This is a genomic window from Gardnerella nova (assembly GCF_049244055.1).
Taxonomy (GTDB): domain Bacteria; phylum Actinomycetota; class Actinomycetes; order Actinomycetales; family Bifidobacteriaceae; genus Bifidobacterium; species Bifidobacterium vaginale_H.
Window position 1 is genome coordinate 633906 of record NZ_CP058369.1, and the last position, 57671, is coordinate 691576.

General features: G+C 44.2%; 45 protein-coding genes, 5 tRNA genes, 2 pseudogenes and 1 riboswitch (2 of these 53 cut by a window edge). Of the genes and pseudogenes, 32 read left to right on the forward strand and 20 right to left on the reverse strand.

Annotated features, from left to right (window positions below; genetic code table 11):
- The 17 genes from HXT56_RS02650 to HXT56_RS02730 form a co-directional block, all read left to right on the forward strand.
- A protein-coding gene (locus HXT56_RS02650) for a hypothetical protein (RefSeq protein ID WP_421778381.1) crosses the window boundary here: on the forward strand, positions 1-71 show its end. Its footprint begins 565 nt before the window's first position; only the last 71 of its 636 coding nucleotides appear in the window; the start codon falls outside the window, past its left edge; it ends in the stop codon at positions 69-71.
- Positions 72-235: 164 nt separating this feature from the next.
- Complete coding sequence (locus HXT56_RS02655; RefSeq protein ID WP_421778382.1) at positions 236-1009, forward strand: DNA-binding protein; 774 nt, start codon at positions 236-238, stop codon at positions 1007-1009.
- Positions 1010-1043: 34 nt separating this feature from the next.
- A complete protein-coding gene (locus tag HXT56_RS02660; protein ID WP_297643808.1) occupies positions 1044-1802 on the forward strand; it encodes a DUF3800 domain-containing protein in 759 nt (252 codons plus the stop codon).
- Between the two features lie 459 nt (positions 1803-2261).
- Positions 2262-2334, forward strand: a tRNA-Gly gene (locus HXT56_RS02665).
- 28 nt (positions 2335-2362) lie between these two features.
- Positions 2363-2433 (forward strand) — tRNA-Cys (locus HXT56_RS02670).
- A gap of 29 nt (positions 2434-2462) precedes the next feature.
- Positions 2463-2534: transfer RNA gene (locus HXT56_RS02675), tRNA-Val, on the forward strand.
- Between the two features lie 40 nt (positions 2535-2574).
- Positions 2575-2647 (forward strand) — tRNA-Val (locus HXT56_RS02680).
- A gap of 155 nt (positions 2648-2802) precedes the next feature.
- Positions 2803-2892: riboswitch (TPP riboswitch) on the forward strand.
- 198 nt (positions 2893-3090) lie between these two features.
- Positions 3091-4332: a hydantoinase/carbamoylase family amidase gene (locus tag HXT56_RS02685; RefSeq protein WP_421778383.1), complete on the forward strand. Its 1242-nt coding sequence runs from the start codon at positions 3091-3093 to the stop codon at positions 4330-4332.
- A gap of 283 nt (positions 4333-4615) precedes the next feature.
- Positions 4616-6121: an allantoin permease gene (allW, locus tag HXT56_RS02690; RefSeq protein ID WP_421778384.1), complete on the forward strand. Its 1506-nt coding sequence runs from the start codon at positions 4616-4618 to the stop codon at positions 6119-6121.
- Between the two features lie 64 nt (positions 6122-6185).
- On the forward strand, positions 6186-7562 hold the full coding sequence (gene allB / locus HXT56_RS02695; RefSeq protein WP_421778385.1) for an allantoinase AllB: 1377 nt from the start codon (positions 6186-6188) through the stop codon (positions 7560-7562).
- 51 nt (positions 7563-7613) lie between these two features.
- The gene (gene thiS / locus HXT56_RS02700) at positions 7614-7811 is read left to right on the forward strand and encodes a sulfur carrier protein ThiS (protein ID WP_421778386.1); all 198 of its coding nucleotides are present in this window, start codon (positions 7614-7616) and stop codon (positions 7809-7811) included.
- A gap of 3 nt (positions 7812-7814) precedes the next feature.
- Complete coding sequence (thiF, locus tag HXT56_RS02705) at positions 7815-8438, forward strand: sulfur carrier protein ThiS adenylyltransferase ThiF (RefSeq protein WP_116711730.1); 624 nt, start codon at positions 7815-7817, stop codon at positions 8436-8438.
- Positions 8428-9195, forward strand: a complete 768-nt coding sequence (locus HXT56_RS02710) for a thiazole synthase (protein ID WP_116711731.1) — start codon at positions 8428-8430, stop codon at positions 9193-9195. Before thiF ends, HXT56_RS02710 begins: the two co-directional genes overlap by 11 nt.
- 155 nt (positions 9196-9350) lie before the next feature.
- Positions 9351-9426, forward strand: a tRNA-Gly gene (locus HXT56_RS02715).
- A gap of 300 nt (positions 9427-9726) precedes the next feature.
- Positions 9727-13038: a tetratricopeptide repeat protein gene (locus tag HXT56_RS02720; protein ID WP_421778387.1), complete on the forward strand. Its 3312-nt coding sequence runs from the start codon at positions 9727-9729 to the stop codon at positions 13036-13038.
- A 91-nt stretch (positions 13039-13129) separates the two neighbouring features.
- A complete protein-coding gene (ligA, locus tag HXT56_RS02725) occupies positions 13130-16102 on the forward strand; it encodes an NAD-dependent DNA ligase LigA (RefSeq protein WP_421778388.1) in 2973 nt (990 codons plus the stop codon).
- A 5-nt stretch (positions 16103-16107) separates the two neighbouring features.
- Positions 16108-17238: an Mrp/NBP35 family ATP-binding protein gene (locus tag HXT56_RS02730; protein ID WP_250309422.1), complete on the forward strand. Its 1131-nt coding sequence runs from the start codon at positions 16108-16110 to the stop codon at positions 17236-17238.
- 75 nt (positions 17239-17313) lie between these two features.
- On the opposite strand, the gene HXT56_RS02735 is transcribed toward HXT56_RS02730, so the two are convergent.
- Positions 17314-18684 (reverse strand): DUF349 domain-containing protein, encoded by a 1371-nt coding sequence (locus HXT56_RS02735; RefSeq protein ID WP_116711735.1) that lies wholly within the window; start codon positions 18682-18684, stop codon positions 17314-17316.
- A gap of 95 nt (positions 18685-18779) precedes the next feature.
- Between HXT56_RS02735 and hisS the strand changes: the two genes are divergently transcribed.
- The 13 genes and pseudogenes from hisS to HXT56_RS02800 all read left to right on the forward strand — a co-directional run bounded on the left by hisS (position 18780) and on the right by HXT56_RS02800 (position 33805).
- Positions 18780-20180: a histidine--tRNA ligase gene (gene hisS / locus HXT56_RS02740; RefSeq protein ID WP_421778473.1), complete on the forward strand. Its 1401-nt coding sequence runs from the start codon at positions 18780-18782 to the stop codon at positions 20178-20180.
- A 91-nt stretch (positions 20181-20271) separates the two neighbouring features.
- The gene (gene aspS / locus HXT56_RS02745) at positions 20272-22068 is read left to right on the forward strand and encodes an aspartate--tRNA ligase (RefSeq protein WP_116711736.1); all 1797 of its coding nucleotides are present in this window, start codon (positions 20272-20274) and stop codon (positions 22066-22068) included.
- Between the two features lie 223 nt (positions 22069-22291).
- The gene (locus tag HXT56_RS02750) at positions 22292-23062 is read left to right on the forward strand and encodes an amino acid ABC transporter ATP-binding protein (RefSeq protein WP_116712037.1); all 771 of its coding nucleotides are present in this window, start codon (positions 22292-22294) and stop codon (positions 23060-23062) included.
- A 100-nt stretch (positions 23063-23162) separates the two neighbouring features.
- Positions 23163-23996, forward strand: coding sequence for a glutamate ABC transporter substrate-binding protein (locus tag HXT56_RS02755; RefSeq protein ID WP_250309423.1), 834 nt, complete (start codon positions 23163-23165; stop codon positions 23994-23996).
- 1 nt (position 23997) lies between these two features.
- Positions 23998-24675, forward strand: a complete 678-nt coding sequence (locus HXT56_RS02760) for an ABC transporter permease subunit (protein ID WP_116711738.1) — start codon at positions 23998-24000, stop codon at positions 24673-24675.
- Between the two features lie 5 nt (positions 24676-24680).
- Positions 24681-25763, forward strand: coding sequence for an amino acid ABC transporter permease (locus HXT56_RS02765; RefSeq protein WP_165846019.1), 1083 nt, complete (start codon positions 24681-24683; stop codon positions 25761-25763).
- A 193-nt stretch (positions 25764-25956) separates the two neighbouring features.
- Positions 25957-27384, forward strand: coding sequence for a UTP--glucose-1-phosphate uridylyltransferase (locus HXT56_RS02770; RefSeq protein ID WP_116711739.1), 1428 nt, complete (start codon positions 25957-25959; stop codon positions 27382-27384).
- A 307-nt stretch (positions 27385-27691) separates the two neighbouring features.
- Positions 27692-28433 (forward strand): annotated as a pseudogene (locus tag HXT56_RS02775) (WYL domain-containing protein); the annotation flags it as partial.
- Positions 28434-28501: 68 nt separating this feature from the next.
- A pseudogene (locus HXT56_RS02780) lies at positions 28502-29617 on the forward strand (helix-turn-helix transcriptional regulator); the annotation flags it as partial.
- Between the two features lie 2 nt (positions 29618-29619).
- Positions 29620-29955: a hypothetical protein gene (locus HXT56_RS02785; RefSeq protein WP_116711741.1), complete on the forward strand. Its 336-nt coding sequence runs from the start codon at positions 29620-29622 to the stop codon at positions 29953-29955.
- A gap of 25 nt (positions 29956-29980) precedes the next feature.
- Positions 29981-32608 (forward strand): DEAD/DEAH box helicase, encoded by a 2628-nt coding sequence (locus HXT56_RS02790; protein ID WP_421778389.1) that lies wholly within the window; start codon positions 29981-29983, stop codon positions 32606-32608.
- 119 nt (positions 32609-32727) lie between these two features.
- On the forward strand, positions 32728-33075 hold the full coding sequence (locus tag HXT56_RS02795; protein WP_116711743.1) for an RNA polymerase-binding protein RbpA: 348 nt from the start codon (positions 32728-32730) through the stop codon (positions 33073-33075).
- The gene (locus HXT56_RS02800) at positions 33068-33805 is read left to right on the forward strand and encodes an HAD hydrolase-like protein (RefSeq protein ID WP_421778391.1); all 738 of its coding nucleotides are present in this window, start codon (positions 33068-33070) and stop codon (positions 33803-33805) included. The genes HXT56_RS02795 and HXT56_RS02800 overlap by 8 nt, the downstream gene beginning before the upstream one ends.
- Before the next feature lie 341 nt (positions 33806-34146).
- Here HXT56_RS02800 and HXT56_RS02805 read toward each other — a convergent pair whose 3' ends face one another.
- From HXT56_RS02805 to HXT56_RS02885, 17 genes are all read right to left on the reverse strand, one after another.
- Positions 34147-34611: a hypothetical protein gene (locus tag HXT56_RS02805; RefSeq protein WP_421778392.1), complete on the reverse strand. Its 465-nt coding sequence runs from the start codon at positions 34609-34611 to the stop codon at positions 34147-34149.
- Between the two features lie 2 nt (positions 34612-34613).
- On the reverse strand, positions 34614-35222 hold the full coding sequence (locus HXT56_RS02810; protein ID WP_116711745.1) for a MerR family transcriptional regulator: 609 nt from the start codon (positions 35220-35222) through the stop codon (positions 34614-34616).
- On the reverse strand, positions 35197-35640 hold the full coding sequence (locus HXT56_RS02815; RefSeq protein WP_116711746.1) for an FHA domain-containing protein: 444 nt from the start codon (positions 35638-35640) through the stop codon (positions 35197-35199). Before HXT56_RS02815 ends, HXT56_RS02810 begins: the two co-directional genes overlap by 26 nt.
- 18 nt (positions 35641-35658) lie before the next feature.
- On the reverse strand, positions 35659-36495 hold the full coding sequence (locus tag HXT56_RS02820; RefSeq protein ID WP_116711747.1) for a DUF881 domain-containing protein: 837 nt from the start codon (positions 36493-36495) through the stop codon (positions 35659-35661).
- 2 nt (positions 36496-36497) lie between these two features.
- Positions 36498-36830, reverse strand: a complete 333-nt coding sequence (locus tag HXT56_RS02825; RefSeq protein ID WP_116711748.1) for a small basic family protein — start codon at positions 36828-36830, stop codon at positions 36498-36500.
- A gap of 2 nt (positions 36831-36832) precedes the next feature.
- Positions 36833-37888 carry a DUF881 domain-containing protein gene (locus HXT56_RS02830; RefSeq protein ID WP_421778393.1) on the reverse strand — a complete coding sequence of 352 codons (1056 nt, stop codon included), beginning with the start codon at positions 37886-37888 and terminating at the stop codon, positions 36833-36835.
- Between the two features lie 21 nt (positions 37889-37909).
- The gene (locus HXT56_RS02835; protein WP_116711750.1) at positions 37910-38515 is read right to left on the reverse strand and encodes a CDP-alcohol phosphatidyltransferase family protein; all 606 of its coding nucleotides are present in this window, start codon (positions 38513-38515) and stop codon (positions 37910-37912) included.
- A 144-nt stretch (positions 38516-38659) separates the two neighbouring features.
- Positions 38660-39325 carry a ribulose-phosphate 3-epimerase gene (gene rpe, locus HXT56_RS02840; RefSeq protein ID WP_116711751.1) on the reverse strand — a complete coding sequence of 222 codons (666 nt, stop codon included), beginning with the start codon at positions 39323-39325 and terminating at the stop codon, positions 38660-38662.
- A 66-nt stretch (positions 39326-39391) separates the two neighbouring features.
- Positions 39392-40318 (reverse strand): prolipoprotein diacylglyceryl transferase, encoded by a 927-nt coding sequence (lgt, locus tag HXT56_RS02845; RefSeq protein ID WP_421778394.1) that lies wholly within the window; start codon positions 40316-40318, stop codon positions 39392-39394.
- 38 nt (positions 40319-40356) lie between these two features.
- A complete protein-coding gene (locus HXT56_RS02850) occupies positions 40357-41382 on the reverse strand; it encodes a phosphatidate cytidylyltransferase (RefSeq protein WP_250309430.1) in 1026 nt (341 codons plus the stop codon).
- Positions 41383-41413: 31 nt separating this feature from the next.
- Positions 41414-41968 (reverse strand): ribosome recycling factor, encoded by a 555-nt coding sequence (gene frr, locus HXT56_RS02855; protein WP_116711754.1) that lies wholly within the window; start codon positions 41966-41968, stop codon positions 41414-41416.
- Between the two features lie 127 nt (positions 41969-42095).
- Entirely contained in the window at positions 42096-42845 is a 750-nt protein-coding gene (gene pyrH / locus HXT56_RS02860) for a UMP kinase (protein ID WP_116711755.1), read from the reverse strand.
- Between the two features lie 178 nt (positions 42846-43023).
- Positions 43024-43875, reverse strand: a complete 852-nt coding sequence (tsf, locus tag HXT56_RS02865; RefSeq protein ID WP_116711756.1) for a translation elongation factor Ts — start codon at positions 43873-43875, stop codon at positions 43024-43026.
- A gap of 104 nt (positions 43876-43979) precedes the next feature.
- A complete protein-coding gene (rpsB, locus tag HXT56_RS02870; RefSeq protein WP_116711757.1) occupies positions 43980-44798 on the reverse strand; it encodes a 30S ribosomal protein S2 in 819 nt (272 codons plus the stop codon).
- A 296-nt stretch (positions 44799-45094) separates the two neighbouring features.
- Entirely contained in the window at positions 45095-45580 is a 486-nt protein-coding gene (locus HXT56_RS02875) for a peptide deformylase (protein ID WP_116711759.1), read from the reverse strand.
- A gap of 43 nt (positions 45581-45623) precedes the next feature.
- Positions 45624-47663 (reverse strand): AMP-dependent synthetase/ligase, encoded by a 2040-nt coding sequence (locus HXT56_RS02880; protein WP_421778395.1) that lies wholly within the window; start codon positions 47661-47663, stop codon positions 45624-45626.
- A 254-nt stretch (positions 47664-47917) separates the two neighbouring features.
- A complete protein-coding gene (locus HXT56_RS02885; RefSeq protein WP_421778396.1) occupies positions 47918-49048 on the reverse strand; it encodes a GuaB3 family IMP dehydrogenase-related protein in 1131 nt (376 codons plus the stop codon).
- Positions 49049-49596: 548 nt separating this feature from the next.
- On the opposite strand from HXT56_RS02885, the gene HXT56_RS02890 reads away from it, so the two are divergent.
- On the forward strand, positions 49597-50217 hold the full coding sequence (locus HXT56_RS02890; protein WP_116711762.1) for a hypothetical protein: 621 nt from the start codon (positions 49597-49599) through the stop codon (positions 50215-50217).
- A 265-nt stretch (positions 50218-50482) separates the two neighbouring features.
- Here HXT56_RS02890 and uvrC read toward each other — a convergent pair whose 3' ends face one another.
- Positions 50483-52777: an excinuclease ABC subunit UvrC gene (uvrC, locus tag HXT56_RS02895; protein WP_421778397.1), complete on the reverse strand. Its 2295-nt coding sequence runs from the start codon at positions 52775-52777 to the stop codon at positions 50483-50485.
- 100 nt (positions 52778-52877) lie between these two features.
- Positions 52878-55865, reverse strand: coding sequence for an excinuclease ABC subunit UvrA (gene uvrA, locus HXT56_RS02900; RefSeq protein WP_421778398.1), 2988 nt, complete (start codon positions 55863-55865; stop codon positions 52878-52880).
- Positions 55866-56127: 262 nt separating this feature from the next.
- Here uvrA and HXT56_RS02905 point away from each other — a divergent pair, with 262 nt between their 5' ends.
- On the forward strand, positions 56128-57671 hold the 5' portion of the coding sequence (locus HXT56_RS02905) for an ABC-F family ATP-binding cassette domain-containing protein (RefSeq protein WP_421778399.1). It continues 58 nt past the right edge of the window; the window shows 1544 of its 1602 coding nt (coding positions 1-1544); its start codon is at positions 56128-56130; the stop codon falls past the right edge of the window.

The window sequence follows — 57671 nt, forward strand, 5'->3', positions numbered from 1 at the left end:
ACACTCTAGATGCTGAGCATAAGCTAAATGGCTTAGACGCACTTGAAATTCTCACAGAACACGCTATATAACATTTAAAGTTGTTTTTATATAGACGTTTCACTGTATTTGAATATGTCCAAATTAAGTCTTTCAAGCATTGCCAGCGTATAGGCCAATAATTTATCTTGAAAACATCGCAGCTGTACGTATCAAAACTGTTTCCTTAACACAACAATTTTGATACACTTGCTTTATGTCTATTTTTGTGAATGATACTCTTCTTACGCGTGAGGAAGCTGCAGCAAAGCTAGCAGTTAGCACTCAAAGAGTTAGCGCATTATGCTCTAATCGTTTACTAACAACATACGCATTTGGAAGTAGGAAGATCTTAATTTCACTTGATTCCGTAAATCGTTATAAACAACAAAACTCTAAAAGCGGTAGGGCATACGCTCCGTCATTAGCTTTTGCTGCATTATTTATGCTTAGCGGTTGTGACGTTTCGTGGATCAATCGGCAGCAGAAATATCGTATAGAAACATATTTGCGCTCAATTACTCCACAAGATCTGGTTAATCGTTCCAGAAATCGCGCGAAAACAATGGAATATTGGTGCAGAAAATCACGTTTAGCAGAACTTTCGAATCACTTAATACTTTCTGCAGCAACCGGAAATATGCACTCACAATTCCAACTTACGCAAACTGACAAAATAGAAGGATATGTAAGCAGTAACAATCTAGGGGATTTAATAAATAAATTTCATCTTAAAAATAAAGAAGATGGCGTAGAAAGTTCAATAATTAACGTTAAACTTCGCGTTATTGAAGATTCTAAAGTTTTCGATTTTATTCGCCAAAATTCGTCTTCACACATTACTGAAGGCACACAAGAATCATCGGCAAAATCCTTTATGCCAATAGCAGTGTGCGCTACAGATTTGGCTGAGTCTCTTGACGTTCGCGAGCGCCAAGCAGGATTAAACAAGCTCTCGGAACTGCTTACAAAATACAATCTCTCAAAATAAAATGTTATATGACAAAAAAGTTGGGAAGTAGGACATGAAGAAAAATGCTTTTGGCGATTATATTGTTTTTGTCGACGAAAGTGGTGACCAAAGTCTTGTTAGCATAGACAAACAGTATCCTGTGTTTGTTTTGTCTTTTTGTATCTTTGAAAAGAAGCATTATGTGGAACATGTTGTGCCAGAGATTCTTAAATTAAAGTTTGATTTTTTCGGTTCAAATATTCCTATACTGCATGAGCGTGAGATTCGAAAAAGAATTGGAGTTTTTAATATTCTTATGGAAGATACTGTAAGAAATGAATTCTTCAATAGATTAAATCAAATAATTGAATCATCTAATTTTACGATTGTTTCAACAGTGATCGATAAGAATAAATATTCTCATTATGATGCTCCTAAAAATCCTTATGTTATTGGCATGAATTTTGGCATTGAGCGCATTTTTTATGAATTGCAGGAACGTAATCAAGTTGGTAAAACAATTCCTATCATTTTTGAAAGTCGTGGTAAGAAAGAGGATTCTAATCTTGAAAAGGCTTTTAATAGCTTTATAGATTCTTCTAATATTTGCGGCATTAAAGGAATGTTTGATTTTAATTGCATAAGTAAATCTGCTAATTTGCAAGGTCTTCAGTTAGCTGATCTAGTTGCTAGACCTATTGGCATACGTTATTTGCATCCTACGCAATCTAATAGAGCGTATGACATATTGATAAATAAAATCAGGAGGTCTAGAGATGGAGAAATTAAAGGTTATGGAGTAAAAGTTTATCCAGAAAAGGAACCTTATTGATTAAGCGAGAATAAAAAGCAAAAAGCTCTAGGCATGATGCCTAGAGCTTTCGCCGACCGAGTACTCCCAATCCATTTGTTCCATCATTGTATCATATATAATCTTATTTACTAAATTATTTAATTTAAAAAAATTAATACATAATGTAGGGTAATCAGAAAGAGTCCGTAAAGCTAAGCTGGTGAATATTCGTGGGCATAAGCCAAGTTCTTCAACACCGCTAAAAACTCAGCTAACCAACTGAAAAAGTAACAGTAGTAAGCAAAACATTGTTACTAACTCAGTCAACCAACTGAGAAAGTAATGGTAATAAGCAAAACATGTCAGAAACAAACCGCCATCCAGCGCGCAAACAGCACCAAACGACACGCCAAAATAGGCGAGGGCTTGCATTTGAGAATATTTCGGGTATAGTAGTTACTCGTGCTTCGGCGCTGACATAGTTAGCAAGAAAGCATTGCGGACATAGCTTAGTTGGTAAAGCGCAACCTTGCCAAGGTTGAGACCGCGGGTTCGAGTCCCGTTGTCCGCTCTAGGTCCGATGAGTTATTCGACCTTACGGTGGGTTAGCCAAGCGGTTAGGCAGCGGCCTGCAAAGCCGTATAGATGAGTTCGACTCTCGTACCCACCTCGATTAAGCGGTAAGCTTAATACACAACCGGGCGGTTGGCGCAGTGGTAGCGCACTTCCCTGACACGGAAGGGGTCACAAGTTCGAACCTTGTATCGCCCACTCGAAAGGATTGCCTTTCACGCATAATTAAAAAGATTTTGGGTGATTGGCGCAGCGGCTAGCGCACTTCCTTCACACGGAAGGGGTCATAGGTTCGATTCCTATATCACCCACAATAGGCACGCAGTGTTAGTAGCACTGCGTTTTTTTGTTTTTAAATAGCAATCACCCATTCTTTGGCCTATAACCACATTCTTTCACAAAAACACACATAAAGATGTTCATTTTGCGTTCGTTTAATATCGTGCTATACTCATCCACGTACAAGTGAAAATTGCAGGGGTACTGGCAACAGTTGAGAAACACCCTTTGAACCTGTTTTGTTAAGACATGCGTAGGGAGCAATTACAGTAAGTGATTTCTTTCTATCACGAATTTTCGTGATATCGTAAGTTGCGGCAAAGTGGCGGCAATTACACAAGTATCTACTAAAAAAACAAAACAAAAACAAAACAAAATACAAACACAAATACAAAACGAAATATATTACTCAATATCACTTTGGGTAAAAGTTTTGGGTAAAAATACTGCACCACTTAAGGAGGAAAACTGCGCAATGATAGATAGCAGCATTAGTGCTGAAAATATCGAATCTGCTATAAGTTGGCTCGCAGGATTCACAGAAAAGCCAGGGGAGCCAGGAGTTACACGCCCGCTTTACACTAAATCTTGGAAACAGGCGCTTTTTGCTCTCAGTCAACGTTTTGAAAAACTTGGCATGACCGTGGAATTTGATTCAGTAGGTAACTTAATTGCCACTGTTAAAGGAAGCGAAAAGCCTGAAAGCGTAATAGCGTGTGGATCACATATCGATACTGTTTCAAGAGGCGGTCGTTTTGACGGCCAACTCGGCATCGTTGCAGCTTACCTAGCAGTGAAAAATTTGCTTACTCGATACGGAAAGCCAAAGAAAAGTCTTCGCATTATTTGCTTAGCAGAAGAAGAAGGTTCACGTTTCCCTTACGTTTTTTGGGGATCCAAAAACTTTTTCGGACTCGCTAAAAAAGAGGATGTAGAGCATATTTGTGACAGCAACGGCGTTCCTTTTGAAACCGCGATGCGCGAAGCTGGATTCAACTATCAAACTACCGAGCCTCAATTTGCAAATCTTGAAGCGTGGATCGAACTTCATATTGAGCAAGGACCAACGCTTTACAGCAATCATGAGGATCTCGGCATTATCACTAGCATTGCAGGTCAGCATCGTTGGGATATTCACCTTAAGGGTGTGCAAAACCATGCTGGAACAACTATGATGCGTTACAGGCACGATGCCGTAGATTGCATGTCTCACATCGTTGCCAAAAATCTTGACAAAGCAAAAGAAGCGGGAGACCCTCTCGTACTCACCTTTGGCCGCATCAACGTGATTCCAAATCAGGTAAACATCGTTCCAGGCGAAGTCACATTTTCAATGAACTGCCGTCACACTGACAAAGCTTTTCTTGATCAATTCCTTCAAGAGCTTGATGAAGATATTCACCAGACTGCTGAGTCTTATGGCATTACGGCAACAATTGATAAATGGATGTCTGACGATCCTACACCTTTGCACAACGATATTATTCAGCTACTCACCAACCAAGCAGAAAAGAACGGTTACGAATATAGAATAATGCACTCTGGAGCTGGTCAAGATACGCAAATTTTTGCGCCTTTTGTAAAGTCCGGAATGATTTTCGTCCCTTCTAAAGACGGTATTAGCCACGCTCCTGAAGAATACACAGATCCTCAGGATGCTGTTCACGGCGTAAAGCTCTTACGCGACGCCTTGCACAGTATGGCATACGAAAATTAGAAATAAGAGGCGAACTTTACTACCAGAATCGTAGTGAAGAAAAGTAAATATCGAATGAAGAGTACAACACTTATTCACTAATAAGAGGCTGATACGAAGGGGCGCACCACCACGGGTACGATATCCTTTCGTATCTTTTTTTATTTTTGAGCAAAGTTGCGATTCTTTCTTTCAAGAAACGTACGAAACGTACGGAAATACGAAACGTACGAAACGTACAAAACGTACAGAAATACGAAACGTACAAAAGTTAAAGACATTACTAGACAGTAAGGAGGTGCACATGCAAAGTAGTACAACGCTGCTACAAGACGAGCCAGTAAGCATTCAGCAATTGGAATGTTATCGCGAGCGCGGCTACACTAACGAGGATTTGCTGCCGAAACCGCAGAAAAAACGCAATATGAGCGCGCTGAATTTCTGCACATTATGGATGCAATCAGTTCATAACATTCCAAATTATGCGGCAGTGGGCGCGTTTTTGCTCATGGGTTACTCGCCAATGCTAATAATGCTCGGCATTATGCTCGGAGCTGTTCTTACGGCAATCGTGATGGCCGCAAACGGTGTAGTGGGCTCTAAGTATGGCATACCGTTTTCCATGCACTTGCGCGCAACGTACGGTAAGTCCGGTGCTCAATTACCGGGATTTCTTAGGGGAGTTGTAGCCGCAATCTGCTGGTATGGCATACAAACGTATATTGGTGCGAAGGCTTTAGAAATTCTCGTCGGTAAAATTTGGCCAGGATTCCTAACTTTTGGCAGCAACATACCTTTAGTTGGCAAGAATATGCCTATTATTGTCGCTTTTCTCCTATTCTGGTTGCTGAATCTTGCTATCGGCTTGGGAGGCGGAGGTGCGCTTAATAAGCTTACTGTCGTACTAAGCCCGCTTATTTACGTCGTTTTTGGTTGCATGAGCGCGTGGGCTATAAGTGGAGCTGGCGGACTTATGGCAATTATGCAGTACCATCCGGCAGTTCAATCTCCAACACATTACGGTCTTGGACTATTTATGATGATGGTGGTCAATTCCGTACTGGGAGTATGGGCTGCTCCAGCTGTTTCCATAGCTGATTTCACGCAGAATGCGAAATCTACTATTGCGCAAGTTAAAGGCCAAATTGCTAGTTTCCTGCTTAGTTACGCACTATTTGCTTTTACCAGCGTAGTGATTCTGGTCGGCGGCTCAATAATTTATAAGCAAACGATTACAGACGTGCTAGTAATTATTAATAAGTGGGATAATCTTGCCGCTATTGCCGTTGCTACAATCCTGCTACTGCTCACCACCGTATGCACGAATGCTACTGGAAATATTGTTCCTGCAGCATACCAGCTAACTGCTTTACTTCCGCGATTTGTGAATTATAAGCGCGGCGTAATTGTGGCAGCGGTAATAAGTACTGTTTTGATGCCTTGGAAATTCATGGCAAATATTACGGGTTTCTTAAATCTTATCGGCATGCTTTTAGGACCTATTGCAGGCGTGTTACTTGCAGATTATTACATTGTGAAACATTGCAAAATAGATCTTGACCAATTGTATTACGATACGAAAGATTCAACTTGCGTAACATCTGCTTACGCGGGCACGAATTGGAAATCTTATATCGCCACAATTTTTGGCCTCATATTTGCACTTTCCGGACAGCTTATTCCTGCTGTTGCTCCTCTTACACAAATCTCTTGGATTGTGGGATGTGTAGCAGGTTTCGTAATGCAAATATTGTTGTCAAAACTGCCAACGCTGCCAAAATTACCAAAATCAGAAAAATCAAAGAACTAAAAATTGACAAATCACAAAACTAATAAAATTTTTCAGCCAACCACGGCGAAAGAAAGGAAATAATATGAACTACGATGTAGTTATTACTAACGGTTTAGTGGTATTCGATAATGAAGCCACCAAAGCCGATATAGCAATTAAAGACGGCAAGTTTGCTGCTTTTGGAAGCAACTTTACAGCCGATAAAACTATTGACGCAACCGGCTTAATAGTTGTTCCTGGAAAAGTTGACTCTCACGTTCATATTAACGCTCCTGGCGGCGGAGTGCGTGACGATTGGGAAGGTTTCGTAACTGCCACTTCCGCAGGCGCAAAGGGCGGCATCACTACTATGTTGCAGATGCCTTGCAATCAGATTCCTGCAACTACCGATGGAAAGTCATTTGAAGCAGTGCTTGAAGAAGCCGATGGAAAGCTCAAGGTTGATGTTGGTCAAACTGGTGGCTTGGAACCACAAAACCTCAATGGCGGAATATGCGAGCAAGATAAGCAGGGTGTCGTTAATTACAAAGCGTTCCTCGGCACTACTGGCGACAAGGATTTGCAAGTTGATTTGTATAATTGCGACGATTATTCCCTCTACACCGGCATGCAGCAGATTGCAAAAACCGGCAAAATTTTGATTATGCACTGCGAAAACGCTCCTATTACAGACCAGCTTGGAAAGAAAGCTCATCAAATGGGAGCACGCAAGCTTTCTGAATTTGTGGCCACCAGACCTGTTTTCACTGAGGTTGAAGCGATTGAACGCGCTTGCATTTTTGCTAAGGAAACCGGCTGCAGAATCCATATTGTGCACGTTTCTTCTCCAGAAGGTGCTCAAGCTGTTGCTAACGCTCGCAAAAACGGCGTAGATGTGAGCTGCGAAACTTGCAACCATTACCTTTATTTCGACACGTCCGAACTCGACGAAATCGGCAATATTGCTAAGTGCACTCCACCAATTCGCGATAAGGAAAATCAAAATGGCTTGTGGAAAAAGGTCTTTGACGGCTCTATTAACTTCATCGTATCCGATCACTCTCCAGCTCCTTTGAGCTTGAAGCAAACTGACGACGCGTTCACAGCTTGGGGCGGTATTGGAAGCGTTCAAAACGACGTGGATGTATTCTTCGATGAAGCTGTACAAAAGCGCGGCATGTCGTTGACGCAATTTGTGGCATTGAACTCTCGAAATTCTGCCGAGCGTTTTGATTTGAAGGGTAAGGGAAGCATTCGCTTAGGCTACGACGCAGATCTTGCCTTTATTAAGCCAAATGCTCCGTATGTGCTGAAAGCTGAAGATCTTGAGTATCGTAACAAGTTCAGCCCGTACGTCGGCCGCACTATTGGCTGCCAGGTGGTAAGAACTTTGCTTCGCGGCGAAGAAATCTATAGTAAAGAAAACGGCGTTACCAAAGATTTCAAGGGAAAGTTCATTCTGCACAAAGCCGAAAACTAAATAGCAGACCGTTGCATAAAGTATGATAATCCTGTACCGAAAGGAGGGAACATGCTGAAACTGAACCACGATATGGTTGAATATGTTGAAGGCGAAACGTTACATGAGTTACTGAAACGCGAAGGCTACGACATTACTTTTGTTGCTGTAACGGTTAACAACGAACTAGTTAAGCGTAATGATTTTGACACTTTTATTGTTAAAGATAATACAAAAATTGAAGTGTTTAGCATTATGGGAGGGGGCTGATATATGGAAAGCGATGACATACGCACGAAAGTCTTGCAAAGACAACGTACGGAAGATAGTGATCTGTTTGCTAAGCAAAGTATTAGCATACTTGGCTGCGGCGGATTAGGTTCTAACATTGCTTTAATGTTGGCACGCGCTGGCGTCGGCACTTTGTATTTGTACGATTTTGACAGGATTGAATACTCAAATTTGAACCGTCAAAATTATACGATACGTGAAGTTGGACAATATAAAGTTGAAGCTACTAAAGCCCGACTTGAAGAAACCTTGCCTTACGTTAAGGTAAATTCTTTTGTGCAACGTATTACGCCAGAATCCCTTGATGAGATTGCCGAACGCTCTGACTTGTTTATTGAAGCGTTTGACAATCGAGAGTCAAAATCCATGGTTCTTGACTATTTCATGAATCATACAAATAAATTTATTATTACTGCTTCCGGCTTGTCTGGTTTAGGAAACGTAAAGAATGTATCTGTTAAGCACGCAGGTAATGTGTGTTTAGTAGGAGATTTTAAGTCTTCACCTGAAGAAGGCTTATATTTGCCTTACGTTTCAGTTATTGCCAGTTTAGAAGCGTTGGAAGCATTGAAATGGATAAAAAATGGAGGAAATTATGGAGAATGAAGATTATTTGGAATTAGGCGGTAAGAAGTTCACTTCCCGCTACATTTTGGGTTCCGGAAAGTATTCTGAAGAACTGATTGACGCAGCAGTAAACAGCGCTAAAGCTGAAATGATTACTGTAGCAATTCGCTACAGTGAGAAGGCTGCCGGAATTTTGAAGCATATTCCGGAAGGCGTGACTATTTTGCCAAACACTAGCGGCTGCGTAAATGTAGAGGAAGCGGTGAACACGGCTCATATTGCTCGCGAAATGGGTTGCGGCAACTTCATTAAGCTTGAGATTATTCCTGACCGCAAATATTTGCTTCCAAACAATGAGGCTACGTTGCAGGCAACGAAGATTTTGGCTGACGAAGGCTTTACTGTTTTGCCTTATATGTACCCAGATTTGTACTTTGCTAAGGCTATGCGCGACGCGGGCGCCTCGGCAATTATGCCTCTTGGCTCTTTAATCGGTTCAAATAAGGGCTTGGAAACGAAGAAGTTTATTCAGCTTATTATTGATGAGATTGATCTTCCAGTTATTGTTGACGCTGGTATTGGCGTACCAAGCCAAGCTGCTGAGGCTATGGAAATGGGCGCTGCTGCAGTAATGGCAAACACTGGTGTTGCTACAGCAAAAGATATTGTGCTTATGGCTAAGGCATTTAAGCTCGGTATTGAAGCAGGCCGTGCAGCTTATCTTGCAGGCCCTGGTCGTGTGCTTGAAAAAGCTGCAACACCGTCTTCTCCAAAGCGCGACGACGAAAATAAGTAACGTATAAACAAATATACTAAGTACCAAAGTGCACAGTAAAAAAGGCTTTGCACAATATTAAGTAAGCCTTGCAGAAGTCGGTTGGATATCTGCAAGGCTTACGACATACCCAACTTGCACTTATTAGAAGAATGAGCTAAACTGTTCATTTGTTTGCGGACATAGCTTAGTTGGTAAAGCGCAACCTTGCCAAGGTTGAGACCGCGGGTTCGAGTCCCGTTGTCCGCTCCATTTTTTATTACAGTTTGTTTTTCAAAATTATATTTTTCCCAACTCAGCGCACTATAAATGTATTGCCGAATATAGTGACGAATACAGCAGCAAACGCAACAACGAACGCAATAGGAAAGTTGCAATAAATTTTTGCAATTCGGCAACATCCATGCGTGAAGCATACTTTTCCTATATACTGCTTATATACTTTGTATACTGAACTATAATGTGATGTGTGTGAGCAGCACGTAACATTTTGTGCTGAATGTTAAACGCGCACACTGTGCAAAATAGCACCGACTTGAAAGAATGGGGAATATGGCTGACGACGTGCAATCTACCAAGCAGACACCTTCCAAGGAGGATTGTACGTCAATATTGGCAGACGCCATTGATTCCTTATGGGGGCAGGGAAATGTTACTTCTATCCCTGCGTTTGTTAAGCATCATATTTTCTACGATTTTCCAGGATTACCTGCACACACTCAATTAGCTTGGTTCAAAATTCCGGGAAAACTTTATGGTATCGCGTTAGGTTTGTGTAAGGAGAATGGAAAGTATTTTCGTCAACTTGCAATCGCTGACGAAGACGGCAGAGTCTACACAGGAGACAAAGTAACACCTGCAGAAACCATAGAACGATTACCTCAACTATCGTTAATTGAGCAAGGATCTTGCGATTTGCGCCATAAAACTCGGTTTTATGGCACCACGGCAATACCAAATTCCCAAAGTCTTACGCAAAAATGCAACAGCATATTACGCAAGATGCGCATACAACGACAAAATACGCAACATTCGCAAACGTCGCCAAGTAAAAAACAGAATCATATTGTTACGCCTACTACTACGCCTACTGTTTATGGCGATGTAGTTATGCAAGCTTCTTTAGATGACGGCTTACACCAGGTTGCTTCGTGGCTTTGCTGCTTACAAGGCAAGCGTAAAAAGTATACGATTGAGGGCACGCGAGTATCATTGCCAGATGCTTTGCGCTGTAATCTTCCTTATGAAGACGCTATTGCCACAGCATTTTTTGCAACATTTTTCATACCTGATTTGCATCAGACTTTAGTTGGCTTTGGGTACAGTCACGTTTTGCGTAGGTTACAAAATGAAGCCCCACTTGGCGCTATTCGTCGAAGCGTAGCAGATATTGATAAAGCAATAGACAAGGGCTTGCGTGTTTCCGGCTTGGAAGAGTATTACAAACGCGTTATGCAAGACGTTGGAGCATTAGAGCCAACGCGAAGCCTTGAAGCAGTTCACGGTGCAGAAAGATTACATCTGCAGTCAGCTCAACGAACTTCAGCACACTATCTTATTTGGGATGACTCGCTTGAGCCTGCCGCAGCGCTAAAAGTACTACGTATTGAAGGCGCTCTCAATCGATTGCAGGCAGTTTATCAGTGCTTGCAATCGAACGCTTCACAAGGTGGGAAAACTACAGAAGATAACGTAACTTGCGAGCGCATTGCTGCTATTGATAACGCAATTATTGAAGATCCTGCTTTTATTGCTAGCGAATCTTTGGGAATGCAAAGTTTTGGCAACCCTTTGCAAGATGACAACATACGTCCACTGATGCACTTGTGGCGTAAAGCGCGCAAATGCCAACAGTCTGCTTCTTATCTAAAACAAACTAAAGCAGGAGAGTGGCAGTATCGTCAATCTCTTGCCGAACTTATTCGCAGCTTATATTTACCCTTCCGTTTCGACGCCGACTTTCGTTCGCATCTTAACGATGGGAAAGTTGCCATCGCTTTTACCGCAACAGGCACATCTTTGATGCCATCATGCACTTATGATGCCGTATCACACACTTGGAACAAGCTTAATGACAGCGAGAAATCGCGCATGGCCACAGATTATAATCTTCGACTTGGCATAATGCTTGCAACTCTCGCATTTGGTATTAACGAACAAATACAGCACGTGTCAATTCGACTCGATTCCATCGGCCTTGAGGAAATGGTTGCTGCTCAAGATAGCGCTATTAGCACGCTACTCAATCGCACGCTAAGAGCGTTACGCAATATGAACGGTAGTGCTACTCCGTCCAAAGGCGAACCAAAAGATGGAGACGTTCATGGAGATCCTGCTCAACTTCAGGATTTACAACATCTGCCTCTTGCCGATGTTATTGATGCCGCACAATCACTAGTCGATGCTCATACTGCGGATATTACTAAAGCAGTAGCAACAGATGCCGGCGATGCTGAAGATAGTGTCACTGTTGAAATCACAGACGACGACGCCAATAATGCTACTGGCAGTACCAATGACAATCCTCTATCCGCATTTAGCGAACCTCCAGAAATACGAACGTTAGTAACGGTAACTTTTGAACGCGAATCTTTTATAAAACATATTCGCGCGCACGGATTGCAAAATCCTATAGAATTTTATCGTCAATCGCATGCCGTTTTGCGCGTGAAAGAAAACAATACTCTTGAAACCATTGAGCCATCGTTTGACTTGCACGATTCGTGTTTTGCTCCTCACGGCGCTCAAGAAGAACCCGAATTTTCTGATACTATTTTTGACAATAATCAAGAAGAAATTTTAGGAACCTACTATTCTCAAGGTCTTTCAATTCAAAGAGAAGACTTACTACAGCAGGCAGTTACTGATTTTCATCATATTGCTTCTGAACAAATCCCGACAACAGCTGAAAAAGCTAGGGAAGCCATGCGTATTATTGATAGTATTGGCGACCCTGAGCTGAGCAAACGAGCGGACGACGTTACAAAAGCACTTATCGATGAAGCACCAATACCAGAGCTTTCCTTCACCGTTTCGCAAGACATTCACTCAATGCGCATACGAGCACACGAACAATTTATGGAAGGCGATCTTAAACAAGCGATTGAAGATTACGAGGAAAATATTGCTCGTTTCGACGCCATGTTTTCTGTAGGCAATACTGTCCCTCGCTACTTTAATTCTTACGCTGAGAGAGTAGTGTACAACCGTCTGTTTGCAACTCAAGACGAGCACACTTTACTTATTCCAGACGGGCTGTTCTACGCACACATGGAAATTGCGGATTTACTTTCACAATTACACCAAAACGATGCAGCACTTAAGCATTTGAACACCATGGTTTCCTACGCTCCAACCTATGCTCTTTCGCATTTGAGACTCGCGGCGGCATTGTGCCAGCAGGAGGATTGGACCTCAGCTATTGCTGCCTGCTTAAACGCTTTACGCGTGTCGTTTGATAAAGACGATGCCGCATTTGCCTATTACAGGCTCGCGTATGCTGCGTGGATGCAAGATCGTTTTGCTTTAGCTGCCGGAGCTTACCGTATGGCAGACTATTTAGCTCCGGGGCGAATTGAGCCTTTAAGCGTGGAGTTAGAAGAATTATTGTCCAGAATGCAGTCGCAATGCTATAAAGCTCCACGTAATATGGACGAAGTGCGACAGATTTTTCAGCAAGAGGATATTCCTGTCTGGCCAAATATTGAGGCAAATCATATTATTGGTAAGGCTGCGAAGCTTACTGTTGACGATGGTATGTTTGTGATTGCTCGAACATTATGCGTAGCACATATTCGTATGACACTATCGGAAGATTGGGAAGGTGCAGTGCAATCGCAATTTTTGCGCTCGCTTAACGCATAAAAAGCTACGTAAACTTCATAATCATAAACTTCATAATAACTTCATAAACGTCACAAACGTGTAAAACATATCGAGTTGAAAGGGGATTTTCATGAGTGCAGCTCACGATGATACAGCATCACAAAGTACGCAATGGACGCTTTTTGACAATTTTGATAATCAACCTGTAACTCATGAGGACCAGCAAGAACCTACTCAAGAGCAATCTCAAACGAAGACTACAACCAGCAATAATCAGCTTCAGAATCATAAAATTGGCAGCGAATCACACTCTGAAGCTCACGTTTGGAACTCTACTACGGACGCAGATTCCTGGATTGCTCAGCTCGAACCAACCGATGCGGATGCTCTAGCTCTTGAAAGTTTACAACCCGCGGCCCTTACTACAGAACAAGCAGCTCACTTATGGGCAAAGTTAGCTGCATGGACGCAATCAGATCAAATCGCATATTATGTAGAGGATTCGCCTACCAGCTCCGATGCTGCCTATGATGCGCGCATGCGGACGCTGATTGCTTTGGAATCTACCTTCCCAACGCTAGACACACCTCAGTCTCCAACACATCGCGTAGGTGGCACTTTCTCCAATGACTTCACTTCTGTAAAACACCCTTCTCGCATGATGAGCTTGGATGACGTATTTTCTCTGGACGAATTGCACGATTGGTACAACAGTGTTCTACGAGACTTACAATGGCCTGAGTCAAAACCGCTTCCTATGACATGCGAAGTAAAAATTGACGGGCTTGCATTAAACCTTATCTATCGCAATGGCACACTTGAACAAGGTTTAACTCGAGGCGACGGCGTAACAGGCGAAGATATTTCACTTAACGTGAGAACAATTGAAGCAATACCTACGCAACTTCACGCAAACAATCCCGACGATATTCCTGAATTCGTGGAAATTCGCGGCGAAGTATTTATGAAGTGGACTGATTTTCGCAAACTCAACGAAGAACAGGAAGACGCTGGATGCACAGCTTTTGCCAATCCAAGAAACGCGGCAGCAGGCTCGCTTCGTCAAAAAGATCCTCGCATTACTGCAACTCGCCGATTGAGCTTTTTCGCTCACGGCTTAGGCGAACTTCGCTGGAATGCGAACGCAAGCCATGCTCACAGTGAAACAACTTTTAACCAATCTGATGCATATAAGCTGTACAAGCAATGGGGCGTACCCGTTTCGCCTTACACTCGCGAAGTAACGAATTTTGCAGAAATTCAAGACATGATTGAATATTATGGGGAGAATCGAGCAAATATTTTACACGCCTTGGATGGAATTGTGGTCAAGGTTGATGATCGCGCATTGCAACGTCAACTTGGCGCAACTTCGCGCGCACCGCGCTGGGCTATTGCGTATAAATATCCTCCCGAGGAAGTCAATACCGTTCTTAAAGATATTGTTGTTCAAGTCGGAAGAACAGGACGAGTCACACCGGTAGCAGTGCTTGAACCAGTAACTGTTGCAGGCTCTACAATTTCCCGAACTACGCTTCACAACGCTTGCGAAGTTGAACATAAAGGTGTGCTTATCGGTGACACAGTAGTAGTTCGTAAAGCAGGCGATGTGATCCCGGAATTAGTTGGACCAGTGCTCAAATCGCGCGAAGGTCGAGAAAACCAGTTACGTAAGTTCGTAATGCCAGAATATTGCCCTTCGTGTGGCACAAAACTAGCTCCTGCAAAAGAAGGGGATAAAGATATTCGCTGCCCTAATGTTGAAAATTGCCCAGCTCAACTAACCGAACGTATTATCAACTTAGCTTCTAGGCAAGCTTTCGACATTGAAAATTTGGGAGAAGCAGCGGCCTTAGCGTTAACTAATCCGGAAGATTCTAGGCCTACTACCGCTGAAGTTTATTGCAACGACATTGACAAAATAATCACACGTCGTGGCGAAACCCCTAAGCCGTATATTCCACAAGCTATTTTACCGCTTCCAGAACCGCAAAAGCCTGTGCTGAAAAGCGAAGCCGGAATTTTTAGTATTACTGCAGACGACTTGCGAGATGTGAAAGTGTGGAAAGAAATACCGCATGTCGAAGAATGGGAAGAAATTGACAAGAACGGAAAGTTGCGAAAACGTACCAAAAAAGTTGGCGGCTCCGGCTTATGGAGACAAGTAAACGCTTTCTGGACTCGTACTCTTACGGCGACATACGTTGAAGAAAATAATGCAGAAAATACAAGCGACGCAACTGACGAAAACAATGTCAACGAAAATAAACTCGCCGAAAACGCGACGCAAGAAGTAAATCAAGAACCAAATCAAGAACCAAATCAAGAACCAAATCAAGAACCAAATCAAGAACAGTGGAATCCACAATACCCGCAATTCCACGTGCCTAAAGACGCTTACGTTAACGGCACTGCAGATAAGCGCGTCAAAAAAGATGGCAAAACTGTAACAATTAAAGCACCAACCTACTCAAGACCCTCAGAAACTACGCGAAGCATGCTCGAAGAAATCGCCCAAAAAGGCAAAAATGCACCACTATGGCGCGTTCTCGTAGCACTTTCCATACGCAGGCTAGGACCTCCAACAGCCAGACTCATCGCGGCACGATTCCAATCACTTGACAACATTGCTCACGCAACAGTAGACGAACTCACCAACATTGATGGCGTGGGATCAGAGATAGCGCAAACCGTTTATGACTGGTTCCAAAAAGCCCAACTGGAAGACAACTGGCGTGGCGAAGTACTCAAATCTTGGAAAGAAGCTGGAGTAGTCGGCAATATTGAATCCTCATCATTACAGCAAACCCTCAGTGGCAAAACCGTAGTGGTGACAGGATCGCTACAAAAATTTAGTAGAGACAGTGCCAAAGAAGCAATTATTTCCAGAGGCGGCAAAGCGTCAGGTTCCGTAAGCAGCAACACCTATTGCGTAATCTTAGGCGCGAATGCAGGCTCAAAAGCAACAAAAGCGCAAGAGCTCGGCATTCCAATGCTTAACGAACAGCAATTCAACATTCTTTTGGAAACTGGCAGCCTAGAAACTGCATTGCACAGTGCTGACGAAACCACTTTTAAGTTTGCTACTGAAATGGAATCATAACGTATATGAACGCAAGCGAACTTGAAACACGCCTTTACGATCTGCTCGGCAGCGTTATTGACCCTGAATTAGGACGTTCAGTTACCGAACTCAATATGGTAACTGGCGTGCATGTTAGTGCAAAAAACGCAGGCTTAAACGCTTCTCTGCCAGAATATGATGTTGAAATCAATCTTGAACTCACAGTGCCAAATTGCCCACTAGCGCAAGTCATATCCGAACGAGTTACAACAGCAATTTCGCAATATCCTCATGCCACACTCGTTCCGCATGTTCACATTACAGCAATGAGCGCAAGCAAATTAGCCGAGCTCGTATCAAATTTGAAAGCTGAGCGTAGGGAAAATCCCTTTAACAAAGCTGGAGCCCACACAAGAATTTTCGCCATCGCCTCCGGTAAAGGCGGGGTAGGGAAATCTTCTATAACCGCCAATTTAGCAGCAACTTTTGCGGCACTAGGTTACGACACGGCAGCTATCGACGCTGACGTATACGGTTTTTCCTTACCGCGCATGTTTGGAGTAAATTCTCAGCCTACAAATCTTAACGGTATGCTGATGCCGGTTGTTGCTTGGGGAGTAAAGCTTATTTCAATCGGCATGTTTGCTGGAACTGATCGCGCTATTTTGTGGCGAGGCCCACGTTTACAGCGCTCGTTAGAACAGTTTTTATCAGACGTTTGGTGGGGAAATCCAGATGTTCTTTTGCTTGATTTAGCTCCGGGAACGGGGGATATGGCATTAGCAGTCGCGCAATCGTTACCTAACGTAGAACTTGTAGTAGTTACTACTCCGCAACCAAGCGCATCGGACGTAGCTGTAAGAGCAGGACTTATGGCTTTGCAAATTCCAGTGAGTGTGCGCGGCGTAGTAGAAAACATGAGCTGGTTTGAAAACAATGGCGAACGCTTAGAAATATTTGGTTCCGGAGGTGGGAAACGCGTAAGCGAACAGCTTTGCAATGCTCTCCATACCAATATTCCGCTTCTAGCTCAGATCCCTCTAGACACGTCTCTTCGAGAAATTGGCGAAGCGGGGCGACCTGCGGTACTTGCGGAAGACGGCAAACTAGCCGACTCACCATTAGCTAATACTTTTGTTAAACTTGCAAAAAGCTTAATGGAAAAATCTGAGTAAAAATAAATATGGGGTCACTTTACTTTCAAGCAACCCCATATTTGAGAAGATTACGTTACTAAACGTTACTAAACGCTACTTAATGGCGTTCAACCATTGTTCCTTAGTAGCCTTTTCAGCCTGCAACTTAGCCTTACGGTTCTTATCAGTTTCCTTTGCAATTGCAGCATCAAGATCTTCAAGCTGTGCCTGAAGTTGCAAAGCAAAACTAGACTTACGAGCGTTAGCCTCAGGATCTTCATCCCTCCAAGCGGCTTCCTCAACAGCCTTAATCTTCTTATCAACTTCGTTCAAACGAGACTCAATACGACGCATATCTTCGCGAGGAACGAAACCAATAGCATCCCATTCTTCCTGAATTTGAGACAGCGCTTGACGAGCCTTTTTAGCAGCTTCCTCATTTTCTACAGGAAGCAGAGCCTCAGCCTTCACCAACAAAGCTTCCTTCTTGGAAAGATTCTCCTGCTCACCAGCATTGAGCTTCTCACGATCAGCCTGACGCGCATGGTAGAAGGCGTCAGCAGCCTCACGGAACTTAGTCCACAAAGCGTCATCATGTTGACGACCAGCGTTACCAGCTTTCTTCCAACGATCCATCAAAGCATTAAACTTCATAGAAGTTTCACGCCAATCAGTGGAATCTTTCAAAGTTTCTGCTTCAGCAATAATTGCTTCCTTAAGCTGCTTGGCGTTATTACGCACGTGCTCGCGTTCCTTAACCCAAGCGTTCCTAGCCTGAGTAAAGGTCGAACGAGCCTTAGAGAAACGCTGCCACAGTGCGTCAGCGTCAGTCTTGTTCAAATGAATGGTAGTGCGCTGATGCTCCTGCCACTCGTCAAATAAAGCACGTAACTTGTCGTTAAGCTCACGCCAATTCGTCGAATCGCCCATATTAGCAATTAAAGCTTCAGCACGTTCTACAATAGCTGCACGCTCTTTCAAAGCCTTTTCAAGAGCTTCTTTACGAGCTTGGCTCATCGCTTCCTTTTTTTCTTCGCCTTTTGCTTTCAACTCGGCGTGTCGCGCACGCAAAGCGGCAATGTCACCAACCGCAGCAGGGTTGTCTAACTCAGCTTGCAAAGCATTCAAAGTTTCGTCAATTTCTTTCGCCTTTACGTTGGAAGATTCCAAACGCTTAGCGAACAAATCAAGCTTAATCTTCAAGTCAAGATAGCGATGAATATAGAAGGTCAATGCTTCTTCAGGAGTGCCAGTGGAGTACTGACCAACCTCACGTTCGGCCCCATCTTCCTTAACATAAACAGTGCCACTTTCATCAACGCGGCCAAAGGTTTTCGCGGCTTTAATATCTTCTTCGCTATAGGAAATAGTTGGTGCCTGGGCAACAACACGAGCTTTATGCGCGAAGCTAGCCGGCGACGGCGCGTGTGGCTTTGGGGTAGTAGTGGATTGAGTATTTTCTTCAGGTTTAGTCTGTTCGGTCACGGTCGACTCCTTACAGCAGATGCACGGTAACAGTGTTACGAATAAGTATGACGGTAAGCCATGATTTTTCCGCAACACCACCTATTATAGTGGACATGGTACAAGGCTCATCAATCTCAGGTTTCCCTGAATGGCTTCCTAGTGAACGCGCTGTAGAACAGCAAGTAATTGACACGCTACGAGAAGTCTTTGAACTCAATGGTTTTATTGGCATTGAAACGCGTGCCGTAGAGCAGGGTTCAAGTTTGTTAAAAAAGGGCGAAACTAGTAAAGAAATTTATTTATTGTCGCGTTTGCAGGAAGTTGGCCACGAATCCGACACTCCAGTTGAAGAACGAATCGGTTTGCATTTTGATTTAACAGTGCCGCTAAGTCGTTATGTTGTAGAACACACTGGAGATTTGGCGTTCCCATTCAAGCGCTGGCAGATGCAGAAGGTTTGGCGAGGAGAGCGTCCACAAGAAGGCCGTTTCCGCGAATTTGTACAAGCAGATATTGATGTTGTTGGAAATGGTGAACTTCCATCCCACTACGAAGTTGAGTTGCCGCTTGTTATGGTCGAAGCTCTTGAACGCTTACGCAAGTTTGGACTTCCTAAAGCAACGGTTCACGCTAATAATCGTAAGCTTTCTGAAGGTTTTTACCGCGGTATTGGCTTAACTGATATTGAAGGCGTACTTCGAGAAATCGATAAGCTAGATAAAATCGGTGCGGATGAAGTAGCTAAACTTCTGGTAAAAGAGTGCGGTGCTACGGATTCTCAAGCCGCAGCCTGCTTGGAATTAGCAGAACTTACTGCAGCAACGGGCGAAGAATTAAAGTCTCGTTTTGACGCATTATGCGAGAAGCACAATATTTCCCGCAGTGAAGACAATGAATCATACGTTTTAGCTTCAGAAGGCGTTGAAACGTTGGCAATGATTGTTGACGAGGCAGCTCGAATTCGTCCTGGTGCCGTAGTCGCTGATTTGAAGATTGCTCGTGGACTTGACTATTATACCGGTTCCGTTTACGAGACTTTCCTTGATAACGCAGCATCTCTAGGCTCTATCTGCTCCGGAGGTCGTTACGACAATCTCGTTTCACAAGGAAAGAAAAAGTATCCAGGCGTAGGTTTGTCTATTGGTATGTCTCGCTTACTTTCTTACATGCTACACACGGCAGGTGCGACCGTTTCGCGAGTTTCTCCGGCTGCAGTGCTCGTAGCAGTTTGGAATGAGGAGGATCGTCCCGCATGCAACGAAATCGCTAGGAAACTTCGCGACCGTGGTATTGCAGTTGACGTTGCGCCGACGGCAGCCAAGCTTGGCAAACAAATTAAATATGCAGACAAGCTGGGTATTCCTTACGTATGGTTCCCTGCAGATAGTACTGAATCTGAGTCTTCTCACGATGAGGTAAAAAATATTATTACTGGCGAGCAAGAATCCGCAGATGTCACGTCGTGGCAACCGGATACTGTTTATGCCCGGCAGACAGTTTCTTGCGCCCAATAATAAGTGCGAATATTTTTCGCATATTAGGCTGCAGGTTCGTGTCAAATATAACAAATTAATACACTAATTAGAACGTAGAGGAAGTGGACTTATGAGCCAGACGGCGTATCGTACACATCATGCCGTTGAAGTGACTGAAGAATTGGTCGGGCAAAAAGTAACCATCGCTGGTTGGGTTGATCGTCGCCGCGATCACGGTGGCGTCGCCTTTGTTGACGTCCGTGACAACACAGGCTTGGTGCAGGTTGTTATTTACGATGAGGAAACCGCACGACCATTGCGTAGTGAGTTCGTTGTACAGGTAACCGGTGAGGTTCGCTTGCGTCCGGATGGCAACGAGAATGACCATTTGGCAACTGGTAAGATCGAAATCGTTGCTGAAACGGTTACAATTCTCGCCAAATCTGATGCTTTGCCATTCCAAGTTTCAACGGCTTTGGAAAACGAGTCCGAAAACAAGCTTCCTAGCGAAGATGTTCGTTTGAAGTACCGTTACCTTGATTTGCGTCGCCCGTCTATGCAGCGCAATTTGAAGCTTCGCTCTGATATGGCTAAAGCTGCTCGTCACGCTTTGGAAGATATGGACTTCACTGAGGTCGAAACTCCAACCTTTATTAAGTCCACTCCAGAAGGCGCACGTGACTTTGTTGTCCCAGCACGCTTGGTTCCAGGCTCTTGGTACGCACTCCCACAGTCTCCGCAGCTTTTGAAGCAGCTGCTCATGGTTTCTGGCGTTGAACGCTACTACCAGCTTGCTCGTTGCTATCGCGATGAAGACTTCCGCGCGGATCGTCAACCTGAGTTCACTCAGCTCGATATGGAAATGAGCTTTGCAAGCCAGGAAGATGTTATGGCTATGGCAGAACGCGTTATTGCCGCTATTTGGAAGGAAGCTGGCCACGAAATTACTCTTCCTTTGCCTCGTATCACTTGGCAGGAAGCTATGGATAAGTACGGTTCCGATAAGCCAGATTTGCGCTTCGGTAATCCTCTTATTGAGTTGACTGACTTCTTTAAGAACACTCCATTCCGCGTGTTCCAAGCTCCATACGTCGGCGCAGTCCTCTTTAAGGGCGGTGCTGAAACTCCTCGTCGTCAATTTGACGCTTGGCAGGATTGGGCTAAGCAGCGTGGAGCTAAGGGCTTGGCTTACGTAGTCTTCGGTGAAGATGGCGAGTTGAAGGGTCCTGTGGCTAAGAATCTTAGTGAAGAAGAACGCGCAGGCCTTAAGGAAGCTGTTGGCGCAGAAGATGGCGACGCAGTGTTCTTTGCAGCAGGCTCCCGCGAATCTTCGCAGCTTCTTCTTGGTGCTGTACGCGTAGAGCTTGCGAACCGCGCAGGTTTGCTTCATCCAGACGAGTTCGCTTTCACTTGGGTTGTTGACTTCCCACTGTTCAAGCGCACTGATGATCCAGATGACGACGATGTTGCAGTCGGCCACTCCAAGTGGACTTCTATGCACCATCCGTTTACAATGCCATCTGCTGATTGGATCGATAAGTTTGATAAAGATCCAGAGCATGCTATGAGCGATTCTTACGACATCGTTTGCAACGGTAACGAAATGGGCGGCGGTTCCGTGCGTATTCACCGCGACGATATTCAAGATCGCGTTTTGAATGTTCTTGGAATCGACAAGGCTGAAGCTGATGAAAAGTTCGGATTCTTGCTTGAAGCCTTCAAGTATGGTGCCCCACCTCACGCTGGTATTGCTTTGGGCTGGGATCGTACTGCCGCAATTTTGGCAGGCGCAAGCTCCATTCGCGACGTCATCGCCTTCCCTAAGGCTGGCGGCGGCCGCGATCCTCTAACTGGCGCTCCAGCTCCAATTTCGGACGAACAGCGTGCAGAAACTGGCGTAGATTACGATCCAGAAGAAGACGAGTAAAATAGTATCGCATATTACGAGTATTAATCGAATCACAGATTACGATTTGTAATATTCGCTCAAATAAAAGCTGTTAGGTGTGATGGAATGTCACAACTAACAGCTTTTTTGTAACCTAAGAGTTACAAAACGTAACGATAGCGATAAATAACTGTAACACAGCGTGATTAGACTGCTTCATATGGATAAGCAAGTAGCAAAGTCACATCCAAATGCCGAGGATATGACTTCCAGCACTGGTTCAGTGCACAAAGCGGCAACTCCTTTAGTAGAATTAAGCCATGTCGAAAAGCACTATGGAAAACTTCACGTGCTTAAGGATATTAATCTCACGGTTAATAAAGGCGAAGTACTTGTTATTATCGGTCCTTCCGGTTCTGGCAAGTCAACTATGTGCCGTACTATCAACCGTCTCGAAACTATTGATTCTGGCGATATTCGCATCGACGGCGAGCCACTTCCTCAAGAAGGCAAAGAACTCGCAGCTTTGCGCGCAGAAGTAGGCATGGTTTTCCAATCGTTTAACTTGTTCGCTAATAAAACAATTCTGGAAAACGTAACACTTGCTCCTATGAAAGTTCGTCATATGGATCAGCAAAGTGCAGAAACGTTAGCTATGGAATTGCTTGCGCGCGTAGGCGTTGATAACCAAGCCAACAAAATGCCTTCGCAACTTTCTGGCGGTCAGCAGCAGCGTGTTGCTATTGCTCGCGCTCTCGCTATGCAGCCAAAAGTTATGTTATTCGATGAGCCAACGTCCGCACTTGATCCGGAAATGGTGAATGAAGTACTTGACGTTATGGTTAATCTTGCTAAAGAAGGCATGACCATGATTTGCGTAACTCACGAGATGGGTTTTGCGCGTAAAGCAGCAGATCGCATCGTGTTTATGACAGATGGTCATATTCTTGAGCAGGGAACTCCTGAAGAATTCTTCGAGAATCCGAAGACTGATCGAGCAAAAGATTTCCTTTCCAAGATTCTTACGCATTAATAAAGTTTTTTCATTTGAGTTTTGAGTTTTAACTTTTAAGTCTTAAGTCTTACGAAGCTCACCACTATTGGAAAAACTGTTCTTACGAAGGGAATAAGTCATGAACATATTACGAAATCGCTCGTTACGCGCGATACTAGCTATGTTATGTACTCTTTGCTGCGTTCTACCGCTTTCTGCATGCGATCGCAGTGATGGCAAAAAAGTGATACGAATTGGTATTAAGTTTGATCAGCCTGGCTTGGGCTTCAAAAAAGCCGGAACTTACGTAGGTTTCGACGTTGATGTTGCTAAATACGTGGCTAAGAAACTCGGATATTCTGAAGATCAAATCGTATGGAAAGAGTCGCCTTCTAAGCAACGCGAAACAATGTTGCAAAACGGTGACGTCGATATTATTGTAGCAACGTACTCAATTACGGACGCTCGCAAAAATATTGTTTCGTTCGCGGGACCGTATTTTATTGCTGGTCAAGATTTGCTTGTTCGCAAGGATGAGCACAAAGTAAGTGGTCCAAACGATTTAAACGGAAAGCGTTTGTGCTCAGTATCTGGTTCAACCTCTGCAATAGCTATTAAAGAGAAGTTCGCTTCAAAAGTACAGCTTATGCAACAGCCAGGTTATGCAGAATGTGCAACCGCACTGTTCTCTGGCATTGTGGATGCCGTAACTACCGATGATATTATTCTCGCAGGCTTAGCAACTGCATCTCGCGGCCGCCTCAAACTCATCGGTAAGCCATTCACAGCAGAGTATTACGGCATTGGTATTAAAAAAGGCAATACGCGTTTGGCTAAACGTATTAACGCAGCTTTGAAAGACATGATGCGCAACGGCTCATGGAAGCGAGCGTTAAACGACAATTTGCGCGGCACTGGTTTTAAGCCAAATGCTAAGTACAATCCACCGGTACCTCAGGAAGGGGAGGAGTGATATGCAAGATTTTATACAACTTTTTACCTCCTACAATATTCCGGGAGCATTCCTGGTTAATATTGAAATAACGTTGTGGAGCATACTTTTTTCCAGCATTATTGGCGTAATTCTCGTTACGATGCGTATTTGCCCTGTATCTTCCTTACGCATGGTTGCTACAGTTTACGTGGAGTTGTTTAAGAATATGCCATTGACTATCATCATGGTTTTCATGGTGTTGGGCGTATACGCACAGCTTAAGCTCGGATTCTCACAGATTTTCGACGTGAACTTCTTCTGGCTTGCTGTTACCGGCTTGTCACTGTACACGGCAGCATTTGTGTGTGAATCGCTACGATCAGGTCTTAACACAGTACCAATTGGTCAAGCTGAGGCTTGCAGGGCGTTGGGATTGAATTTCTTCCAGTCAGCAACGCAAGTGATTTTACCTCAAACTTTCTGTGGATCGGTGGCTCCACTTGGCAACACGTTTATTGCGTTGTTAAAAAATTCTACTGTGGCCGCTGCAGCTTCTGTCGCTACAGAAACTTCCACAATGATGAGCGAAATGATTGAAAAACATGCGGACTTAATTGTTCCTATCTTCCTAATTTTCGCATGCGGATACATTATTCTCATTATCCCTATCGGTATTTTGACAACGTATCTGTCTAACAAGCTTGCAGTGAGAAGGTGATACCAATGGCTAAAGAATGTGAACAATCATTATTGTTTGATGCTCCAGGGCCAAAAGCTCGCAAGAAAATCCGTACAGCAAATATTATTGCAGGCTGCGTGTTTGCACTATGTGTAGTTGCTATACTTTTGCGTTTAAGTAATCCGCCTGATGGAGAAAACCAACTTTCATGGGTGTTATGGAACCCTGCTGTTGATTCTGAATCTTGGATTGATTTTTACCTTCCTGGCTTATGGATGACGTTGAAAGCATCGCTGGTTGCAGTCGTTGGCTCTATAATTTTCGGCTTATTCTTTGGATTGTGCCGTTTATTACCAAACTTACTTATTCGCAGCATTTCAGCAGTGGTGGTAGAGTTTTGCCGAGCTGTGCCGGTGTTGATGCTGATGATTTTCTTGTGGAGAGCGTTTGCACTTTCCGGCATGAAAGAAGCATCTTACTGGGCTGTTGTACTTGCGCTTATTCTGTACAACGGTTCCGTGGTTGCAGAATTGGTGCGATCTGGCGTTGGTAATCTGCCAAACGGTCAGCGTGAAGCTTCTCTCGCTCTCGGCTTAAGCGAATATCAGTCTCTTACGCAAATCGAAATGCCACAGGCCATCATTGCGATGATGCCAGCAGCTGTAACTCAGTTGGTGGTTGTGTTGAAGGATACAGCACTTGGCTCAATTATTATGTACACTGATTTGCTTCAAGAGTCTCGTCGCTTAGGATCGATGTACTTTAATATTTTGCAAACCTTAAGTGTTGCAGCAGTTATTTACTTCTTGATTTGCCTCGCTTTGTCTTGGTTCGCAGAATGGTTACCATCTCATTTGAAGAACCGTACTGCTGCTCCAACAGAAGTGGAACCAGTTGCGCCAATTGCTATTATGGATCCTTCTAATGTGAACCAGATGGCTGTTGCTAAGGAAGTTAAAGAGCTGCCATACGGTGGTACTCCTCGTAAGTATCACGTGCATCACCGCGGCACGAATGCTTCTATTCATCATTGGCGTCGAACTCGCTACTTGCAAGGCTACGATGAGCATCATCTTGAAACTGGCGACGAACCAGAAAATGATGATACAGAGGATACTAATAATTAATTCATTAGTTCAATTAGCATCCTAGATTCGCATCCTAAAAAAAAAATATTCACAAGCGTAGTCAGTTATTACATACTGGCTACGCTTTTTACGTTTTCATCTAAGCGAAATTATGAAAAAACAAACAACGTTTGCGCACAGACTAACAAATCGCTAAACTATTAGGGTCACATGCATACGAGGAGGCCATTACATGGATGACGCGTTTGAGCTGTCTGCTGCAAAGATGCGCAGACACAATATGAGCGATACTGCTATTGAACAATTTGCCCACCTGTACGATGTATGGCGTAATAATCAATCGGGAGAGTTTATTCGAGAAAGTAGCATAGAAGCTATTAAAACTGTGCCTAACTTTCACGAAATTTACGAAACAATAGACCACGATAAAGCAGTTAATGCATTTGCAAAAACGGCCTTCATTAAGCTGAATGGCGGTTTGGGAACTTCTATGGGATTGTCTTGCGCAAAATCTTTACTACCAGTGCGCAGACATAAAGCACGACAAATGCGTTTTATTGATATTATTATTGGCCAAGTTCTTACTGCCCGTCAACGTTTGGGCGTGGAGCTTCCTCTTATCTTCATGAACTCTTTCCGCACTTCTCACGACACTTTGCAAGTACTTAAGCGCAATCGCAAGTTTGTGCAGGAAAATATTCCAGTAGAAATTATTCAGCATCAGGAACCTAAACTAGTTGAAGAATCCGGCGAGCCTGTTTCATACGAGCAAGATACGGAGTTGGAATGGTGTCCTCCAGGTCACGGCGATATTTTTTCAACGCTGTGGGAATCTAATTTGTTACAGATTTTGCAAGAACATGGCATTGAATACTTGTTTATTTCAAACTCTGATAATTTAGGTGCTAGGCCGTCTAGAACGCTTGCACAACATTTTGAAAATACTGGTGCTCCTATCATGATTGAGGTTGCTAAGCGCACTCAGGCAGATCGAAAGGGAGGACACATAGTTCGTGACGCTCAAACGGGTCGCTTAGTTCTTCGCGAAATGACTCAGGTACATCCAGAAGATCGCAGAAGTGCGCAAAGTATTAAAAAACATCCTTATTTCAACACTAATAATATTTGGGTTCGTGTTGATGCTTTGCGTAAAAAATTGGAGGAATACCATGGTATTTTGCCTCTTCCTGTTATTTGCAATCGTAAAACCGTCGATCCAACTCTCGAAACTAGCACTCCTGTAATTCAGCTTGAAACGGCTATGGGAGCTGTAGCGTCACTTTTTGACGACGCAATTTGCGTGGAAGTAGATCGCATGCGATTCCTGCCGGTTAAAACAACGAATGACTTATTTATTATGCGTTCTGACCGATTCCATCTGACTGATTCGTATGAGATGGAGGATGGTAATTACATTTTCCCTGATATAGATTTGGATCCGCGATATTATAAAAATATTAACGATTTTAACGAACGATTCCCGTATTCAGTTCCTGCACTTGCCGCGGCAAAATCGGTTACGATTCGAGGAGATTGGACCTTTGGAAGTCAAGTTTCCATGTTTGCCGATGCGGTTTTGGAAGATACGGGGGAGCCAAGTTATGTACCAAACGGCGAGTTTGTTGGACCTCAAGGAATTGAGCCAGATTCTTGGGTTTAATAAAATTTTCGCCACTTGCGTCTTATATATGCGGCAACGTTACATTTTTCCTAAAGAAAAAAATACGTATGGCGTGTCGCTAAAAAATGGCGTATTTTCAACGATGTTGAGGTATTAGTGCGCACATGATACAGAATTATATTAAGTTTTTTGCAAAAATGTCCACACGTACCGCAAAACACCATTAAAATAGAAACGGTGCGTGCGTATAGTGCACAAGATTCAGGCTTGTTTTAAGTAAGTCTGAAGTGTTGTGACAGCACACGCTAGCAATAAACAATAGTAAATAAACGATACGTGAGGACCAATGGTAGAAGGAAGCAACGGAAGGCGACGTTTTTCCGACAAATGGGGCAAACACGAGCTTGATGTGCTCGCTGTATTGTCTTCCGCATTCCCGCAATGGCTGACTTCGCGGCAAATAGCCCAGCGCGTGAAAGCTTATGCAGATTCTTATGGTGAGCTTGCAGACCAAGCAGCCAAGGCGGCATTTGCAAAGCAGTTCCAACGCGATCGCGCCAAGCTCGCTGCTATGGGTATCGCAATTGAGTCTAGGCAGCCTGAATATTCTTCTAAGTCAGAAGGTCAGGATTTCGCATCGTATCGTTTACAATTGGGCGATGAGCCTCGAGTTCGACTGCGTTTTGACCAATCTGAATTGCCGGTATTAGCTGCAGCTAACTATTTAGCTCGTTCGATGTCTATTTCGTCACTTGAATCAGATCAACATGAACAGCAGCGCACTTCTCGCACAGCTCCTCGCGTTCCGCAAACTCCAATCCCAGGCTTAGGTTTAGATTCTATTGCTCCTGGTCTTGGCACTCAGATGCTTCCGGATTCTTTGGTGAAGGTTATTGATTCCCGTCGTTTTGCCGCAACCGTGGACGTCGACGGCGAACATTTGAATGTCGCTTATACTGACGCTGACGACTTAGCTATGTTTGTGCTTGAACACCCTGGTTCAAGCGTGGTAAGCCCTCAAGAGGCTGTTGACGCTTTCCACCGTCGTTTACACGCTGCAGCCGAATTCTCATCGTGTGATGAGCATAGTCAATGCGACGATACCGATAATGTTGCAGAGACTGCGCAAACTTCTTCTGATACTCAAGAAGCCGACGATGACAAATCGCATGCAAAGAAGAGCTCCTCGTTCCAAACTGGTAGCGAAGTTGATCGTAGACTTCGTCTCATGTTGTTCCTTTCTGCGCATCTTGGCGAGGAATTCCCACTCAACGAGCTTGCTGAACGTTTTATTGGCAAACCAAAGAATGAGGATGAACTTCGTCGTTTCGTCACCATTCTTCACAAGGACATTAACACTCTCACCACGGTTTCCGACGATGGAGAGATGGCTGGTAGTCAGTTCTTCGATATTGATTGGACGCTTCTCGAGAATGAGAATATTGTTTCTGCAACTAACTCTTTGGGCTTGGAGCGTTTAGCTGGCATCTCCCAACAGTACTTGAGTATGCTCACTGCTTCCGCTAATTATTTGGCTCATTCTCCACTTTTGCCAGCAGAGCAGCGCGCTCAAGCAGAATCGTTGTATAAGCGACTTCGTCGTCATGTTCTTCCTGGACAGACCCCATGGCTGAGCTTAACCGGTTACGAAATTGAACCTCGCAACTGTTCTATCGTGCGCAGTGCCATCAATAGTTCAGCATTGCTGGATATGGAATATACTGATGGAGCTGGGCGGACCCGGCGCAAGATTGTTGCCCCTTACAAGATTTACGTTGATGAGGGAGTGTACTACGTTGCGGTTTGGACGGACGTTGAGCAACAAACCCCAGAAGATAAGCGTATTTTGGTAGCTAAAGATACCACTATTAATAAAGCCAACGGTTTGCCACGTATTTGGCAAGTTCTGCGTGTTGCGCGCATTGAGCACGCGGAAGTGGTACAGCCTATTTCTCCTGTTGAGATTCCAGATGTGCCAGTAAGTGAACTTCGTAAGTGGAGTTTCGATAATGGCACTGAAACTTGCTTTATCACTGACGAAACTGAACTGAATTTCTTGAAGAATCTTTCTGGTGCCACGATGGAGCCTTATGAGAACGGCGTGAAAGTCCGTCTCACGGTGTCTTCTGATTCATGGTTCGTAGCTTTTTGTATAGCACACGCGCGCCATATTACCTCAGTTGCTCCTGAAACATTGCGCAGCATGATTGTTGCTCGCGCACAACGTGAGCTGAGCGTTAATCATGCTGACGGCGAAAACGCGGGAGAGTAGTCATGCCCTGGTGGATTTGGCTGCTTATCACGATTTTTATGCTGTGCATGATTGCTGCGGGTTTGACTTTAGTCGTGTTGAGTGCAATAAGGTTAGCAAAAACGTGTTACGGTTTTTCTCAGGAAGTTGCGTCTCGTTTTGATTTTTTGAATGAAGATAGCGACGCCGAAGTTTGCAGAGATCCGCTCTTTACGCAACCTATTGCCCACGCAGCTCACCGCTATGAACGTACTCGTACTCGCGTTGTTGAACGTCATGAACGTATTCGCGAAAAGCATCGTCTTGTATGGCAACATTGGCAGGAAAAATCGCTGCGCGAAGAAGACGTACAACTATAAACAAGAAAGCGACACACTTCTTTTTATGACTCGATTATCACATCGTCAAAACGATAACAGCGCACAAAATAGCACTGATTTCACAAACGATGTTACGTTATCACCTTCTGAACGTTTCTCTGCTTTTCGTAAAGTAATCAAGCACGAGAAATCAATGGCCGCCAAATTTGAGCGCACTCTTTCTTTTGATCTCGATGATTTTCAGCGCGAAGCTATTGAGGCTTTGGAAAGTGACAATAATGTCATCGTAGCAGCGCCTACAGGTGCCGGCAAAACGGTTGTTGCTGATTTTTCTGTATTCCTTGCGCAACATCGCAACGTAAAAGCGTTTTATACTACTCCTATTAAAGCGCTAAGTAACCAAAAATATCATGATTTCTGTGAACTTTACGGCACCAATCGCGTTGGCTTACTCACGGGGGACACTTCTGTAAATCCTGAAGCTGATATCGTCGTGATGACAACGGAAGTCTTACGCAATATGCTGTACGAACATTCTATTACGTTGCAGTCTCTTGGCTTCGTTGTTCTTGATGAAATTCACTATCTCGCTGATAAATTCCGTGGCGCCGTGTGGGAGGAAGTAATTATTCATCTCCCTGAATCGGTGAAAATTATTGGATTGTCAGCAACGGTTTCTAACGTTGAAGATTTTTCTGCGTGGATTGAGTCAGTGCGAGGGAATACGCACTTGGTTGTCGACGAGCATCGTCCGGTACCTTTGGAACGTCACGTCGTTATTCAGAAGGATGATCAAACAGAACCTGAATTGCTTGATTTGTACGATCACGATACAAACGGCATAATGACTCAACGCGTAAATCCTACTTTGCTGCGCAAACTTCACGAATGGGAGCATCGCGCTCGTAAACGCGCCTCGTCGCACTCTGATAGCAAGTATGCTTATCGAAAAGGCAAAAGGCGCAGCATAAACGCGTCGAGTAGTGACTCTGATTTTACTCGTCGTTATACTCCCAAACGTTGGGCTGTTATTGACGAGTTGGACTACTTAAGTATGCTTCCGGGCATTTACTTCATCTTTTCTCGTTCTGGCTGCGATCAAGCCGTTCAGCAGTGTTTACGCGCTGGTTTAACGCTTACGTCGGATGAGGAAATGTATGAAATCCGCCGAATTGTTGACAGCATGGTTGCAGATCAGCTTTCCAAAGACGATTTACATGCTTTGAATTTTGAACGCTTTCGTTTTGCACTTGAACAGGGATTTGCTGCTCACCATGCAGGTATGATTGCACTGTTCCGGCATATTGTAGAGACTTTATTTGAACGCGGTCTTATTAAGGTTGTTTTCGCAACTGAAACTTTGGCACTGGGTTTGAATATGCCTGCTAGGAGCGTAGTAGTAGAGAAGCTGGTAAAGTTTGATGGCACTGGTCACGTGCCTCTCACTCCAGGCGAGTTTACACAACTTACAGGTCGTGCTGGCAGACGTGGCATTGACGATATTGGTCACGCTATTTTGGTTGATCATGCCGATTTTATGCCTCAACAAGCTGCAGCACTTTCTAGCAAACGCGTATATCCTTTACACTCCAGCTTTGTACCAACGTTTAATATGGCTGTTAATTTGCTCCATTCTAGCGATGCAGATACGGCAAGAACTACACTAGATTGCTCATTTGCGCAATGGGAAGCTAATGCTTCTGCACAACGCTTACACACTCGTATGGTGGAGCTTACGGAAGCTCTTGACGGCTATGAACGCGCTTTTCACTGCGATCAAGGCGATTTTGCTGAGTTTTTGCAGTTGCGTATGCAACTTAAAGACGCTCAGCACGATCAGCGTCGTAAACTTAAGCACACGTTATTCAATACGGATGCTGAACGCACTGAAGCTTTCAAAGCATTAGACGCAACTATTGCGCACTTAAGAGAGCAGGAACGAACTCACCCTTGTGCTGGGTGCGCAGAAATTCAACAGCACTTGCGTTGGGGATACCATTGGATGCGTGAGCATAAAGAGTTAGAACAGGTTCGTGAACGCTATGAATCGCGCACTGGTTCTGTAGCGCGCACGTTTGACCATATTTGCGATGTGCTTACGTATTTGAACTATTTGCAACCGGCAAGTGACGATAAATGCAGCAACATAATATCTCTTACCAATCGCGGGCAACTGTTACGAAGATTGTACAATGAGTTAGACATCGTGTTTGCGCAAGCTATTTGCGAGGGAATATTTAATAATCTCACTCCTGTCGAGTTGCTTTCCTGCTTATCTGCTCTCGTTTACGAATCGAGGGGACCGTCCGGGGGAGAGCCACGCAGGTATCCTGGCGGCCAAGATGGTGCTGTTTTTACTACAGTTTCGCGTATGAAGGAATTGTTTGTGCGCATGAATGCGTTGTGTGCGAAAGCGCATTTGCCTTCTTTGCGTCCGCTTGAATTTGGAGCTGTAGATATTATGTACGATTGGGCTCAAGGTGCTGATTTGAGCGAGATTTTGCGTAATACTGACAGTACTGGCGGCGATTTTGTGCGTCAAGCGAAGCGTCTTATTGATTTGTTAACGCAACTTTCTGTGGCAGGCGAGTATTTAAACGCTCTCGATGGAGTCGACCGCAACATTGCCTCGCGTGCGCATGAAGCTGCAGAATTAATGAACCGTGGTGTTGTAGCGTATTCGGATGTATAACAAGATATGCAACAAATAGCGATGTTTACGAAACAATGTCATGAGCTTATAACATTTAGCATGAACGTATAGTCCGTGCAATTCGATAACTTTTATAAGGTACTATGTAAGGAGATACTATGGCAGAACGCAGTTTACGCGGTATGAGTATTGGGGCTAAATCGTTAGAGTCTGACGATAATGTGGATTTTGCAGCTCGAAACGATATTGCTTACGTGTGTCCGAAAGGTCATCGTACTATTCTTCCTTTTGCTCAAGGTGCTGAAATCCCTGAAGAATGGGAATGCCGCTGCGGTACGATTGCGCACCGTGAAGGTGACGACGATCGTCCTGACGACGATTTTAATAAGCCGTCGCGTACGCACTGGGATATGTTACTGGAACGTCGTAGCGAAGAAGAGTTGAAGACGTTACTTGATAAGCGTTTGAAGATGCATCACGAAGGTTGGATTCCTGATTATGAGTGAAAACTCAGCAGTTTTAAGCAATACGAACGCACGACGTATTGTATTGCTTGATCTTGATGGTACACTCACTCAATCTGATGCCGGTATTATAGCTTGCGCAAAAATTGCTTTGCGCAAGTTGCAGCAGCCAATTCCAGACGATGCGGAAATGCAACGTTTTATTGGACCTTCGATTATGGAGTCTTTTCAGCGCAACCATGTGCCAGCTGAATTGTTGCAGGATGGTCTTGCTTTATATCGCAAGTATTATTCTGAAGAGGCTGTTTTTGACGATCCGAATCATCCGGGTAAGAAAATTCCGGGTTGCTTACTTAACAAAGTTTATGAGGGCATTCCTGAGCAGCTTATAGCATTGCGTAACGCTGGTTTTTATTTAGCTACAGCGTCATGTAAGCCTGAGTATCAAGTAAAGCCAATCTGCGATTATTTCGGCTTAACAACGCTTATTGATGGCATTTATGGCGCAAGTCGCGATATGTCTCGTATTACTAAGGCCCAGGTCATCCGATACGTTTTTGATGAAATTGGATATGATTCAGCTAAAGGCGACAAAGCGCTTATGGTTGGCGACCGTTGGACTGACGCGGATGGTGCTAAAGAGTGTGGATTAGATTGCTTAGGATGTGCTTGGGGTTATGCTGAGCCTGGCGAGCTTGCAGAGCATGGTTCGTACAGAATTATCGATTGCGTAAGTGAATTGAGCACAGCAGTTTCGGAATATTTTGCTTAACAGTCCCAAATTTCGTGTGCATACGTTATTTTGACTTAATTTCGTTAGTTTCTTTACATGACCGTAAAGTAACCGTCGTTTTTTGGCGATATTTCGTTAGTTTCTTTACATGACTGTAAAGTGACTATCACTTTTTGGCGTGATTTCGTTAGTTTCTTTACATGACCGTAAAGAAATAATCGCTTTAAGCTATTTTGGTTGGTTACATACATATTAGATTTATCCGATAATGTACGTTATGTCAGATTACGTATGTTGAAATAACGAGAGGAACCTCAATACTATTCCCTCACACAACCAAAAAACTGCGCAAAAATATATTAAAAATTCCCTACATGTCTTTAATTGTCTGATCCAGCAAGAAATGCAATATATGACTGAGCTGTCAACACAGCAAGATTAACCATAATGAAGCTGATAACAATATATGCCGACGGCACATAACAAATGCTAAACAAATTTCGCACGCTCAACGAAACAATCTCATAATCTTGAGCAATATGCAAAATCATGTAAGACAGCATTGCACAAGGCAATCCGCAACAATGTGCAATAACAGCACTCCATGGAACCTTTACAGCCTCATACTTTGATTTATCGCGCATTATTATATGAACAGAATCACGCACTGAACTACCAAAGCACTCGCGCTCTTTACGCAATACAGCAGCAACAATTGCCCGATTCCTTAATAAAATACTCAACGAAATAAATAAACTATAAGTAAATAAGACTACTGCAGACAACCAAAACGCGACTACCAGCACAACAACACAACCAGCAAACCCAAAAACACTACCTAGCATTACTATCCCCAAGTTTCTTGAACAAGGTTCCAAGTATCACTACTACGCGTCTGCGATTGCAATAATTTCAACGATTGTTGATCAGCATGAGACTCAATCTGACTTGTAGTGTCATACGCAGCAGTTTCGAGAGTCAAATCTTCTTCTACGCGAGCAACAATATGACCAACAGCAATAGCAAACACCGCTAACCCGGAGGCAAGCATACGCCGCATATTTTCCTGATTATCGTCGCACTCCTGCACAGTCTGCCCATCACAAATAATAGTCATCTGCTTCAGCCGCTCAATTGAATGACGATTAAGAAAAATAATTGCAGTCGTCACATTCACTAAATTGACGCCAGCATCAAGCAGCCTCTTTGCAACCGCCATAATCGCAATATCCTTAAAAGAATATAAGCGACGAGAACCAGAACCATTAGAAGGATGAATCGACGGCTCTACAATGCTTTTGCGCGCCCAATAATCAAGTTGCCGGTACGTAATGCCGGCAACCTTTATAGCAACACTACCGCGATACCCACGAGCGTAATCAGCAGAAAGTGAAAAACTAAATAACTCCCCCTGTATCGCGTCGTCAGCACTAACGAACTGTGGTGACTGCGTCATGAGCGAAGAATACCAATCGGAACTTGCCAATCATAATCTCATCGCCATTATGCAACACAGACTCATCGACACGTTTACGATTGACATAAGTACCATTCAAACTACCAGCATCAACAATGCTAAAAACATTGCCATTACGCTTAAAAACAGCATGCGCACGCGAAACAGTAGAGTCGTCAAGCAAAATATCAGCGCGAGAATCACGGCCAACTGATACCACATCCTCGTCAAGAAGGTAACGAGAACCGGACACCGCTCCCCTGGTTGAAATCAACAAAGCAGTTCCAGGCAACAATTTTGCTATAGTCTCAAAATCATCCTGCTGCAACGGACGATCTGAAGTAGTATTCATCGGAATATTAATAGCTGGCATACCAATAATAGTGGTTTCACCAGCAGTAGGAATCGGTTCAGTCATACTTGCTATTCTACCTTGTTACTCGACCGGTTTGGCATACTCATACTGTTTTGGTTCGCGTGTCGTATTAATTTCTACCTCATCCAGCACAGACACATGCACGTATGCACCAAATTTAATCTTCAGACGCGATCCCACGCCACCAGCAATATTAACCGCATTTTGCAAATTTTGCGGATCGCCAATTGCCTTAACAATGTAAGGAGGATCAATCGTCACACCATCACACTCAAGACCTTGCTTAGTTTGTGCAATGTAACTTGAAGTCACAATACGAACATCGTTAATAGACATCACTTCTACTCCAGCATTGCGCAATTCTTCTATAAGCTGAAACATAGTAGCAGCGTCAATATTTTCCTTCTCACCATCGGTAATGTGAATAATAATTCCTTTACCAACAGCAGGAAGACGTCCAGAAATAATACCGTTAGTTTGAGCATTTTGATTGGCAATACGCCGAGCTTCTTGCTGCTTATCAACTGCCTCTCTCAAAGAATTAAGCTGACCAGTAAGCTCACCTTTTCGACGCTCCAAACTTTGGATTTGCGCATGCGTTTCAGTAATAAGTCGAGTTAATTCTTCTTCGCTCATAGTCTCATACAACAGCGAAGTACTACGATTGACCTGAATCATATAAGCGAAACCAAGAAGAGCACACAAAAGCATCATAAGTAGACCGGTAAAAATACGCGCGCGCGTCGTATGACCGCTAAGAGAAGGCTTTGATTTGCGTCGCACAGCCGGAAAAGAACCAGTTTGAGTCTCATCACTTTCACGATCTTTAGCATGCTGACGACGCAACTTACGAATAATATCGTCACCTTTTGGAGCATGAGACAATGGAGGAACCATATTTAACTCCTAAAGATAAAGCGACGAATCGCTGAAACATTCGAGAAAATACGAATGCCGAGCACAACAATTACAGCAGTCTGCAATTGCGCGCCAACGCCGAGCTGATTTCCTAGCAACACCAGCAATGTTGCTGCAATTACGTTAGAAAAGAAGGAAATAACAAAAACTTTATCCGAAAAGTTTCGTTCACAATATGCTCGCGCCGCACCAAGCAACGCATCTAACGCTGCAACCACCATAATTGGCAGATAAGGCTGGATCACAATAGGAATATCAGGATGTACCACGATGCCAATCAATGCTCCCAGAATCAATCCCAGAATTGCCGCCATGTTTATTTCCTCCCTCTTTCACTAGCAAAATTAATATCGCCAGTACTCGCCGCGGATAATCGTATAACGCGCGAAGATGAAATTTGCGGATTAATGCCCGCATTAACCAAAGCAGCATACCAACGGCAGCGCTTCAACATATTAAACACTTTTAGTAACTCGCCTGTATCGCCAATTGCTTCAATAACATAAGGGCTCTGAGTTTGATTAACACCAACCAGTATTGTCTGCCCCGCAATGCGAATAGAAGTCTGAGCACCAATGCGGTGACCATTAACAGCAATCGCCTCAGCGCCAGCTTCCCACAAAACCGACACAAACATTTGAATATCGCGATCTGTAATAACGCGCATGCGAGCAGCGCTCGCCTCACGCGGAAGCGAAGCACTATTGCTATCGGTAGCAGCAGAAAGAGGATTAGCAATAGTTAAGGTTACGCCTGAACCTTCAACGCTACGCGTGCCGTTAATCATATCATCCGATTTACTCACCTGATCTTCCTCAGGGGTGGTAATACGATCTGACTCATGATCTACGCTGTTACGCAACAGCGTTACTTCCTTCACCAAATTATCAAACCTGTTCGTATACCCGGTTAATTCATTTGCTAAAGAAGTACGAATTGCTTTGCGAGGATCTGTATGCAACTTTCGCACAAACTGGCTGCCAACGGTACCAATAGCGATACAAATTAAGAATACGATAATACGCGTAATCCAACGATTAAGCGGCTTAACAGGCTGCTTACTCAAGCGCGCATCCATAAACAAAGGATCAACAGGACGATTTGTTAAATCATCAATAAGACGCAGCGCATAATCGTCAATGTACCGACGACGATCGTGATGATTAACAAAGCTGTGAGAAGAATTCATAGAAACGTGGTGCGCATCAAGCCACTTAAACGAATCAGAAAAAAGTGCACGCCTACGCGACAACACGATGCCTGCCGAAACCTCAAAAGACACAGGCATATCGCTTACTGAAGTATGACCATCCGCACTATCTCTATCCTTTGCACTATCGGAAATGCTGTGGAGTGTACTCTGTTTCGTCATGTAAACCTACAGTACTCAAATTTATGCTTTCGCAACGCGAGCAAGTAATTTACAAGCCTGCTTAAGATACAACAACCCAGCATACCAATACAATCCAATACCCCATACTCCACAAGCAAGGGCTGCAGCATACACCATAAACATTGATTCAGAAGCTACAGCGTACACAATCATAAGCATAACTATTGCAAGCATAAGCAACGCCGTACCAGCTTTGCCCACAAAATTAACCGGCAAAGGACCGTAATCATACTGTGCGAGAATCACAACCAACACTGCCATAACTGCATCGCGCAATATAACCAGTGCCAAAGCCCACCACGGTATAATCGCCGCAATAGCTAAAGCCAACGTGCTACAAACAATAAGCAAACGATCTGCTATAGGGTCAAGAATTTGACCAAGTTTACTCACCTGATTCCAACGACGAGCAATATAGCCGTCCACGCAATCAGAAAAAGCAGAAATGGCTAAAACCACCAACGCAACAACCATGTAGTGCTGAGTAATTAGCCAAGCAAGATACGGAATTGAGCATATACGAAGAAAACTGATAGCGTTAGGCACTGTTATGACACGATTCATCGCTTCCGGACTATATTCCTGACTTACCACGAACTTAGTCATATCATCTTCCTAACTTCATACCGTTCTATCAAATTAAATCAGACTAACTCTTAAAAATCTAACGCATCAGTGAGCAAAAGTCGGTAAGCGCGCACAACCTGCTAATAAATCGGGGACATATTCATGCCCCCAATTAATCACATCCTACGCTCTCCAAGCAGCCTGTGCAGTATTGCGAATAGCTTCAATAGCCGCAGCTGGACTCTCAGCCCCATACACCGCAGACCCTGCAACCAGCACATCCGCACCAGCTTCAGCAACCGTTGCAGCAGTGGAAGGGCTAACGCCGCCATCTACCTGAATATGAGTATTCAAACCACGACGCGTAATCTCATCGCGCAAACGACGAACTTTATTCATTTGATTGCTTAAGAACTTTTGGCCACCAAAACCTGGCTCAACAGTCATAATAAGAACCATGTCAAACTCGTCGAGAATATCGAAAATTGGCTCCACAGGCTCCGCAGGACGCACTGCAAAGCAAGCCTTACAACCCATGTCACGCAGCTGACGAGCCAAGCGGACAGGAGCATGCGTAGCTCCCATGTGGAAGCTTACCGACGCGGCTCCAAGCTTCGCATACTCTGGAGCCCAACGATCCGGGTCCTCAATCATAAGGTGAACGTCAACCGGAAGCTGAGTCACCTCACAAATACGCTTAACAATTGGCTCGCCAAGCGTCAAATTCGGTACAAAATGATGATCCATCACGTCAACGTGAACAAGATCCGCGTTAGCAATGGCATCGAGATCACGCTCGAGATTGCAAAAATCCGCGGAAAGAATACTAGGTGCTATTTGTATATCCATGTGTTCCATTCTAAGAAAGGCAAGCGACTAGCATAGTCAAAATATAAACAATACTTTTTATTGCCTCTACTTACTCGCAGATTGCGCCCGACTCTGAGATTCTCGTTCCCGTTCGTCGGCAGTAATATCAATAAGACGTTCCGTAAGCGTATTCCTACTATTTTTACTGCGCTGAAGTAACGCAAAACTTATAGCGGCAAGAATAAAGACCACCAAAGAAACCCACACGTTAATGCGAACACCCAAGAAAACGTGCGAAAAATCAATTCGTAACGCTTCAATCCATACTCTTCCAGCGGTATACCACATAACGTAAAGAATAAACAAAGATCCGGCTTGCAATTTGCTAGTAAGCACCTTACCAAAACCAATAAGCAGTGCCGCTCCAACGAAATTCCACAACATTTCGTACAAAAATGTTGGGTGGAAAAGCGTCCCGGCAGGACAAGTTAAACCGTCATAACAACGTTCGCTATGCCCAATCGCCTGGGTGGCAGCATAATTCAATTTCAAACCCCACGGCAGCGTTGTTGGAGCACCATAAAGTTCCTGATTAAACCAATTGCCAAGTCTGCCAATTCCTTGAGCAATAAGCACAGCTGGAGCCGCACAATCAGCTAATAAACCGATAGGATATTTGCGGTGTGCGCACCAAGCACATGCTGCTAACGACCCCAACAGTATGCCTCCCCAAATCCCTAGGCCACCGTTCCATACTCGGAAAATTTCAAAGAAATCACCGTGGGCGCCAAAAAATTTCTCAGGAGTAGTGACTACATGATACAAACGTGCACCAATAATTCCACAAGGAAGACTCAACAATACTGTATCTAAAATCTGGTCAAAACTACCGCCTACGCGCTTCCAACGACGTGTAGTAATCCACATTGCGACTAAAATCCCAGCAAGAATGGAAAGCGCATAAAACTTTATATGAATAGGCCCAAGCGACAACTGTGAAATGCTCGGGGAAGGAATAAAACAGACTGTCATGGGGACGATTTTAGTCGAAACCCCAGATTGCGCGAAGTCTAAAGATGCGCAATATTTAATAGCACAAGCAACACAGGACCGCAAAGCAAAATAGAATCCACCCTGTCGAGAACACCTCCGTGGCCTTTCAACAAATGTCCCATGTCTTTAATGCCTATATCTCGCTTCAACATCGAAGCGCATAAATCACCAAAAGTACCAACAATGCCAGAAGCAATACCCATAACTAAAGGCATCCACCAACAACTCAACCAAGCAAAACCGTAGAAACCTGCAACAATCGCATAAGCCCCAACAACAGCAAAAAGCATAGAACCAAGCAGTCCTTCAACAGACTTCTTAGGAGATATACGAGGAGAAAGCTTATGCTTACCAAGCCAAGCACCAGCAAACAGGCCACCCGTATCACTTAACGCCGGCAGGAATACAAGCAACATAGCATGAGCAACAGCATATCGCGTATTAGTTAAAGCAAGTACAATACAGGATGCTAATAGCGGAATATACAAAAGTACAAACAGTGAAGCAGCCATGTTGGTGAAAGGAGTATGCTCATACTCACAACTTGAAGAACCCTGGAGCTTCTTCTCAACAGCATTCATAGTGCGCACGGAAAGATTACTGCTCAACGTTGCGCAAATTACCGTGAGCAGCAAAGAAGCTGTAATACCACTTGCCATTGCTACAGCATGCCATTTCGCGTAGTAGGTGGAAAAAATAGTAACTAACGAACACAACGACAACGTTACAAAAGGTATGTGTAACCCAAGAGTTGCAAAATCAACATGCAACTCCCACAACGCTAACACCATAAAAACAGCCATCAGCACCACAAAAACGTCAACGCTAATGAGAAGACACGCTACAATAGCAACAACCAGAACAGCTGCTGTGGCAACGGCCTGTGGCATATTACGACCGGTTCTACGGTTAATATCGGTCAACGCTTCATGGGTGCCGTAAGAATGTGCTTCAGCAAAAGTTGACTTAGTTGCCTTCACAACATGGTCATCGCTCGATTTATTGACTTCATTGGCAAAATCATGCTCATTTTGTTGACTCATACGACACCCATTCAGATTGAAACTACGAGAATCAGACTTCCATAATTTCTTTTTGCTTGCCTTCCAACAAAACATCTAAAGAATCAGTAATTTGCTTAGTGAGCTTATCAAGCTCCTTTTGCAAACGGTCACCTTCATCCTCACCAAGATCACCGTCTTTTACTGACTTATCAATAGATTCCTTGGCTTTGCGACGAATATTGCGAACCGCAACCTTGCCTTCTTCAGCCTTATTCTTAGCAAGCTTAACGTATTCCTTACGGCGTTCCTCAGTGAGTTCAGGCATAGTCACGCGAATTACGTTACCGTCGCGATTAGGACTTACGCCCAAGTCAGAATCACGAATAGCTTTTTCAACAGCATTAGCCTGAGAAGCATCAAAAGGAGTTACCGAAAGGGTTCGAGGCTCTGGGACACCGATAGAAGCTACAGCCTTAATTGGAGTTGGTGCACCATAATAATCAACCATAATACCGTTTAACAGAGCAGGATTAGCACGACCAGTGCGAATACCCATGAAGTTCTCTTTCGTAGCTTCAACAGACTTGTTCATTTGCTCTTTCGCCTGATCAATGATTGCTGACATGTGTTCTCCTTTGTATGTTCCTTTACAATTTATTCAACAGATACCTAGACTAAACTAACATGACACCATGCAAGTTGTGTTCACACTCAACGCTTGCGTATGAACGGCAGTAAGCTAGGAAACGATGTTATGCAAACGTTGGCTCCATATCAGACACTAACGTGCCAATAGGATCTCCAACAAGAGCACGAGTTACGTTACCTTCACCCTCTAATCCAAACACGCGAATCTTTTGTTTATTATCACGAGCCATAGAAAGAGCCGAAGCATCCATAACAGCTAAACCATCAACAAGGGCACGCTGATAATTTAATGTCAAGAACTTTTTAGCTGACGAATCCTTGCGAGGATCAGCACTATAGACACCATCAACGCCATTTTTACCCATCAAAACTTCGTCGCAATGAATTTCCAAAGAACGTTGGATAGAAACAGTGTCCGTAGAGAAGTAAGGCATACCAGCACCAGCACCAAAAATAACCACACGTCCCTTTTCAAGATGACGTATTGCTTTTAATGGAATGTAAGGTTCAGCAACTTGTCCCATCGTAATAGCGGTTTGTACGCGAGTTGCTTGACCAGCCTGTTCAAGAAAATCTTGAAGAGCTAAGCAATTCATAACAGTGCCTAACATACCCATGTAATCGCCACGACTACGATCGATACCGGCTTGTTGTAACTCCGCTCCCCTAAAGAAATTGCCACCGCCAACAACAATAGCAACTTGAACGCCTTCATGCACTGCAGTCACGATTTCTCCAGCAATTCTGCGAATAACATGGGTATCAATACCGACAGCGCCACCGCCAAATGCCTCACCTGAAAGCTTCAATAAAACCCTACGGGACTTGCTTTCCTCCGCTTGTGCAATAGCCATACAGATTCCTCCAGTCATCACGGCGAATGCAAGTATATCTTTGCTAGTTTATCTATAAATCGCGACACTCAAAACGCACAAATTAAACTAGCAAATAAATATAAAAATGGGCTGCGTACAGAAATGCACACAGCCCAACAATTTAAGAATCAGAATCGATTCTCAGCATAAGCAATGCTTATTCAGCAGCACCCTTGCCAACCTCAAGACGAGCAAAGGCAAAAGCGGTACCGCCAACTTCCTTGAACAAGTCGCCAACGCTCTTGGAAGGATCCTTAACGTAAGCCTGCTCAAGAAGCACAGTTTCCTTGAAGAAGGCGTTCATGCGGCCTTCAACAATCTTTGGAACAATCTTCTCTGGCTTGCCTTCAGCCAAGGACTTCTCGGTAGCAACGCGACGCTCAGATTCCAAAACTTCTTCTGGAACATCTTCGCGACGAAGCCACTGAGCACCCATAGCGGAAATCTGCAAAGCTGCTTCGTGAGCAACCTTTGCGCCAGCTTCGTCAGTAGCAATCATGGAAACAATGCTTGGAGGCAATTCCACGGACTTCTTGTGAGCATAAATCTCAACGTGTGGACCGCTTACCTTAGCAACCTGACCGACCTTGACGTGCTCACCGAACAAAGCTGCTGCTTCTTCAACAGCTTCCTTAACGGTTGCGCCATCAGCTGGTGCTGCAAGTACTTCTTCAGTAGTAGAAGCAGAAGCTTCAACAGCATGGTCAAGAACAGTGTTGGAGAATTCCACAAACTTAGGGGTCTTTGCCACAAAGTCAGTTTCGGAATTCAACTCAACTGCGTAACCAGTTTCGCCTTCAGCAGACTTAACAACCTTAGAAGCGATGGTGCCTTCCTGAGCCTTACGGCCTTCACGCTTACCAGCGGCCTGAATACCCTTAGCGCGGATGATTTCCTTAGCGCGGGCAACGTCGCCTTCAGCTTCAGTAAGAGCTTTCTTAACGTCCATCATGCCGGCGCCAGTTTCTTCACGCACCTGCTTAATCAACGCTGCAGTAATTGCTGCCATTTTGTTCTCCTCGTATCAAAACGATTCTGAGTAAAGCTGTTAGAAATTCATTCAGTAAGAAACTCACACAGCCTTACTCAAGAATCTGGTTGCAAATTAGCTTATCAGGCCTGGGCCTCAGTGTTTTCTTCCTCGGCTGGCTTAGCTTCAGCTTCGTCATCCTTGGTAAGCAATTCCTTCTCCCAAGCAGCCATTGGCTGAGCTTCAGCACCTTCGGACTTAGCGCCCTTGCCAGCGTGCTCAAGCAAACCAGCAGCTACAGCGTCAGCCATCAAGCTGGTCAACAATTCAACGCCACGAATAGCGTCATCGTTAGCTGGAATTGGGTACTCAACAGCTTCAGGATCAGTGTTGGTATCAACAATTGCTACCACTGGGATACCGAGCTTATGAGCCTCTTCAACGGCCAAAGCTTCCTTGTTGATGTCAACAACGAACATGGCGGAAGGAGTACGGTTCATATTACGAATACCACCGAGCTGCTTCGAAAGCTTATCCTTCTCACGCTCAAGAAGCAAAAGTTCCTTCTTGGTCAAGCCGGAGCCACGAACGTCGGTGAAGTCCATCTCTTCAAGTTCCTTGAGGCGCTTCACGCGAGTAGAAACAGTCTGGAAGTTCGTCAACATACCGCCAAGCCAACGCTCGCACACGTAAGGCATGTTCACGCGAGTAGCCTGGTTCTGTACAGCTTCCTGAGCCTGCTTCTTAGTGCCAACAAAAAGCACAGTGCCGTTGTGAGCAACAGTCTGCTTGATGAAATCGTAAGCCTTGTCGATCATGTCGAGCGACTTGAACAAATTGATGATATGAATACCATTGCGCTGAGTAAGGATGAATTGCTTCATCTTTGGGTTCCAGCGACGAGTCTGATGACCGAAGTGCAAACCAGCCTTCAGCATTTCGCTCATGGTAATCTGTGCCATATCTTTATACCTTTCTTGTCGGTTCTTGCCTGGCCATGTCTGTTCGCATGCAACTTGGCTGACACATGTCTAAATCCAAGCCGACCGACACGAACGGACGCGTACATGGCGCGTATTTGCGCATCTCAATAGACAATAACAAGCGAGCAATCAGATAACGCGACTGTACTCATGCTCAAAATAGACACGCAAGGAGTAAGTATATCAGATACTTAATACTAAAAAATCGGTATTTTCTGCCAAATAAACAACAGAAAATACCGATATCATACGCTACTTAAACGCACTCTTCGTTGTCAGACTGCACTATTGCGCAATTCACGCAACGCTTGACGACGGACATCCTTCTCAAGGCGATCTAAATAAATATGTCCATCTAAATGATCGCACTCATGCTGCAACATGCGAGCCATGAGACCTTCGCCTTCAAGCACCACAGTTTTGCCATCCAAATCGATGCCACGAACGCGCGCATAATTCGCTCTGCGAGTTTTGTACCATAAACCTGGAACTGAAAGACACCCTTCGTCGTCGTATTGTTCGCCACTCATCGTTTCCAACACAGGATTCAACACGTAACCAATACGACCGTCAATATTGTAGGAAAAAGCTCTTAAGCTCACACCAATCTGGTTAGCAGACAAGCCGGCACGTCCTGGATCATTCACCGTTTCCAGTAAATCTTCCACTAAATGCTTAACGGCTGGAGTAATCTCACGAATTTCCTCACACGGCGTACGCAACACAGGATCCGGCACAACGCGAATCTTTCTAATACTCACTCATACTCCATTCACAAACATAACGTATTTTGAGACAGTCACTTTAATCACGTATCGTGTTATCATCGTCACGCGACGTTTCCGCATTTTCAGGCGATGATTCCTCACCAAAACGCTTCAAATGAGTCGCGGCCTGATCAAACGCCTGACGCACTCGCGGAGTTACTGCTTCTTGCGCCTGCTTCACCGTCTCCTGAGCCTGCTTTACCGTTTCGGTTGTTTTATCAAGAAACTTTACAGTCGCCGGAAGCGGACGAGTATTAGGCTTTGGCGCATACAATTGAGTCTCAATAATATCAGCGTAACGGTTAAGAATCTTAGGACGAACAATTTTCATACTCGGCGTAAGAGTACCAGATTCTTGCGTAAATTCATCTTGTAAAATAACAAATTTACGAACAGACTCAGCGCGAGACACCGTACTATTAGCTTGATCTATAAATTGTTGAACCACTGAACGAACAGCCTCATTATTGGCAATTTCGCTCATAGGAAGGTTCACATCCATACCCTTATTTTTAAGCCAGGATTTAACCATATCTGGATCCAATTCAATAAGAGCAGATACGAACGGTTTACCATCTCCTACAACAACAGCATGCGAAACTAGCGGGCATTGAGCAATAATGCTCTCCATAGGTGCTGGGCTAATATTCTTTCCGCCTGCCGTAATAATAATATCCTTCTTACGACCAGTAATAGAAAGGAAACCTTCGTCATCAATTTCACCAAGATCGCCAGAATGCAGCCAACCATTTTCGTCAATAACCTCATCGGTAAGCTCAGGCCTATTAAAGTAACCCATAAAAACGTTAGGGCCCTTAATCAGTACCTCGTCATCGTTGGCAAGACGAATAGTAATACCAGGACCAGGGCGACCAACAGAACCGACTTGATTTGCATGCTCAAAATTAACTACGCAAGGAGCAGCCGTTTCCGTCATGCCATAGCCCTGAATAAACGTAATACCATCAAGACCGTTGAAGAAGTGCGCTAAGTCAGCGTTGATAGGTGCACCTCCGCACGCAAGCCACGCAAGATTTGGACCTAAAGCGGAGCGGATAGAAGAACCAACAGTGCGCATATACATGGCATGATTCACGCGAGACGCAAGCGAGTGTGCTTTACCGTCGACATTGTCGCGAGACCAATGAATAAAGTGTTGAACAGCCCTAGCAAAAATACGACCTCGAATACCTGCGCCAGCTTTCTGCGACGCAGCATTATACACTTTTTCAAAAACTCGAGGCACGCCAAGCAAATATGTTGGCTTAAAGCTGCGCAAATCTGCAAGTAAATGCTTAGCGTTAGGAACATAGCCGATAACACCATGCGCACCAATAGCAACATATTGGATATAACGAGCAAAGCAGTGAGCTAAAGGAAGGAAGAGTAGCAAACGGCTTGGCTTATAAAGCATATCGTTAAGAACATCGTATCCAGCATACACAATATGCGTAAAGTTACGGTTGGAAAGCATAGCGCCCTTTGGTCTACCAGTAGAACCTGAAGTGTACACGATAGTAGCCAAATCATCGGCTCGTACAGCAGCAATAGAATGCTCTAATTCTTCGTCAGTAGTCGATTTGCCGAAATCAATAAGAGCGTCAAGTCCACCATTTTTAAAGTTGAATATAGATTTGAGCGTAATCTTTTTATTGTCGTGCCTTACACGTTCCAAACATTGAGCGTGAGCATCGTCACCAGCAAAAGCAATAATTGGCTTAACTTCGTCAATAATATCCGCTGCCTGCAACGCTGAATCGGTTTCGTAAATAGGAATAGTAACAGCACCTATTGCAGCACACGCAAAGTCAGCAATACCCCACTCATAACAGGTAGCGGAGTAAATCACAACTTTTGATCCATGCTGTACGCCAAGCGCAATAAGTCCACGCGCTACAGCACGAACTTTGGCAAGCATTTCGGCAGCAGTAACATCGTGCCATTGTCTTGTGTCATCATCCTGCCATTGCGCAATAAGACCTTGAGGATCGCGCACTGCACGGTTAGCAAGCAATGAAAAAATGGTATCACCATCTTGAGTTGGGTGAATGGCTTCTACTGAAAATTCTCGGAGCATACTCATTATTGTACTTGATAAGCGAATCGACACGAACGCATCAAGTACAAAAATTGATAGTTAATCTTGTTAAATATGGACAACGCAGGTAAAAGACAAAATAAAAAATCTACTAACCAGAGCAACTAAACCGTCAAATAGCCTACGTAACAGCGTAATAATCGCAAATATCGCAATATAACCCTACAAGAAACGGTCCAGTACGTAACGTACTGAACCGCATCTAGTTGTACCCACAGTGCTAGCACATAGCGTTAACGAATATCCTGATGGAATGGGTTAAACACAACGCTACAACGCTGGAAGCTTTTTACATCTACGTAACCGGTAGAAGCCATAGTGCGTCGCAATGCGCCAATAAAGTTGGTGGTTCCGTCCGCTTCGTGGCTTGGCCCAAAGAGAATATTCTCCAGAGGAGCAACAGTGCCAACATGAGAACGCATACCACGTGGAAGTGTGGAATGTCGCGCTTCAGCTCCCCAATGAGTGCCGCGTCCTGGAGCTTCAGTCGCTCGCGCTAATGGCGTGCCCAACATAACAGCATCCGCACCCATGGCAAGAGCTTTAATAAAGTTGCCAGAATTACCCATGCCACCGTCGGCAATGATTTGAACGTAACGTCCACCGGATTCATCCATGTAATCGCGGCGAGCTTCAGCAACATCAGCAATTGCAGTAGCCAGCGGCGCTTGCACGCCTAACGTATTCATAGTTGAAGACACTGCTCCGCCGCCAAAACCGACGAGAATACCCGCAGCGCCCGTTCGCATCAGATGCAATGCTGAGGTGTAATCAGCGCATCCGCCGACAATAACTGGCACATCCAAATCGTAAATAAACTTTTTCAAATCGAGCGGCTCATGGTCTTTCGAAACATGCTCTGCAGACACTGCCGTACCGCGAATCACGAATAAGTCAACTCCGGCTTCGATTACAGTATTGTAAAACTCTTGGGTTCGTTGCGGCGAAAGAGCTGCGGCTACAGTGACGCCAGCATTACGAATGGTGTGCAATCGCTTGGCAATCAATTCTGACTTAATTGGTTCAGCATATATTTCCTGAATACGTTGCGTTGCCGTTTGTGCTGGAAGCTCAGATATTTCTTTCAACAATGGTTCTGGATTCTCATAGCGAGTCCACAAACCTTCCAAATCGAGCACACCCAGGCCGCCCATTTGACCTATAGCAATAGCAGTATCCGGACTCGTCACCGAATCCATTGGCGCGGCAATAACTGGAATGTCAAACGTATAAGCGTCTATCTGCCAGGCAGTAGATACAGCTTGCGGATCGCGCGAGCGGCGCGAAGGAACAATAGCAATATCGTCAAGCGAATATGCAACGCGGGCTTTCTTGCCCAATCCAATTTCAATTTCTTGAGACATACTTACTAGGCTAGTTCCTTATGCTGACGAAATGTTGTGTCGCAATAATACGAAAAATTAATAATTGCGAAACGCAACGGAGGCTACGGCAGAAGATTGCAAAAGCGGCACTGACGTGTGACGCTACACTACTCTATCAAACACTACCCAACGCTATCCAAAGATACCCAAAGATACCCAAAGATACCCAAAGATACCCCACGCTATCCAAAGATACCCAACGATGTGAATTGTTATACACATATCAACAATTGAGCAAAACCGTAATGTGTATAATTCAACACACCTTAAAGCGTTTATTTTCAACGAAAAAAGCAAATATTTTGTAAATTATCCACATTTTTTACAATTATACAGTTTTTCAAAAAATACGTTGTATGCTTTTATCTAACCTTGTTGAAATTGCAGAAATGCAAGATTTTCAGGGGAAAATATTTACTGATATTTCCTCTATGGGCAATTCCTTACGTGCGACAATTTCCTACGTGTGGCAATTTCCTCATATGTGGCAATACTCTTTTACCCTAGTAAAGAGAAGGAGAAAAGCTTTGATAGTAGATTATATAGATGCTCATGGATGGAGCAGTGCTGATGACGACGACGATGAATTCAACAATGAATCATCGAACGTTAATACTGGCGATAGCAGCAATACCAACAATAAGAAACCTGGCGAAGACCCTCCTCCAGTCGTGAGGATTAATGCCTTTTGCCGGCTGCCCGTGTACGAAGGCAAGTTACCTATTGCTCTGTCTCGCAAACATTTGGAATATCACGTCGGTACGTGTTGTTCCGAAGATTGCGACGAAGAAAAGTTCGTAAAACTTGCGTTAAGAACGTGCCGTATTGCTTGCATTGCCGCCGACCTTTACCGAGGCAGGCCGATTACTCCTGCCATGGCGAAATTGTTAACTCCTCAGTGTGCCACTAAATTAACCAATGCCTGGAAGTTAATGGAAGGGTATTTCAAGGAGAAAAATGATTCCGAAGCCTGCTCAATGTTACGAAGGATGCCAGCAATTCCTAATCTTATCAATGGCATGCTGGTAAACCCTCATCATTTTGAAGGCGTGGTCTGCATTGACATTGGTAATACATGTCATTGGGCATCATTGGCATTGGAATTAAAGTATGGAAATTGGATTTGCACTTATGCCGATTTGGGCTAATTGCAATGAAAATACACCATAATAACTGAAACTGAAAATAGATGATATTAAATTGATTAAGAATAAATTAAACGAAACGAAAATAGACGATACTAAAGTAGATAAAAACAACACAACTGAAAATAAGAACTCCTCCTTATAGATCGTTGCAAAGCATACGCGACATAAATCATGCCAAGCTAGGTCTATGATGGAGGAGTTTTTTATGCGTTCACAATACAAAATAGAGAGAGTAAACGCGTAGGTTACTTAATATATAGGTTACTTAATCGTTACTGTTACGCAGTGCAGTATATATAATTTTTGCTTTACTTTCACCAATTCCAGGTACCTTCTGCAAATCTTCTAGTGAAGCTTTCCTTATTCCTTTTACGGAACCAAACTGAGCAAGCAAACGTTTGCGGTACACTACCCCAATACCAGGGATAGTGTCAAGAATTGAATGCAATGCACCTTTTCGACGTCGAATACGATGATACGTAATAGCAAAGCGATGTGACTCGTCTCGCGCTCGCTGCAATAAATATAAGCCCTGCGAACTTCTTTTTAAGATTATCGGGTAATCCTCGTCAGGAAGCCACACTTCCTCAAGCTTTTTAGCTAAGCCACACACTGTAATATCGTAAATTCCAGCATCGTGCATAGCTCGTCTTGCAGCCTTTGCCTGCTCGCGCCCGCCGTCAACCATAACTAACTGTGGCCTATATGCAAAACGCTTCTTACTCATATCTTCATAAGAATTATTTTCACAAGATTTGTTAGCATTGTGCGACGCAGTGTTTGAAGCAGCATCACTATGACTAAACCTTCGCAATATCGTTTCGTACACTGCACTTAAGTCGTCAATCTTGCCATCACCGTTTTCGCCACGAATAGCAAAATGACGATACTCACTTGGACGAGCTAAACCATCTTCGAAAACAACCATAGAAGCAACCTGATAGCTACCGTCTACAGTATTGGAAATATCGTAACATTCAATGCGCAAAGGTGCCTCTGCCATGCCAAGTGCTTGCGCTATCTCGTTCATAGCCTCGGTTCGCATTTCCATACTGCTTATGCGATGCGATTTTATGCGCGTTAAAGCCTGGCTCGCATTATCGTTAGCGCGTTGCATAAGCGCTCGCTTTTCTCCACGTTCCGCAACGCGAATGGTTACTTGAGAACCACGAATACTGCTGAGCCACGATTCTAATTCTTGTAAACGTTCTTCTGGAATAGCAACAGGAACGATAATTTCTCGAGGCACAGGAGCAATAGGCGCCAATAAATCTTCACGACCCGTGGTTTCTTGACGCTCTCGACGAATTTTAGTGGCCTGTGCTCTCGACGCAGGGTCAATTGCAGTAGCCTTAGTTGAAGTGTTAAAAGCGTCGCGAAGCTGCTTAATAGTGACTAGATTGCGCTGTATTTCAGTAGCATCATGTTCATACTCTGCATATACGTGCGTGAGAAGATCGGCTAACAGCTCACCATCGCTCATCTCTTCATTGCGTTCTACTGACCAGTTGCGTTCTCCTCGAATCATCCCAGCTCGCACAAAAAATGCGTGGATGGACGCTTCCAAATCGTCACCGCATAAACCAAATACGTCTGCTTCCACATCATCGTCAAAGACTACGGCATTTTGTTGCAAAACGGTGCTAAGCACTGCAATTTCGTCGCGCAATGCAGCCGCACGCTCAAACTCTAAATCCTCACTCGCTCGCTTCATTTCACGCGTTATTTGCGCAATATACGAATTACCAATACTGCCCGTAAGTATGCCAACTACATGCTCAACATATTCACGATGCTCGCGAGGCGTAATATTGCCAACACAAGGAGCCGAACACTTGCCAATGGAAGCGAGCAAACATGGTCGTCCAGTTCTATGGGCTTTATAAAACACGCCTGAAGAACAGGTGCGAATAGGAAATGTTTTCAGCAACGAATCTAAACTATGTCGTAGCGGCCATACTTTTGCGTATGGGCCAAAATACAGTGTTTTCTTAGCCCCACGATTGCGAGTAATCCAAACTCTCGGAAACTCTTCACCAACAGATACAGCCACATAAGGGTAAGTTTTATCGTCGCGAAAAACTACATTAAACCGTGGATCAAATGCTTTAATCCATGTATATTCCAGCGTTAGCGCTTCAAATTCTGTCGCTACGACAGTCCACTCCAAACTGCGTGCAGTAAGTACCATGGATTGCGTGCGCGGATGCAACTGGTATAAAGGTTGAAAATAATTTGCTAAACGATTGCGCAAATTCTTTGCTTTACCAACGTAAATAACGCGCCCCTGGTCGTCTCGCCATTTATACACTCCCGGTTTAGCTGGAATATCTTGAGAAGCAGGACGAAATAAATCACGACTATCGCCTAATAAAGGCGCACCAAAAGCATTAACGTCACTTTTATTAGTTTTAGGAGGATCATAGAGATTGTGCTGCGTCTTATGCCAGCAAGAATCTTGATGCGTATCGCAAACGGCATCATCAGCGTCACAAACGTCACTATTATCATCGCCACTACTGCCGTAATTATATTGGTTAGTAATGTTATCGTCGTTCATTTATTCACCTCCTTCATTTCGATTTACGACTTACGACTTATGACTTACGACAATTTGAACCAAACTATTTAAACCAAACTATGAACACTGTTCAGGCAAGTCAATGCGCAGTAAGCATCGGCTTGAGGAATTTGCCAGTCCAGCTTTCAGAACACCTCGCCACTGATTCCGGAGAACCTTCTGCAACCACAGTTCCACCGTTATCTCCTCCCTCTGGACCTAAGTCAATAATCCAGTCGGCAGACTTTACCACATCAAGATTATGTTCAATAACGATAACGCTGTTACCTTTATCGACCAGAGACTGCAATACGCTTAACAATTTTCTCACGTCTTCACAATGAAGTCCGGTTGTTGGCTCATCGAGTATATATACAGTCTTCCCAGTTGACCTTTTCTGCAATTCCGTAGCAAGTTTCACACGTTGCGATTCACCACCAGAAAGTGTTGGCGCACTTTGCCCTAGACGAATATAGCCAAGACCAACCTTCACAAGCGTATCTAAATATCTAGCAATAGACGGATAAGATTTGAAGAACACTGCCGCTTCAGAAATAGGCATATCAAGAACGTCGGAAACAGATTTGCCTTTATAAGTAACTTCCAAAGTTTCACGATTGTATCGCTTTCCGTGGCAGGCTTCACATTCAACATAGACGTCGGGAAGGAAATTCATTTCAATTTTTAATGTTCCATCGCCGTGGCACGCTTCACATCGACCACCTTTTACGTTAAATGAGAAACGTCCAGGACCATAACCGCGAACTTTTGCTTCGGGAGTTTGGGCGAAAAGCGAGCGAATTTTGTCCCACACACCCGTGTAGGTTGCAGGATTAGAACGCGGAGTGCGACCAATAGGATTCTGATCCACATGTACTACTTTGTCACAATATTCAACGCCTTCCACCCGCTTATGTTTTCCAGGAACTATGCGTGCACCGTTGAGCTTATCAGCAAGGACTGGGTAAAGAATTGAATTTATTAAGCTTGATTTTCCTGATCCTGATACGCCCGTAATGCAGGTGAATACACCTAAAGGTATGCTTACGTCGACATTTTTTAAGTTATGTTCACGGGCACCGAGAATGTGAAGCATACGGTTTTCGTCTACAATACGACGTTGCTTTGGTACGTCTATTGAACGTCTGTGAGAAATATAGTCTCCGGTAATTGAGCGCTGAGCTTTGATAATATCTTTGGACGGACCTGAATACACTACTTCTCCGCCATGTTCACCAGCTTCTGGACCAATGTCAACCAACCAGTCTGCTTGACGAATGGTATCTTCGTCGTGTTCTACCACAATTAGCGTATTTCCGAGGTTTCGTAAATGGTGCAACGTTGCAATTAAGCGCTCGTTATCTCGCTGATGTAAGCCAATAGATGGCTCGTCAAGCACATACATAACGCCAACTAATCCTGAACCTATCTGCGTAGCCAAACGAATTCGTTGCGCTTCGCCGCCAGATAATGTTTTTGCAGCTCTTGAAAGAGTGAGATAACTTAAGCCAACGTCGTTTAAGAAACCAAGGCGAGCGCGTATTTCTTTCACTACTTCCGCCGCAATTAAGGCTTGAGAGCCTTCCAAATTAAGCTGATTTATCCACGAAAGACTGCGCTCAACTGGCATATCACACACTTCCGCTATGGAAGTATCTGCAACTGTTACCGACAACACTTCTGGACGCAAACGTTTACCTCGACACTTCTGGCATGGTACTTCGCGCATGTACGATTCGTAGTATTGTCGCATTTGTTCCGAGTCTGTTTCATCATGCTTACGCATGAGTGTTCTGACTACACCCTCAAAGCCAGTTGTATATTCACGTTGTCTGCCCCAACGATTTTTATACGATACTTGCACAGTAAAGTCGTGCCCGTACATAATAGCATTACGAATATCTTTGCTAAGATTCTTCCAAGGCGTATCCATGCTGAAATTTAAATCTTGGGCAAGTCCAGATAGTATGTGCTGATAGTACATGCCTGCTGACTTATTCATTGCCCAAGGCTCGATTGCTCCCTGAGAAAGAGACTTGTCGGGATCTGGGATCACAAGTTCTGGGTCGATTTCAAGGTTGTATCCAATTCCGGAACATTCTGGGCATGCTCCGTATGGTGCATTAAATGAAAATGTTCTCGGCTCAATTTCGTCAAGTTCTAGCTGATGATTGTTCGGGCAAGCACGATGCTCTGAGAAGGTACGACGACGTTGAGATGAATTGTCGGGTTCGTCAACGAAATCAGCAACTACCACGCCTTGCGAAAGTCGCAATGCTGTTTCTATTGAATCAGTAAGTCGTACTCGAATACCGTCTTTAATAACCAGTCGATCAATTACTACTTCAATAGTGTGTTTTTTCTGCTTTTCAAGAGCAATATCTTCAGAAAGCTCATACATACTTCCATCAATAATCGCTCGCGCATAACCGTCGGATCGCAAAAGATCAAGAGTTTCCTTAAATTCTCCCTTACGTCCGCGTACAACGGGAGCTAAAATTTGCAAACGCGTACGTTCTGGCATTGCCAAAAGTGTATCAACCATCTGTTGCGGTGTTTGTGCACTTGCTAATTGACCACACACAGGGCAATGCGGCACACCTATTCTTGCGAACAGAAGTCGTAAATAATCGTAAATCTCAGTGATAGTGCCGACAGTAGAACGCGGGTTACGATTGGTAGTTTTTTGATCGATAGAAACAGCCGGGCTTAAACCCTCAATAAAATCTACATCAGGCTTATCCATACGACCTAAAAATTGACGAGCATACGCGCTTAACGATTCAACATAGCGTCGTTGACCTTCAGCGAAAAGCGTATCAAAAGCAAGCGAAGACTTACCCGAGCCGGAAAGTCCTGTAAAAACAACCATACGGTTGCGAGGAATCGACAAACTCACATTTTTAAGATTGTGTTCTCTAGCGCCTTGAATAGTTATTTTCCACTCAGCAGGAACTTGCGATAAATCGGATATAACCGTCCCGTTATGGGTACACAGCGGAGCGTTATCTAACAAATTTTGTAAAGCGTCCGGCTGCTTAGCGTCCGGCTGCTTAGCGTCCGGCTGCTTATTCTCCTGCTGTGTCATTGCCGCCTCCAACTAATCTGAATAATAAAACACTCCTGAAACGCAAACCCCTCAATAAGCGTCTCACTCCATAACAAGCAATTATAGAACACTTGTTCGAAAAAGTAAAGTTTACTTGTGCTTGCTCTATCGCAATCAGCATATGCTATATCACAATTCCCAAAAATTCGTTACCACTACACGATATAATGGTTCGTTTGGCTAACAATTTTCTTAGCACACATGCGATAAGCCTACATTTCTGGGGAACGGAACACATATTATGCCTATTGACGCACAAGCATTAACCATACAAATTGGTGCGCGCACGCTGTTAAATCCTACCGACTTTCACGTCACTAAAGGTGACAAAATTGGTTTAGTAGGACGCAACGGTGCAGGCAAAACAACGCTAACCCGCGTCATTACTGGAGAAATGCTGCCAGCTGGAGGTTCCGTACGAGTCAGCGGCGGCTTAGGCTACCTTCCGCAAGATACGCATGCTGCAGACCCTGAGCAAAGTGTGCTCGACCGCATTATGAGCGCACGAGACATTGCTTCCATAGTGTCACGTATCCGCAAAGCGGAAAAAGAGATGACCAATCCAGATCCAGATATCATGACAAAAGCGATGAACCGCTACGACAAAGCAATGCAAGACTTTGAAAAAGCAGGCGGTTACGCAGTGCAATCCGAAGCAATATCAATGGCCACCAGCTTAGGGCTTCCACAAGAAGTTATGCGACAATCCCTAGGCACACTTTCCGGCGGTCAGCGCAGACGCATTGAACTTGCTAGAATTCTGTTTTCTGACGCAGATACGCTGATCCTTGACGAGCCAACTAACCATTTGGACGCGGACTCTATTATCTGGTTACGCAACTATTTAAAACGTTTTGAAGGCGGATTCCTAGTTATTTCCCACTCCACTGAATTACTTGACGAAGTTGTGAATAAAGTATGGCATTTAGACGCACAACTCGCGCAAATCGACATGTATTCCATGGGTTGGAAAGCATACTTACACCAACGCGTAGTAGACGAAGAACGTAGGCGTCGTGAGCGTGAAGTAGCAGAAAAGAAAGCCGAACGCCTTATGAAGCAAGGCATTCGCTTACATGCAAAAGCAACTAAAGCAGTGGCAGCTCAAAACATGATGCGCAGAGCCGAACGTTTACTTAGCGAAACAAGCGAAGCACAAAAACAAGAAAAAGTTGCTGATATTCGCTTCCCAGAACCAGCGCCCTGCGGACGCACTCCTATTATGGCGAAAGATATTTCTAAGGCCTACGGTTCTAATATTGTTTTTGCTGGAATTAACCTCGCAATAGACAAAGGTTCTCGCGTTGTTATTTTGGGATATAACGGCGCCGGCAAAACCACAACCTTACGTATTTTAGCTGGCGAAGAAACGGCAGATACTGGCGAAGTACAATACGGCCACGGCTGCAAAATAGGTTACTTCGCTCAGGAACATGACACCCTGGATTTAGACGCAACAGTACTCGAAAATCTCCAGCACGTTGCTCCAAATTTGAACGACACCCAAGCACGATCCATGCTAGGAAGCTTCCTCTTTTCTGGCGACGACGCTATAAAACCGGCCCGCGTACTATCAGGCGGTGAAAAAACGCGACTTGCGCTCGCAACACTTGTCACATCTCAAGCCAACGTATTGCTGCTCGACGAACCTACAAACAACTTGGATCCGGCGTCAAGAAATGAAATTCTTAAAGCTATTGCAAAATACGAAGGCGCTATCGTTCTAGTAACACACGATGAGGGCGCTGTAGAAGCATTACAACCTGAACGCGTGCTTCTTATGCC

Excerpts from the sequence above, each read along its gene's own strand:
- HXT56_RS02730 (WP_250309422.1), top strand. The coding sequence starts at position 16,108 with ATGAACGCAAGCGAACTTGAAACACGCCTTTACGATCTGCTCGGCAGC.
- HXT56_RS02750 (WP_116712037.1), top strand. The coding sequence starts at position 22,292 with ATGACTTCCAGCACTGGTTCAGTGCACAAAGCGGCAACTCCTTTAGTA.
- HXT56_RS02685 (WP_421778383.1), top strand. The coding sequence starts at position 3,091 with ATGATAGATAGCAGCATTAGTGCTGAAAATATCGAATCTGCTATAAGT.
- HXT56_RS02835 (WP_116711750.1), bottom strand. The coding sequence starts at position 38,515 with ATGACTAAGTTCGTGGTAAGTCAGGAATATAGTCCGGAAGCGATGAAT.
- allW (WP_421778384.1), top strand. The coding sequence starts at position 4,616 with ATGCAAAGTAGTACAACGCTGCTACAAGACGAGCCAGTAAGCATTCAG.
- HXT56_RS02785 (WP_116711741.1), top strand. The coding sequence starts at position 29,620 with ATGCCCTGGTGGATTTGGCTGCTTATCACGATTTTTATGCTGTGCATG.
- tsf (WP_116711756.1), bottom strand. The coding sequence starts at position 43,875 with ATGGCAGCAATTACTGCAGCGTTGATTAAGCAGGTGCGTGAAGAAACT.
- HXT56_RS02655 (WP_421778382.1), top strand. The coding sequence starts at position 236 with ATGTCTATTTTTGTGAATGATACTCTTCTTACGCGTGAGGAAGCTGCA.
- lgt (WP_421778394.1), bottom strand. The coding sequence starts at position 40,318 with ATGACAGTCTGTTTTATTCCTTCCCCGAGCATTTCACAGTTGTCGCTT.
- thiF (WP_116711730.1), top strand. The coding sequence starts at position 7,815 with ATGGAAAGCGATGACATACGCACGAAAGTCTTGCAAAGACAACGTACG.
- allB (WP_421778385.1), top strand. The coding sequence starts at position 6,186 with ATGAACTACGATGTAGTTATTACTAACGGTTTAGTGGTATTCGATAAT.
- pyrH (WP_116711755.1), bottom strand. The coding sequence starts at position 42,845 with ATGGCTATTGCACAAGCGGAGGAAAGCAAGTCCCGTAGGGTTTTATTG.
- frr (WP_116711754.1), bottom strand. The coding sequence starts at position 41,968 with ATGTCAGCAATCATTGATCAGGCGAAAGAGCAAATGAACAAGTCTGTT.
- HXT56_RS02660 (WP_297643808.1), top strand. The coding sequence starts at position 1,044 with ATGAAGAAAAATGCTTTTGGCGATTATATTGTTTTTGTCGACGAAAGT.
- HXT56_RS02830 (WP_421778393.1), bottom strand. The coding sequence starts at position 37,888 with ATGACGAAACAGAGTACACTCCACAGCATTTCCGATAGTGCAAAGGAT.
- HXT56_RS02800 (WP_421778391.1), top strand. The coding sequence starts at position 33,068 with ATGAGTGAAAACTCAGCAGTTTTAAGCAATACGAACGCACGACGTATT.
- thiS (WP_421778386.1), top strand. The coding sequence starts at position 7,614 with ATGCTGAAACTGAACCACGATATGGTTGAATATGTTGAAGGCGAAACG.
- HXT56_RS02710 (WP_116711731.1), top strand. The coding sequence starts at position 8,428 with ATGGAGAATGAAGATTATTTGGAATTAGGCGGTAAGAAGTTCACTTCC.
- HXT56_RS02720 (WP_421778387.1), top strand. The coding sequence starts at position 9,727 with ATGGCTGACGACGTGCAATCTACCAAGCAGACACCTTCCAAGGAGGAT.
- HXT56_RS02755 (WP_250309423.1), top strand. The coding sequence starts at position 23,163 with ATGAACATATTACGAAATCGCTCGTTACGCGCGATACTAGCTATGTTA.
- HXT56_RS02765 (WP_165846019.1), top strand. The coding sequence starts at position 24,681 with ATGGCTAAAGAATGTGAACAATCATTATTGTTTGATGCTCCAGGGCCA.
- HXT56_RS02825 (WP_116711748.1), bottom strand. The coding sequence starts at position 36,830 with ATGGCGGCAATTCTGGGATTGATTCTGGGAGCATTGATTGGCATCGTG.
- hisS (WP_421778473.1), top strand. The coding sequence starts at position 18,780 with ATGGTACAAGGCTCATCAATCTCAGGTTTCCCTGAATGGCTTCCTAGT.
- uvrC (WP_421778397.1), bottom strand. The coding sequence starts at position 52,777 with ATGAACGACGATAACATTACTAACCAATATAATTACGGCAGTAGTGGC.
- HXT56_RS02880 (WP_421778395.1), bottom strand. The coding sequence starts at position 47,663 with ATGCTCCGAGAATTTTCAGTAGAAGCCATTCACCCAACTCAAGATGGT.
- aspS (WP_116711736.1), top strand. The coding sequence starts at position 20,272 with ATGAGCCAGACGGCGTATCGTACACATCATGCCGTTGAAGTGACTGAA.
- HXT56_RS02805 (WP_421778392.1), bottom strand. The coding sequence starts at position 34,611 with ATGCTAGGTAGTGTTTTTGGGTTTGCTGGTTGTGTTGTTGTGCTGGTA.
- HXT56_RS02810 (WP_116711745.1), bottom strand. The coding sequence starts at position 35,222 with ATGACGCAGTCACCACAGTTCGTTAGTGCTGACGACGCGATACAGGGG.
- HXT56_RS02790 (WP_421778389.1), top strand. The coding sequence starts at position 29,981 with ATGACTCGATTATCACATCGTCAAAACGATAACAGCGCACAAAATAGC.
- ligA (WP_421778388.1), top strand. The coding sequence starts at position 13,130 with ATGAGTGCAGCTCACGATGATACAGCATCACAAAGTACGCAATGGACG.
- HXT56_RS02795 (WP_116711743.1), top strand. The coding sequence starts at position 32,728 with ATGGCAGAACGCAGTTTACGCGGTATGAGTATTGGGGCTAAATCGTTA.
- HXT56_RS02885 (WP_421778396.1), bottom strand. The coding sequence starts at position 49,048 with ATGTCTCAAGAAATTGAAATTGGATTGGGCAAGAAAGCCCGCGTTGCA.
- uvrA (WP_421778398.1), bottom strand. The coding sequence starts at position 55,865 with ATGACACAGCAGGAGAATAAGCAGCCGGACGCTAAGCAGCCGGACGCT.
- HXT56_RS02850 (WP_250309430.1), bottom strand. The coding sequence starts at position 41,382 with ATGAGTCAACAAAATGAGCATGATTTTGCCAATGAAGTCAATAAATCG.
- rpe (WP_116711751.1), bottom strand. The coding sequence starts at position 39,325 with ATGGATATACAAATAGCACCTAGTATTCTTTCCGCGGATTTTTGCAAT.
- HXT56_RS02815 (WP_116711746.1), bottom strand. The coding sequence starts at position 35,640 with ATGACTGAACCGATTCCTACTGCTGGTGAAACCACTATTATTGGTATG.
- HXT56_RS02820 (WP_116711747.1), bottom strand. The coding sequence starts at position 36,495 with ATGGTTCCTCCATTGTCTCATGCTCCAAAAGGTGACGATATTATTCGT.
- HXT56_RS02760 (WP_116711738.1), top strand. The coding sequence starts at position 23,998 with ATGCAAGATTTTATACAACTTTTTACCTCCTACAATATTCCGGGAGCA.
- HXT56_RS02770 (WP_116711739.1), top strand. The coding sequence starts at position 25,957 with ATGGATGACGCGTTTGAGCTGTCTGCTGCAAAGATGCGCAGACACAAT.
- rpsB (WP_116711757.1), bottom strand. The coding sequence starts at position 44,798 with ATGGCACAGATTACCATGAGCGAAATGCTGAAGGCTGGTTTGCACTTC.